At 40.9% G+C, this 57,671-nt stretch carries 48 protein-coding genes (2 of these 48 only partly in view); 31 read left to right on the forward strand and 17 right to left on the reverse strand.

Annotated elements, in window-relative coordinates:
* A protein-coding gene (gene metK / locus PZ638_RS05975) for a methionine adenosyltransferase (RefSeq protein WP_004262078.1) crosses the window boundary here: on the reverse strand, positions 1-973 show its 5' portion. 179 nt of this gene lie to the left of the window's left edge; only the first 973 of its 1,152 coding nucleotides appear in the window; its start codon is at positions 971-973; its stop codon lies off the left edge, out of view.
* Between the two features lie 719 nt (positions 974-1,692).
* Here metK and speA point away from each other — a divergent pair.
* The 3 genes from speA to PZ638_RS05990 all read left to right on the forward strand — a co-directional run bounded on the left by speA (position 1,693) and on the right by PZ638_RS05990 (position 5,910).
* Positions 1,693-3,597: a biosynthetic arginine decarboxylase gene (gene speA / locus PZ638_RS05980; protein ID WP_112307307.1), complete on the forward strand. Its 1,905-nt coding sequence runs from the start codon at positions 1,693-1,695 to the stop codon at positions 3,595-3,597.
* 276 nt (positions 3,598-3,873) lie between these two features.
* Complete coding sequence (gene speB, locus PZ638_RS05985) at positions 3,874-4,794, forward strand: agmatinase (RefSeq protein WP_094961355.1); 921 nt, start codon at positions 3,874-3,876, stop codon at positions 4,792-4,794.
* A 336-nt stretch (positions 4,795-5,130) separates the two neighbouring features.
* A complete protein-coding gene (locus PZ638_RS05990; protein ID WP_004262072.1) occupies positions 5,131-5,910 on the forward strand; it encodes an acetoin reductase in 780 nt (259 codons plus the stop codon).
* A 63-nt stretch (positions 5,911-5,973) separates the two neighbouring features.
* Here the strand turns inward: PZ638_RS05990 and PZ638_RS05995 are convergent, their stop codons facing one another.
* On the reverse strand, positions 5,974-6,849 hold the full coding sequence (locus PZ638_RS05995; RefSeq protein ID WP_094961356.1) for an alpha/beta fold hydrolase: 876 nt from the start codon (positions 6,847-6,849) through the stop codon (positions 5,974-5,976).
* A gap of 164 nt (positions 6,850-7,013) precedes the next feature.
* Between PZ638_RS05995 and PZ638_RS06000 the strand changes: the two genes are divergently transcribed.
* Positions 7,014-7,262, forward strand: coding sequence for a hypothetical protein (locus PZ638_RS06000; protein WP_004262067.1), 249 nt, complete (start codon positions 7,014-7,016; stop codon positions 7,260-7,262).
* Here PZ638_RS06000 and PZ638_RS06005 read toward each other — a convergent pair.
* The 7 genes from PZ638_RS06005 to leuA form a co-directional block, all read right to left on the reverse strand.
* Complete coding sequence (locus tag PZ638_RS06005; RefSeq protein WP_004262066.1) at positions 7,259-7,990, reverse strand: TerC family protein; 732 nt, start codon at positions 7,988-7,990, stop codon at positions 7,259-7,261. The two genes, PZ638_RS06000 and PZ638_RS06005, sit on opposite strands and share 4 nt — an antisense overlap.
* 76 nt (positions 7,991-8,066) lie before the next feature.
* Entirely contained in the window at positions 8,067-8,750 is a 684-nt protein-coding gene (mutH, locus tag PZ638_RS06010) for a DNA mismatch repair endonuclease MutH (protein ID WP_036958529.1), read from the reverse strand.
* Positions 8,751-9,316: 566 nt separating this feature from the next.
* Positions 9,317-10,993 (reverse strand): HTH-type transcriptional regulator SgrR, encoded by a 1,677-nt coding sequence (sgrR, locus tag PZ638_RS06015; protein WP_272674068.1) that lies wholly within the window; start codon positions 10,991-10,993, stop codon positions 9,317-9,319.
* A gap of 480 nt (positions 10,994-11,473) precedes the next feature.
* Entirely contained in the window at positions 11,474-12,079 is a 606-nt protein-coding gene (leuD, locus tag PZ638_RS06020) for a 3-isopropylmalate dehydratase small subunit (protein WP_164455285.1), read from the reverse strand.
* Between the two features lie 7 nt (positions 12,080-12,086).
* Positions 12,087-13,490, reverse strand: coding sequence for a 3-isopropylmalate dehydratase large subunit (leuC, locus tag PZ638_RS06025; RefSeq protein ID WP_144140746.1), 1,404 nt, complete (start codon positions 13,488-13,490; stop codon positions 12,087-12,089).
* Between the two features lies 1 nt (position 13,491).
* Positions 13,492-14,580 (reverse strand): 3-isopropylmalate dehydrogenase, encoded by a 1,089-nt coding sequence (gene leuB, locus PZ638_RS06030; protein WP_181488268.1) that lies wholly within the window; start codon positions 14,578-14,580, stop codon positions 13,492-13,494.
* A 2-nt stretch (positions 14,581-14,582) separates the two neighbouring features.
* Positions 14,583-16,160, reverse strand: a complete 1,578-nt coding sequence (gene leuA / locus PZ638_RS06035) for a 2-isopropylmalate synthase (RefSeq protein WP_004262054.1) — start codon at positions 16,158-16,160, stop codon at positions 14,583-14,585.
* An 892-nt stretch (positions 16,161-17,052) separates the two neighbouring features.
* Between leuA and leuO the strand changes: the two genes are divergently transcribed.
* From leuO to lpxC, 21 genes are all read left to right on the forward strand, one after another.
* Positions 17,053-18,021 carry a transcriptional regulator LeuO gene (gene leuO / locus PZ638_RS06040; protein WP_140171045.1) on the forward strand — a complete coding sequence of 323 codons (969 nt, stop codon included), beginning with the start codon at positions 17,053-17,055 and terminating at the stop codon, positions 18,019-18,021.
* Between the two features lie 373 nt (positions 18,022-18,394).
* Positions 18,395-20,206, forward strand: a complete 1,812-nt coding sequence (locus PZ638_RS06045; protein ID WP_036958469.1) for an AMP-dependent synthetase/ligase — start codon at positions 18,395-18,397, stop codon at positions 20,204-20,206.
* Positions 20,207-20,577: 371 nt separating this feature from the next.
* Positions 20,578-22,305: an acetolactate synthase 3 large subunit gene (ilvI, locus tag PZ638_RS06050; protein WP_036958468.1), complete on the forward strand. Its 1,728-nt coding sequence runs from the start codon at positions 20,578-20,580 to the stop codon at positions 22,303-22,305.
* Positions 22,306-22,307: 2 nt separating this feature from the next.
* On the forward strand, positions 22,308-22,799 hold the full coding sequence (ilvN, locus tag PZ638_RS06055) for an acetolactate synthase small subunit (protein ID WP_004262045.1): 492 nt from the start codon (positions 22,308-22,310) through the stop codon (positions 22,797-22,799).
* Between the two features lie 84 nt (positions 22,800-22,883).
* The gene (gene cra, locus PZ638_RS06060; protein ID WP_094961381.1) at positions 22,884-23,894 is read left to right on the forward strand and encodes a catabolite repressor/activator; all 1,011 of its coding nucleotides are present in this window, start codon (positions 22,884-22,886) and stop codon (positions 23,892-23,894) included.
* A 698-nt stretch (positions 23,895-24,592) separates the two neighbouring features.
* A complete protein-coding gene (gene mraZ, locus PZ638_RS06065) occupies positions 24,593-25,051 on the forward strand; it encodes a division/cell wall cluster transcriptional repressor MraZ (protein ID WP_004262043.1) in 459 nt (152 codons plus the stop codon).
* A 2-nt stretch (positions 25,052-25,053) separates the two neighbouring features.
* Positions 25,054-26,007, forward strand: coding sequence for a 16S rRNA (cytosine(1402)-N(4))-methyltransferase RsmH (gene rsmH / locus PZ638_RS06070; RefSeq protein ID WP_094961362.1), 954 nt, complete (start codon positions 25,054-25,056; stop codon positions 26,005-26,007).
* The gene (gene ftsL / locus PZ638_RS06075) at positions 26,007-26,327 is read left to right on the forward strand and encodes a cell division protein FtsL (protein ID WP_004262041.1); all 321 of its coding nucleotides are present in this window, start codon (positions 26,007-26,009) and stop codon (positions 26,325-26,327) included. Before rsmH ends, ftsL begins: the two co-directional genes overlap by 1 nt.
* An 11-nt stretch (positions 26,328-26,338) precedes the next feature.
* Positions 26,339-28,105 carry a peptidoglycan glycosyltransferase FtsI gene (gene ftsI / locus PZ638_RS06080; RefSeq protein WP_004262040.1) on the forward strand — a complete coding sequence of 589 codons (1,767 nt, stop codon included), beginning with the start codon at positions 26,339-26,341 and terminating at the stop codon, positions 28,103-28,105.
* Positions 28,092-29,579, forward strand: a complete 1,488-nt coding sequence (gene murE, locus PZ638_RS06085; protein WP_206277529.1) for a UDP-N-acetylmuramoyl-L-alanyl-D-glutamate--2,6-diaminopimelate ligase — start codon at positions 28,092-28,094, stop codon at positions 29,577-29,579. Before ftsI ends, murE begins: the two co-directional genes overlap by 14 nt.
* Positions 29,576-30,940, forward strand: coding sequence for a UDP-N-acetylmuramoyl-tripeptide--D-alanyl-D-alanine ligase (gene murF, locus PZ638_RS06090; protein WP_272674071.1), 1,365 nt, complete (start codon positions 29,576-29,578; stop codon positions 30,938-30,940). Before murE ends, murF begins: the two co-directional genes overlap by 4 nt.
* Positions 30,934-32,016, forward strand: coding sequence for a phospho-N-acetylmuramoyl-pentapeptide-transferase (mraY, locus tag PZ638_RS06095; RefSeq protein WP_004262035.1), 1,083 nt, complete (start codon positions 30,934-30,936; stop codon positions 32,014-32,016). Before murF ends, mraY begins: the two co-directional genes overlap by 7 nt.
* 1 nt (position 32,017) lies before the next feature.
* On the forward strand, positions 32,018-33,328 hold the full coding sequence (gene murD / locus PZ638_RS06100; protein ID WP_206277531.1) for a UDP-N-acetylmuramoyl-L-alanine--D-glutamate ligase: 1,311 nt from the start codon (positions 32,018-32,020) through the stop codon (positions 33,326-33,328).
* Entirely contained in the window at positions 33,328-34,521 is a 1,194-nt protein-coding gene (gene ftsW, locus PZ638_RS06105; protein WP_004262031.1) for a cell division protein FtsW, read from the forward strand. The genes murD and ftsW overlap by 1 nt, the downstream gene beginning before the upstream one ends.
* Complete coding sequence (gene murG / locus PZ638_RS06110) at positions 34,518-35,591, forward strand: undecaprenyldiphospho-muramoylpentapeptide beta-N-acetylglucosaminyltransferase (protein ID WP_004262030.1); 1,074 nt, start codon at positions 34,518-34,520, stop codon at positions 35,589-35,591. The genes ftsW and murG overlap by 4 nt, the downstream gene beginning before the upstream one ends.
* Before the next feature lie 46 nt (positions 35,592-35,637).
* Positions 35,638-37,101, forward strand: coding sequence for a UDP-N-acetylmuramate--L-alanine ligase (gene murC / locus PZ638_RS06115; protein ID WP_144140734.1), 1,464 nt, complete (start codon positions 35,638-35,640; stop codon positions 37,099-37,101).
* 2 nt (positions 37,102-37,103) lie between these two features.
* Positions 37,104-38,024: a D-alanine--D-alanine ligase gene (locus tag PZ638_RS06120; RefSeq protein ID WP_004262027.1), complete on the forward strand. Its 921-nt coding sequence runs from the start codon at positions 37,104-37,106 to the stop codon at positions 38,022-38,024.
* Between the two features lies 1 nt (position 38,025).
* On the forward strand, positions 38,026-38,835 hold the full coding sequence (ftsQ, locus tag PZ638_RS06125; protein WP_144140732.1) for a cell division protein FtsQ: 810 nt from the start codon (positions 38,026-38,028) through the stop codon (positions 38,833-38,835).
* Between the two features lie 35 nt (positions 38,836-38,870).
* Positions 38,871-40,127, forward strand: coding sequence for a cell division protein FtsA (gene ftsA, locus PZ638_RS06130; protein ID WP_004262024.1), 1,257 nt, complete (start codon positions 38,871-38,873; stop codon positions 40,125-40,127).
* A gap of 60 nt (positions 40,128-40,187) precedes the next feature.
* Positions 40,188-41,345, forward strand: a complete 1,158-nt coding sequence (ftsZ, locus tag PZ638_RS06135; RefSeq protein ID WP_004262022.1) for a cell division protein FtsZ — start codon at positions 40,188-40,190, stop codon at positions 41,343-41,345.
* Between the two features lie 99 nt (positions 41,346-41,444).
* On the forward strand, positions 41,445-42,362 hold the full coding sequence (gene lpxC, locus PZ638_RS06140; protein WP_004262020.1) for a UDP-3-O-acyl-N-acetylglucosamine deacetylase: 918 nt from the start codon (positions 41,445-41,447) through the stop codon (positions 42,360-42,362).
* 38 nt (positions 42,363-42,400) lie between these two features.
* Here the strand turns inward: lpxC and PZ638_RS06145 are convergent, their stop codons facing one another.
* Positions 42,401-42,922 (reverse strand): DUF721 domain-containing protein, encoded by a 522-nt coding sequence (locus PZ638_RS06145; protein ID WP_004262017.1) that lies wholly within the window; start codon positions 42,920-42,922, stop codon positions 42,401-42,403.
* A gap of 75 nt (positions 42,923-42,997) precedes the next feature.
* Between PZ638_RS06145 and secM the strand changes: the two genes are divergently transcribed.
* From secM to mutT, 3 genes are all read left to right on the forward strand, one after another.
* On the forward strand, positions 42,998-43,528 hold the full coding sequence (gene secM, locus PZ638_RS06150; RefSeq protein WP_094961382.1) for a secA translation cis-regulator SecM: 531 nt from the start codon (positions 42,998-43,000) through the stop codon (positions 43,526-43,528).
* 96 nt (positions 43,529-43,624) lie between these two features.
* Positions 43,625-46,336, forward strand: coding sequence for a preprotein translocase subunit SecA (gene secA, locus PZ638_RS06155; RefSeq protein WP_004262013.1), 2,712 nt, complete (start codon positions 43,625-43,627; stop codon positions 46,334-46,336).
* Positions 46,337-46,397: 61 nt separating this feature from the next.
* Positions 46,398-46,811, forward strand: a complete 414-nt coding sequence (gene mutT / locus PZ638_RS06160) for an 8-oxo-dGTP diphosphatase MutT (protein ID WP_094961368.1) — start codon at positions 46,398-46,400, stop codon at positions 46,809-46,811.
* A 69-nt stretch (positions 46,812-46,880) separates the two neighbouring features.
* Here mutT and yacG read toward each other — a convergent pair whose 3' ends face one another.
* From yacG to ampD, 7 genes are all read right to left on the reverse strand, one after another.
* On the reverse strand, positions 46,881-47,078 hold the full coding sequence (gene yacG / locus PZ638_RS06165; protein WP_004262008.1) for a DNA gyrase inhibitor YacG: 198 nt from the start codon (positions 47,076-47,078) through the stop codon (positions 46,881-46,883).
* Between the two features lie 16 nt (positions 47,079-47,094).
* Positions 47,095-47,853 (reverse strand): cell division protein ZapD, encoded by a 759-nt coding sequence (gene zapD / locus PZ638_RS06170; protein ID WP_144140730.1) that lies wholly within the window; start codon positions 47,851-47,853, stop codon positions 47,095-47,097.
* 8 nt (positions 47,854-47,861) lie between these two features.
* Positions 47,862-48,467 carry a dephospho-CoA kinase gene (gene coaE, locus PZ638_RS06175; RefSeq protein ID WP_094961370.1) on the reverse strand — a complete coding sequence of 202 codons (606 nt, stop codon included), beginning with the start codon at positions 48,465-48,467 and terminating at the stop codon, positions 47,862-47,864.
* A 150-nt stretch (positions 48,468-48,617) separates the two neighbouring features.
* Entirely contained in the window at positions 48,618-49,805 is a 1,188-nt protein-coding gene (locus tag PZ638_RS06180) for a type II secretion system F family protein (RefSeq protein WP_094961371.1), read from the reverse strand.
* A gap of 1 nt (position 49,806) precedes the next feature.
* Positions 49,807-51,207, reverse strand: coding sequence for an ATPase, T2SS/T4P/T4SS family (locus PZ638_RS06185; protein ID WP_136134546.1), 1,401 nt, complete (start codon positions 51,205-51,207; stop codon positions 49,807-49,809).
* 14 nt (positions 51,208-51,221) lie between these two features.
* Positions 51,222-51,647, reverse strand: a complete 426-nt coding sequence (ppdD, locus tag PZ638_RS06190; protein ID WP_036958460.1) for a prepilin peptidase-dependent pilin — start codon at positions 51,645-51,647, stop codon at positions 51,222-51,224.
* Between the two features lie 266 nt (positions 51,648-51,913).
* Positions 51,914-52,459, reverse strand: a complete 546-nt coding sequence (gene ampD / locus PZ638_RS06195; protein ID WP_206277934.1) for a 1,6-anhydro-N-acetylmuramyl-L-alanine amidase AmpD — start codon at positions 52,457-52,459, stop codon at positions 51,914-51,916.
* A gap of 105 nt (positions 52,460-52,564) precedes the next feature.
* Between ampD and nadC the strand changes: the two genes are divergently transcribed.
* The 3 genes from nadC to aceE form a co-directional block, all read left to right on the forward strand.
* Positions 52,565-53,467, forward strand: a complete 903-nt coding sequence (nadC, locus tag PZ638_RS06200) for a carboxylating nicotinate-nucleotide diphosphorylase (RefSeq protein WP_094961373.1) — start codon at positions 52,565-52,567, stop codon at positions 53,465-53,467.
* A 739-nt stretch (positions 53,468-54,206) separates the two neighbouring features.
* Entirely contained in the window at positions 54,207-54,977 is a 771-nt protein-coding gene (gene pdhR, locus PZ638_RS06205) for a pyruvate dehydrogenase complex transcriptional repressor PdhR (protein ID WP_004261987.1), read from the forward strand.
* 171 nt (positions 54,978-55,148) lie between these two features.
* Positions 55,149-57,671, forward strand: the 5' portion of a protein-coding gene (gene aceE, locus PZ638_RS06210) for a pyruvate dehydrogenase (acetyl-transferring), homodimeric type (RefSeq protein WP_004261984.1). The gene runs 144 nt beyond the window's last position; only the first 2,523 of its 2,667 coding nucleotides appear in the window; its start codon is at positions 55,149-55,151; its stop codon lies off the right edge, out of view.

The raw sequence follows: 57,671 nt of genomic DNA on the forward strand, positions 1-57,671 counted from the left end.
ATGACTCATCAACTTTACCTGTTCCAAAGGTTTCTACCATAATCGATGTCGGTTCTGCCACGCCGATAGCGTAAGAAACTTGGATTTCACAACGGTCAGCAAGGCCCGCGGCAACAATGTTTTTTGCCACGTAACGTGCTGCATAGGCTGCTGAACGGTCAACTTTTGACGGGTCTTTACCAGAGAATGCCCCACCACCATGGCGAGCCATACCGCCGTAAGTATCTACAATAATTTTACGGCCTGTTAAACCACAGTCACCCATAGGACCACCGATAACAAAGCGACCCGTTGGGTTAATAAAGTATTTTGTATCTTTTGATAACCATTCTGCCGGTAGGACTGGCTTGATGATTTCTTCCATCACGGCTTCATGCAGGTCTTTTTGTTGAATATCTTCAGAATGCTGAGTAGATAAAACAACAGCGTCAATACCGACAATTTTATTATTGTCATATTGGAAAGTAACCTGACTTTTTGCATCTGGGCGTAACCATGGCAATGTGCCATTTTTACGGACATCTGCTTGGCGTTGAACTAAGCGGTGTGCATAAGTAATAGGAGCAGGCATTAATACATCAGTTTCGTTGGTTGCATAACCAAACATTAGGCCTTGGTCACCAGCACCTTGTTCTGATGGGTCAACACGGTCAACACCTTGATTGATATCGGGCGACTGTTTACCAATCGCACTTAAAACGGCACATGAATTGGCATCGAAGCCCATTTCGGAACTGGTGTAGCCAATTTCGCGAACAGTTTTGCGCGTGATTTCTTCAATATCAACCCAAGCACTGGTGGTGATTTCTCCCCCGACCATTACCATACCTGTTTTGACGTAGGTTTCGCAGGCAACGCGAGCTTTCGGGTCTTGTTCCAGAATAGCATCAAGTACTGCGTCAGAGATTTGATCAGCAATTTTATCTGGATGCCCTTCTGATACAGACTCAGAAGTAAAGAGATGTGTAGCCATGAGATTAATACCTTAAGAATTCGCAAATTTATAATTGGATGTTTTAACATCTAGACGGCTATTTTAGTCCCATACAGTAAAAATTTCTACCTGTATTTATATAAAAAACGAATAGAGACATAAAACAACCATTGGTAAAGTTTTATCGCAATTTAGTCATTTTGGTTTTGCTTTTTGAGCGCAATAGATGTATAAACTGCGACCGTAACGGATGGTTGTTATTTCCCGTTATATACCAGCAGAATAATATAAAACTTCTGCTATCTATCAGGAATGTTTATAAACTTTTGAATTTCAATAAAAAATAAGGTGATATAGCTTAAATCAACAGGTCAAACTGCCAAAATAGTGCTACCACATTGAAATTTTAAAGGGGTAAACAGTTATATTGGGGGTTAATGGGTAATGATCCATAATCTACTGAATAACAGTATCCAACCGTCATATGCGGATCGCCGCGTGACTTTGGCATTTACTTTCCTGTCATTCTTTACTTCATCACGAAGTTACCGTCACATCTTTAATACACCTTCGAGGCTGAGTCATTAATCTGTCAGCTTAAGGTCGTATATTGTCACTGTTTAGAAGTTCTAAGCACTTTTTATTAAAATCTGAGTATTGCCGTTTCCCCGACATAACTGCCTTGCAGTGTTATGTCTTCACTGACATACATCAGGAAGGAGAACGCGTCACTCACCCCTCCATAAAAGGAGTTTATTATGAATGATAATATCGCTCGCAAAATGCGTCAGACGTACAACATCGCGTATTGGGGTGGTGGTTACTATCAGGTGAATGAGCGCGGAAATGTCTGTGTTTGCCCGAACCCTGAGAACCCTGACACCTTTGTTGATTTAGCTGACCTCGTTAATCAGGTTAAAGAAGAGCAGGAGCATTTACGCTTGCCTGCACTGTTTTGTTTCCCGCAAATCTTGCAGCACCGTTTACGTTCAATAAACGCAGCATTTAGACGTGCACGTGAGTCTTATGGCTATAAAGGCGATTATTTCCTGGTTTATCCAATAAAAGTTAACCAGCAACGCCGAGTCATTGAATCACTGGTTAATTCTGGGGAACCGTTAGGGCTTGAAGCGGGTTCAAAAGCTGAATTAATGGCCGTTTTAGCGAACGCAGGTAAAACACAAACCGTTATCGTCTGTAATGGATATAAAGACCGTGAATATATCCGATTAGCATTAATTGGGGAAAAATTGGGTCACAAGGTTTACCTTGTTATCGAAAAAATGTCTGAGATTGAGATGGTATTGGCAGAAGCGGAAAGCTTAAATGTCACGCCACGCTTAGGGGTTCGTGCCCGTTTGGCTTCCCAAGGCTCAGGTAAATGGCAGGCAAGTGGCGGTGAAAAATCTAAATTTGGTTTGGCTGCAACTCAAGTACTGCAATTAGTGGAAATTTTACGCAATGCTAATCGCCTAGATAGCCTGCAGTTGCTTCATTTCCATTTAGGCTCCCAGATGGCTAATATTCGTGATATCGCAACCGGTGTCCGTGAATCAGCCCGTTTTTATGTTGAATTGCATCGCCTAGGAGTCAACATTCAGTGCTTTGATGTGGGTGGTGGCCTAGGTGTTGACTATGAAGGTACTCGCTCTCAATCCGATTGCTCAGTCAACTATGGCTTAAATGAATATGCCAACAATGTCATTTGGGCGATTGGGGATGCGTGTGAAGAGTTTGATTTACCACATCCAACGGTAATTACGGAATCAGGCCGTGCGTTGACAGCGCACCATACGGTGTTAGTGTCCAATGTGATTGGGGTTGAACGTAATGAATTTACCAAAACAACACCGCCTCATGAAGATGCGCCACGTTCATTAATTTCCTTATGGGAAACGTGGGAGTCAATGCAGCACCAAGGTAATAGCCGTTCATTACGCGAATGGTTGCATGATAGCCAGTTCGACTTACAAGAAGCGCACACTCAATATGCTCATGGTGTGTTAGATTTGACCCAACGTGCATGGGCAGAAGAGTTATACCTAAATATTTGCCGCCGTATTCAACAGGATTTAGATCCAAGTAATCGTGCTCATCGTCCGATAATCGACGAACTCCAAGAGCGCATGGCTGATAAGTTTTATGTGAATTTTTCCTTATTCCAATCGCTACCAGACTCTTGGGGAATTGATCAAGTGTTCCCAGTATTACCGATTGAAGGGTTAGATAAACCATTAGACCGTCGTGCAGTACTGTTAGATATCACCTGTGACTCAGACGGTATTATTGACCATTACGTTGATGGTGATGGCGTTGAAACCACAATGCCAATGCCTGCATATGACCCAGAAAACCCACCAATGATAGGTTTCTTTATGATTGGGGCATACCAAGAAATTTTAGGTAATATGCATAATCTGTTTGGTGATACCGCAGCAATAGATGTCTGGGTTGATAGCCAAGGTAATCTGCGTTACTTGCAAAGTGAAGAGGGCGATTCTGTCGCAGATATGCTGCAATACGTCAAATTAGTCCCAGAAGTCCTATTAGAAAGCTTCACAGAGCAAGTAAAAGGGACAGGCTTGAGTGAGCAGTTACAAAAAGACTTTGTCGCTGAGTTCGAGAATGGTTTGTATGGGTATACTTATTTAGAAGACGAATAAATGCTCAATGCGCGTTATATTTCGCACCGTCGCGTTGTTGGCTGCATTTGCCAACCCTAGTCACATACTTGTGTATGCTCCTAGGGATTGGCTCATTTTGCCGTCTAGCGACAGCACGAACTATTTAGCGCATTAAGATACTGAACAGATAATAACTTTGTGCAAATAACATGATTTGTTTATTATTTATACTGTGCGAAGTTGATTTAGGTAGAACGATTCGAATCGAATATTAAAAGGGCTTGCTAACGGGCAGGCCTATTTTGAGGAACAGAAATGATAAATAGTACTTTAGGCAATCAAGTTGATAATTCACTGGTTTCTAACGCATTTGGTTTCTTACGTTTCCCGCTGAATTTTCAGCCTTATAGTTCAGATGCAGAGTGGGTGATCACCGGTGTACCCTTCGATATGGCAACTTCAGGTCGTGCAGGTAGTCGTCATGGGCCAGCCGCAATTCGCCAAGTTTCCACAAATCTTGCATGGGAAAGCCACCGCTGGCCTTGGAATTTCAAGTTAACAGACCGTTTGAATGTTGTTGACTGTGGTGATGTGGTATTTGCTTTTGGTGATGCGCAAGACATGAGTGACAAGCTGCAAGCACACACTGAAAAACTACTTGAATCAGGTAAACGTTGCTTGACCTTTGGTGGTGACCATTTCGTTACACTGCCATTGCTGCGAGCTCATGCGAAACACTTTGGTAAAATGGCCTTAGTTCATTTCGATGCACACACGGACACCTATGGCAATGGTAGCAAATTTGACCACGGAACCATGTTCTATCATGCACCAAAAGAAGGTCTGATCGACCCAAATCATTCAGTACAAATTGGTATTCGTACCGAACATGACAGCGACAATGGCTTTACTGTATTGGATGCAGGTCAGGTGAATGATCGTAGTGTGGATGATATGGTTGCGCAAATCAAAGAGATTGTTGGCGACCTACCTGTTTACTTGACTTTCGATATTGACTGCCTTGATCCAGCGTTTGCGCCGGGGACAGGAACCCCTGTTATTGGTGGTTTAACGTCAGATCGTGCATTGAAATTATTGCGTGGAATACAGTCTTTAAACATCGTGGGTATGGATTTAGTCGAAGTGGCTCCGGCTTATGACCAATCTGAAATCACGGCACTCGCCGCAGCGTCTATTGCATTAGAAATGCTGTATATCCAAGCTGCTAAAAAATAAGTTATTTATATTTTACTGTATCAAGAAGCCACCGATTGGTGGCTTTTTTATATCCACAATTTATCTATGTGATTATTATTTATACTGAAAATGAAGGAATCGCACTTTTTGTTTATTGAGTTGAGAATGATTTTTATTAACAATAATCTTGTAATTTACGTATATATGCTTTTTTCTACGGTAAAAAAAATATATTCACCATGTTAATAGTGTAATATTTTTTATAAATATTAAATGTTAGAGTAAAATCATTGCTTTGTAACTTATTGTTATTGTTGCTAACTTAATATTAAAGGTGAACTAGTCAATTTGGCTATTACTCAGTAGGAGATAAGTATGGCGTTAAATAATAAAGTTATTTTAGTTACTGGTGCAGCTCAAGGGATTGGCCGTGGTATCGCATTACGTTTAGCGAAAGAAGGGGCTGATATCGCACTGGTAGATTTGAAAAAAGACAAGCTCCAAGATGTTGCCAAAGAAATTGAAGCTTTAGGCCGTAAAGTAACAACATTTGCCGCAGATATCAGTCAACGTGACCAAGTTTTTGCTGCGGTGGCTCATGCAGAAGCTGAGTTAGGTGGTTTTGATGTAATGATTAATAACGCAGGGATTGCACAAGTTAAGCCAATCGCTGATGTTCGCCAAGAAGATATGGATTTAATCTTCAAAATCAACGTAGATGGAACCATGTGGGGAATTCAAGCTGCCAGTGAAAAATTCCAAGAACGTAAACAAAAAGGAAAAATCATCAACGCCTCCTCTATTGCAGGACATGATGGTTTTGCAATGTTAGGAGTTTACTCCGCTACAAAATTTGCGGTACGTGCATTAACTCAAGCGGCTGCAAAAGAGTATGCAAGTTCAGGTATAACTGTGAATGCTTATTGCCCAGGTATTGTTGGAACAGATATGTGGGTAGAGATTGATGAGCGCTTCTCTGAAATCACCGGTACGCCAAAAGGTGAAACCTATAAAAAATATGTCGAAGGCATCGCATTAGGTCGTGCGCAAACGCCAGATGATGTGGCTGGTTTGGTTGCATTCTTAGCGAGTGATGATTCTGACTATATTACTGGTCAATCTATTTTGACTGATGGCGGGATTGTGTACCGTTAATTCACTTATGTGAATCTAAGGTGTAAATAATAGCCGCGATGAATGACTCATCGCGGTTTTTGCTTATGCAGTGTGCTGTTGAATATCGGCTAAAATAGCTTCTGCTTGTGTCCAAAGTAGGGAGCCTCCCTCATCACTTAATAAATGATGTTGGCAATTGGGAAAACGGCTGGCTAATATTTTGCCAAAATCAGGGGAATGAACTGTGCTCATATCGAGTTCGCCATACCATAAAGAGACTGGCACGCGGGTCGTTTCAGGGGTGAATTCCCATTTCTGTAATGCAATTAATAAGTCTTGAACATAACCTTGGTTGCCTTGGGCGAAAGCACGTCGCATGCAATGGCTATATGCCTCAAGGAAATGTTCTTCATTATAGAGTTGCTGGTCTATTTCTGCGCTGCAATTAAGAATAAATGCTAATAACCACTCACCAGTGACATTTTTTAATAACCAATCAGACAGCGCTTTAGGGGTGTTAAGGGCTTGTTCTTGCATGTTCACAACATCAGCACTGAGTACCGCACGAGTTGCAGGGTATTCAAATTGGTCTTGTCCTGACACGATAGACAGTGAAATAGGTTGGCAATAGTGGGCGACGGCCATGGCAAAAACGGCGCCTTGAGAAAAACCGACAACTGAAAATTGAGTAATAGATTGTTCATCTAGTAGGGCTTGAACATCCATAGCAAAGCTTTTCAATGATTTTTCAGGGTGAAATGTTGACTCACCAAGACCCGCGCGTTCAGGAACAATTAAACGAATATTTAGTTTTTCGAGTAAATCCAAACCAAACCCTAATGAACCACTCATTCCCGCTCCAGTACAAAAAATAACAGGAAAACCTGTTTTAGGACCTGATTCGAACCAGCAAAATAGACGGCTATCAGGTAATTTCATCGTGTGTTGATTCAGGTTGGTTAGTGGAACGTTATACATGGTGAATTCCTAACACAGAGCAGGTACAGATTGGGTGATAAGATAGGTCAGTTAATAATTATTAAAACTGGCATTGTTATAGTTACAATTTTAAAGTATTAAATAGGTAAAATGCAAAATATTAGCGTAATAAACATCAATTCATTAACAAAGAGAAGAGTAAAATGGCATTTTCCGAATCAGAAAAGCAGATTTTGTTGGCCGTTAAAGGTGTCGGTCCCATGGTGATTAGCCGCTTAGAACAAATGGGTTTTAGCTCACTCGCACAACTGAGTGAAGCATCTTACGATGAAATTTTAATTTCTGGTGCTGCATTGACAGGTTCAAGTTGCTGGAAAAATAGCCCGCAAGCAAAAAAAGCGGTAGAGGGGGCTATTTTAGCGGCTAAACAGGCGGTTAGGTCACCATCTTAATTAGTTTGATTTCTGGTTTTCCATTTTTTGCTGCGCAAGATATTAAGGACTTGTACTGCCATGGAAAAGAACATCGCAAAGTAGATATAGCCTTTTGATACGTGAACTTGAACACTTTCAAGTAGTAAAGTGAAACCAACTAGAATCAAAAACGATAAGGCTAAGATTTTTACGGAGGGGTAGCGCTCAACAAAGTCGCCAATGGGTTTGGCCGCAAGCATCATAATGAGTACAGCGATGACTACCGCTGCCATCATGATAAATAAGTGGTCTGATAGCCCCACTGCGGTGATCACGGAATCTAAACTGAAGATAATGTCTAATAAAGCAATTTGCACGATAGCGCCCCAAAATGAGCTCACTTTTTTATTTGCTAGATTATTTTCACTTTCCCCTTCAATCGTATCAAAAATTTCTTGGCTTGCTTTCCAAATAAGGAAGATCCCACCTGCGCATAATATGAGATCGCGAGCGGATACAACATGGTCTGCGACAGTGAAAAGCGGCGTGGTAAGGCGTGATAACCAAGCAATCGAAGCCAATAACGCAAGGCGCATCACCATTGCCGCAATAAGGCCTGTCCGTCTGGCACTATTTTGCTGGTGGCTTGGAAGCTTGCTCACCACAATACTGAGGAAAATAATATTATCGATGCCTAGGACAATTTCTAATATGGTTAGTGTGGCGAGTGCCATCCAAGCATTGGGGTCCAGTATCCATTCAAACATCTTAGTACCTTCTAATTAACAAATTAAACAGTGATAATAATTTATCGTCTGCTTTGGTACAGGCGATGGTTAGCGACTAACTTAGATTAAAATGCCGCGCTAACAGGGGCGCGGTAAAATCTTTTTTGAGATAAAAACCACGAGGTAGCGTCATAATCGGTTGACCGAACTCACCAATCGCTTCAGTTAGTGCCTTATTGTTTGCGGCCTTAGGGCGGATCTGTAATACCTGCCCATGGCGTGCAGTGATACTTTCCACTTTGCCTAATACAATGAGGTCCATTAGCTCTTCCCAATCTTGTCTTAGTAACTGTTCTTCAAAGGGAGATGGGCTCCAGATTAACGGGTTTGCGACTCTGCGTTGTGAGAGTGGAATTTGCCTTTCCCCTTCGATAGGAAACCATAAAATGCGGGATAGTTTGCGGCGAACATGGCTATTTTCCCATGTTAAGCCACTATTCCCCGTTAATGGTGCTACAGAAACAAAGGTCGTTTCGAGTGGAGCACCATAACGGTCAATAGGAATGGTTTTTAATTCAATCCCAATATGAGCGAAATCTTGCTCTGCCTTGCTTCCCGCACTCGCACCTAAATAATATTCCAATAGCATACCAACCCAGCCTTTATCTCGTTTGAGGTCAGGAGGGATAGGGATAGCAGCATGTTGGGCGAGCTCACCAAGCGTATAGCCAGCAAGGGCTTGCGCTCGACCCATTAAGGTTGCTTCGTTATCAGGTGGCGGTGGCGCAATAAATGGCATCATGGTTTGAATATTAATGTATAAAAAGTAGCCAGTGAAAATACATAGAACTGAAGAAGTATAACACTTTTTCTTTGATGTTTTTAACTATTTGATATATAGGGATATAATGTTATTTATTCATCCAGGTCATAAATTATAACAGAGGTTATTCAAGTTCATCCCAAGATAATCACAGGATCATGCACTAGGTTATCCACAGGATTTCTGGATAACTGTGAAAAATAGAGATTACTGTGTGTATTTACAGCCTTGACTAAACGGTTTTTATGACGAATATCACAAAATATGAGTAAGTTGAGCACATATCTTGTGGATAAATACAACGTTGTTTGATCTTTGCTCAGTTAAAGTCTTAAGTATTTTAGCTAGAAAAATAGCCAGTGGATAAAACGCTTTTTTGTTATTTACTTCTTTGATTTATCAATGATTATTTGACTATTCTTTTTTTTGATAAAAAAGTGGCTTGGGGATATACCCTGATTACCATGAGGTTGTTCACATGGATATCCACAGAAAAAGTGAATAACATCCTTATTATTCATTTTATCTGTTTATAACTATCATTATTTTGCTAGGTTATCCTCAGAGGGTTTAAACCATGCAGATTTAAAATCAAACCAGCCAAAGGTATTCATCCGTACGCCGCGCATGGTTTTTTGGCCTTGTAGTTCAAGCCAATGATGAAAAATAGGGTGGAAAATTTGCGAGTCAATTAAGCTTTCACACCAGGCTTCTACATCTAATTGGTTATTACGCCATAGATTAAGTTCATCGCGGAGAGTGTTATTAAGGCATTCGCGCAGTAATGGCATTTCGTACAAGGTAGCAAAGATAGAAAATTCAAGAGGTTTAAAAAAGTTAGCTGTTGCTAACCAAATATCACTTTGCCCATTGCCATTAAACCAATCATCATAATCAATGATATTAATCTTGAGCTCCACGCCTTGTGTCTGTAACACGCGTTTCATAATTTGGCTAATCGCATAGAACTCATGGTGGTTGCGATAAAAAGTAACAGTCAGCTCAGTCAAATCTTCAGGCTTAGGGAACAAGGTTAGCATTTTACTATGATGCCAATGGAGTAATAAGCCATAAGCTGGCGCCCAATGGCGCTGATAAAACGGTTCACAATGGGCAAGTAGGTTGACAGGTGTTAAAAAGCTACATAACCATTTACGGACATCTTCACGCTGAGCAACCGGTGAGCGCTGATCCATTAAGAGGAAATAACAGCCTTCTTCCATGCGGCTTTCAAGTGAATCATTATGGTGCTTGTCACCATCCATTTTTAATGTCGTGCAAACCATTTGTTCTGAAAGTTCAGGGACCACCCAAATGGTCACTTCATCTAGCAGTGCACGATAGCCAAAATAGCGGTCGAAAGCCGTGATTGTTAGCTTTTGTGGCAAGTTTTTTTCTACTTGATAAGGGCCAGTGCCGATAGGGCAACGGCTAAAGTTTTCGAGGCTCTCCCACTCTTTCGGTAAAATAGCCGCATGATGGCTACCTAACAACCAAGGTAGCTGCTTATCAGGCTCACTTAACATGATATCAATGACATAAGGTTGCGGTGAGCTGACGGATTGTATATGTGAAAATAGCGGCCAACAGGTTTTTAAGCGTAAAAGGGAATAGATAATATCGTCGGCAACCATTTCTCGTCCATGGTGGAAATAAATAGCAGGGCGCAAATAGAAACGCCATTGGGTATCACTGATGGGCTGCCAATGGTGGGCAAGGCCATCTTCCACTTCCCCTTTTTCCTCATTTATATGGGTAAGGCCATTAAAAATTTGGCTCATCAAGTGTATTTCTGAGCGGCGCATGGGGGCACCAGGAAGAAGTGTCGGGAAATCTCGATAATAAATAATCCGTAGTAAATTCTTACCTTGTCGATAGCTGCGTTCCAGTTCAGACAATACCATTTGGCGAATGGTTTCCTTATCACCCACTAGGGCGACAAGTTTTTCAATACTTTCTTCTTTGAGTAGTTGTTCAGCCTGCGCCTGTTGTAGCTCTAAGCCATTAACATGAAAAATAAGGGTAGAGCGTTTTCCTCGACCAGACTCAGCCTGCCAACTGAGCCAACCTTGTGACTGCATGTTATTAAGTAGCGTCCGAACATGACGGCGAGAGCAAAATAGTGTATCAGCGATATCTTGCAGAGTTGTTTCACTGTCTTGGCCCTTAAAATGTTGCCAGAGACGAATGAATTGGGTTTGTAATCGCGAATTAGACATAAAAGAGGAACTCCGGCAAAAAACACATCAATTTTAATTTCCTAAAATCTCACGATAATAGAAGGCAGTAAGTAGCTCGTTTGGCCTGCATGTTGCAGGCCGACTCCCCCATTTAGAGTAATGGTGTTTATCACCGAGCCGGTTTTTACCGGCTTTTTTTTATTTTTTCGTCATATTTCGCACTGTCGCGTTGTTGGTTTCGTTCAGCTACTTGGGTCACATACTTATGTATGCTCCCCAAGATATCTTCTCTCACCGCCTAGCTACAGTGCGAACTATTTAGAAAAAATCGTTCAGTTAAAGGCAAAAATCTTATTTTGTTATTAATTATACAGGAAGATATTAACGGGGAAGTGATTTTGGATTGTAAATTTTTAATGATGGATGAATTCCGCATTTTTGGTGCGAAGTAGGCGGTTTAGTTGGATAATTAGAGCTAAAAGAGGAACTACGCCCACCAAAGTAGGCGTAGAAAAGGATTTACTGCATAAAGGATGGAATCTTGCTTTCAAAATCGGTGATCTGGTCGACATGCTGCAACGTCAAACCAATACTATCCAAGCCATTCATCATGCAGTGGCGGCGGAAGCTATCAATTTCAAAATGATAGGTTTTATCACCAGCAGTCACGGTTTGAGCTTCTAAGTCTACCGTAAACTGGCAACCTTCATGGCTATTAACATAGTTAAACAGCTCATCCACTTCAGTTTCACTTAATTTGATTGGTAATAATTGGTTGTTGAACGAGTTACCATAAAAAATATCAGCAAAGCTTGGGGCGATAACCACTTGAATACCAAAGTCAGTTAATGCCCAAGGTGCGTGCTCACGGGATGAACCGCAACCAAAGTTTTCGCGAGCTAATAAAATACTGGCCCCTTTAAAAACTGACTTATTTAAGACGAAATCAGGGTTAGGTTGTTGCCCGTTCTCATCTAAAAAGCGCCAGTCATTAAACAAGTGTTGCCCAAAACCTGTGCGAGTCACTTTTTGCAAAAACTGTTTAGGGATAATGGCATCAGTATCCACATTAGCTGCATCTAAAGGAGCGACAATCCCGACGTGTGTAATAAACTTTTCCATCATTTTCTCCTTAGATTTGAATATCACGTACATCAGCAAAATGGCCATTAATCGCTGCGGCAGCTGCCATTGCTGGGCTAACCAAGTGAGTACGACCTGCGCGACCTTGGCGGCCTTCAAAGTTACGGTTACTGGTTGATGCACAGCGTTCGCCAGGGTTTAAGCGGTCATTATTCATCGCTAAACACATAGAGCAACCCGGTAAACGCCATTCAAAACCCGCTTCAATGAAAATTTTATCTAAACCTTCTTGCTCAGCTTGGGCCTTAACAGGGCCAGATCCCGGAACAACAATAGCTTGTACGCCATTAGCCACTTTTTTACCTTTTGCAATTGCAGCAGCGGCACGTAAATCTTCAATACGTGAATTCGTACATGAACCAATAAATACTTTGTCAATTTTGACATCAGATAATTTAATGCCAGACTCTAACCCCATGTAAGCTAATGCTTTTTCAGCGGAAGCTCGTTCAACAGGGTCTGCAAATGACTCAGGAGCAGGGATCGGCTGGTTGATGGCAATCACCTGCCCAGGGTTGGTTCCCCAAGTGACTTGTGGCGCGATGCTACTTGCTTGAATAGTGATGACTTTATCAAATTGTGCATCATCATCCGTTTTTAATGTTTTCCAATAAGCAACCGCATCGTCCCATTGTTGGCCTTTAGGTGCAAATTGGCGACCTTTCATATAGGCAAAAGTGGTTTCATCCGGTGCGATAATTCCCGCTTTCGCGCCTAATTCAATTGCCATATTGCATACCGTCATGCGGCCTTCCATGCTTAAGTTTTCGATAGCTTCACCACAAAACTCAACAATATAGCCAGTACCGCCTGCGCTGCCCGTTGTACCGATAATCGCTAAAACGATATCTTTTGCGGTAATACCTGCTGGAGCTTTGCCTACGACTTCAATTTTCATTGTTTTAGCGCGTGCTTGTTTCAGCGTTTGAGTCGCCATCACGTGCTCAACCTCAGATGTTCCGATACCAAAGGCTAATGAGCCAAATGCGCCGTGTGTTGCGGTGTGGGAGTCTCCACATACAATGGTCATACCGGGTAAAGTAATACCTTGCTCAGGCCCCATCACATGGACAATACCTTGGTATGGGTGATTCAAATCATATAAAGTTACGCCAAACTCTTTACAGTTTTTCATCAACTCTTGCATTTGAATACGAGCCATATCGCCACACGCATTAATATCTTTGGTTTGCGTTGATACATTGTGATCCATTGTGGCAAAAGTTTTTCTTGGTTGATGTAAAGGACGTTTCTTAGTTCTCAAACCATCAAACGCTTGAGGTGATGTCACTTCATGTACCAAATGGCGATCGATATAAATCAAAGGGATTTCATTTTCGACCTCACGGACAACGTGGGCATCATACAATTTTTGATATAAAGTCTTGGCCATGTTAAACCCCTTCTGCAATATAACGAGCAATAATATCGCCCATTTCACTGGTACTTATTGACTGACCTGCACCCGCTAAGTCGGATGTTCTATAACCTTCTTCTAAGGCTTTATTGACCGCACGTTCGATTGCATCTGCTGCATCGGCTTGGTCTAAGCTAAATCTTAACAACATGGAAGCAGATAAAATTTGTGCAATTGGGTTGGCAATATTTTTTCCAGCAATATCTGGTGCAGAGCCTCCCGCAGGTTCATACAAACCAAATCCAGCTTCATTTAAGCTCGCAGAAGGTAACATGCCCATGGAACCGGTGATCATTGCACATTCATCAGAAATGATATCGCCGAACAAGTTAGAACATAACACCACATCAAACTGAGATGGGGCTTTGATCATTTGCATGGCTGCGTTATCGATATACATATGGCTGACTTCAACATCTGGATATTCTTTTGCGATTTGATTAACCACTTCACGCCATAAGACCGAGCTTTGTAACACGTTTGCTTTGTCGATTGATGTGACTTTGTTATTACGTTTGCGGGCTGATTCAAAAGCAATACGTGCGATACGCTCGATTTCATAGCGGTGATAAACTTCAGTATCAAATGCGTATTCTTCTTGGCCTTCACCTTTGCGGCCTTTTGGTTGACCGAAGTAAATCCCACCTGTTAATTCACGCACACAAAGAATATCAAAGCCTTGAGCTGCGATGTCTGCACGTAATGGGCAGAATGCTTCTAATGCTTGATATAAGCGAGCAGGGCGTAAATTACTGAATAATTTAAAATGCTTACGTAAAGGCAATAATGCACCACGTTCAGGCTGGCTATCAGGTGGCAAGTGTTCCCATTTCGGCCCACCGACAGAACCAAATAAGACAGCGTCAGCTTCCTCACAACCTTTTACTGTGGCCTGTGGTAATGGCTCACCGTGCTTGTCGATTGCCGCACCGCCAACATCATATTCAGTGGTGTTGATTGTTATTGCAAAACGTTTGCTGATAGCAGCTAAAACTTTGTGAGCTTGCGCCATCACTTCTGGACCGATGCCATCTCCCGGTAATACGGCAATTTTATAACTAGACATTGTTAAACAGCTTCCTTTGTGTTTGATTGTGATTCTTGATTTATTTTTTGTTTTTCTTTTTCAACTTGCTCTGAGCGCCAAATGCTATTCAACACATGCACCATGGCTTTTGCTGAAGATTCAACGATATCTGTCGCTAACCCCATCCCGTGGAACTTACGGTTATGGCATTCAACCACGATATCCACTTGGCCTAATGCATTTTCACCGTGGCCTTTAGCTGACAACTGATAAGAGACTAACTTCATAGGGAATTGTGTAATGTTGCTGATAGCTTGGTAAATCGCATCAACGGGGCCATTACCGGTTGCAGCTTCAGATTTCACTTCATCACCACACTGCATTTTGACTGTTGCTGTCGCAACAATACTAGAGCCTGATTGCGTACTGAAATAGTCCATGACGAAGTGGTCAGTTTCATCTTGTTGTTTAGTAAAGAAAGCCAAGGCTTCTAAGTCATAGTCAAACACTTGACCTTTTTTATCGGCTAAATTCAAAAATGCAGTATATAATTCATCCAATTTGAAGTCTTTACCTTCGTGATACCCCATTTCCTCCATACGGTGCTTAACAGCGGCACGGCCTGAGCGTGAGGTTAAATTCAGTTGTTGTTCTTTTAAGCCAATGGACTCAGGCGTCATGATTTCATAGGTTTCGCGGTTTTTCAGTACGCCATCTTGGTGAATTCCTGATGAGTGAGCAAATGCGTTGCTGCCGACAACCGCTTTATTCGCTGGAATTGGTGTATTACATAATTGGCTAACTAATTGGCTGGTCCGGTAAATTTCTTTGTGATTAATATTGGTATGCACATTTAACATTTGCTCGCGCAATTTAATTGCCATAATCACTTCTTCTAATGCCGTGTTGCCAGCGCGTTCACCTAAGCCATTAATTGTCCCTTCTACTTGGCGGGCACCGGCTTGCACGGCACTGATTGAGTTAGCAACCGACATCCCTAAATCATCATGGCAATGAACAGAAATAACGGCTTTATCGATATTTGGTACACGGTTATACAAATCAGTGATAATTCCACCAAATTGGTAAGGCGTTGTATAACCTACAGTATCTGGGATATTAATGGTGGTGGCTCCCGCATTTATAGCCGTTTCTACAATGCGGCACAAATTGTCAGGGTCAGTACGGCCAGCGTCTTCACAGGAGAATTCAACGTCGTCGGTATAGCGTCTAGCGCGCTTGATGGAATTGATTGCCATATCCATTACGCCATCAAAGGATTTATTTAATTTTTTCTCCATATGCAAATTGGAGGTGGCTAAGAAAATATGGATACGAAAGGCTTCGGCAACCTTTAATGACTCGGCTGCAACATCAATATCATTTTCAATACAACGTGCTAATGCACAAATTCGGCTATTTTTGATTTCTCTGGCAATGGTTTGAACGGACTCGAAGTCACCTGGTGAAGAGACTGGGAAACCGGCTTCAATGATATCAACGCCTAAACGTTCTAACGCAAAGGCGATTTGTAATTTTTCTTTGACTGATAAACTAGCCTGTAATGCCTGCTCACCGTCGCGTAAGGTGGTATCAAAGATAATGACTTGGTTGCTCATATTATGTTCCTCATATCGAATTTTGTTTTTACTGAGTGTTATGTTCTTCCAAAGCCGCAGGCATAAAAAAACCCGCGGTTGCGCGGGTTCTTAATGTTTGTGGACAGTTTGTTTCTATTTTTCGTCCATAAGCATACCGCGCAAATTTAATGCGAGTAGTAGTAGGCTTAGTAGGCGAATAGAAAATGTCATTGCAACCGTCTCTCTTGAGTATCTTAATTAAACTGTATTTATTGATACGTTATCTTAAAGTTAATGTCAATCATAGATTTTTAGCATATTTTTACCAATCATGAATTATGGCTTTTAGTTGGTGGTTGTTGCTATTTTTTTGGTGTAACCCTTCTGTTTTGTCTGGATTTTTATGTAATTATAAGGGTAAAATTCTTCAATCAGGCATTGCCTAAGTATTGAGTGAGTTTAATATGTTGAATTTTATGATGTTTTTCTGTTTTCCTATGAGTTGAAGTTCAACGCAAGGAACGAATCACCTACACCAATGCTTTTTAATTAAGTTAATTATCTAATAAATGAGTATTTAAAAAATAATCTGATAATGAGGATATTTATTGATTCTAAATACGATTTATTATGATTTCTTGCAAAAATTGCTTTATTATTTTTACGGTGAGTGATTGCAAGTCTAATTAGTAGTTATCACTCATTATTTTGATGAATATTTACGTTTTATGATGATATTTATACTGCAAGTTTAATTAATAGGTTAAGTAATATAAACGTCGTTTTAATAAATGCAGGGAAAGCGAAATAGCTTATTATCTATAAGTTGTTTTAAGAATAATATTTAATGAATTTATATATTCGTCGGTTTCTTTAGATGAATGACTCTTTTCGTTAATGAAAAATGATAAATATATTAGTGGAGTAAAAAATGACTGATTTTGATACAATTTCAACAGCTAAAAAAGATAGTAGCGATATTCATTTACGTAATGTTGATCTTAACCTATTAACGGTTTTTGACGTGGTTATGCAGATGCAAAATGTGACAAAAGCTGCGCAAGTTCTAGGGATGTCTCAGCCTGCAGTAAGTAATGCGGTTTCACGTTTAAAATCAATGTTTAATGACGAGTTATTTGTGCGGTATGGGCGTGGTATTCAGCCGACATCGCGTGCTAAACAATTATTTGGGCCTATTAGGCAAGCATTACAATTAGTTCATAATGAATTACCTAGCGCAGGTTTTAACCCACAAAATAGTGATCGGGTATTTAATTTATCTATCTGTTCACCGTTAGATATTCGCCTGGCTGCTATTATTGTCGAAAAATTTAAGGTAGTTTCGCCTAATATTAATATAATCATTCATTCTTTTATGGGTGATAAAATTGCTCATCAATTAAAATACCAAGAAATGGATTTCTTCCTTGGCTATAATCAATTAGAAAAGACGGAATTTCAGCATCAGGTTTTATTTGATGACGAATTGGTGTTAGTGGTGGCAAATCATCATCCACGTATTGGTAATTCAATTTCTGAAACTGAACTAAATAATGAACGCCACGCTATTATGTCAATGGATAACATGGGGTCATTTAGTAAACCTTATTATAATAATACTGAGTTATCGCATACGGTTAGTTATCAAGGGACTGACTTAAATAGTGTATTGAGTATTGTTGCTCAAACTGATCTCGTGGCTATTGTGCCAAAATGGTTAGTTAATCATCACTTTGGGCAACTTAAATTACGTACGTTAACGTTACCTTGGCTTAAGGATACACTGCCTTGTTACTTAACTTGGCATGAATCAACGGTTAGGGATAAAGGCCATCAATGGATGAAGTCTCAATTCAATCAATTGATTGAGGAACTCTCTGAACAGCCTGTTGCGGCATAACACGCCTATTTAAAATATTAGAGGTTGTAGGCTATCTCGAACTGATGAGAAAGAAATAGCTCATTTTGTTAAGGGACAATAACAAATGAAATTGTCCCTTAAGTCCAACAACCTCTATATTTCTGCAAACGTGCTTATAACAAAATCCACATGCCAACAAGCTGATTAACTCATTATATTAGGTGCTATGGTGAGTTTTGTAGCAGACATAACATTTGCAAAAAATTTACATATAAATGCTTTTCACGCATCTCTTTAGTCGATACACTGCGAATATTCAGCTAACACTTGTAAGCTGAAATAATAAGAATGGTTAAGTGCTTGTGAATGTGCCGAGTAGCTTATATCGATAATGACTTATAGGGAATAAACTTTGATTACTGAAAATCTATATCCATACCACTTGGTTAATCGCTTACGTAGCAGGGTTACTGCACAAGAATCAGCGAACCGGATAGCTTTCAGTCAATGGGATAACGGGCAACGTAGCTCATTAACGTGGGGGGAGGTTGGCGATCGCACTTCAGCGATTTCTCGACACCTCTTAGCATTAAACGTTATCGCACAAGAAAATATTGGGTTATTTGCCCACAACAGTATGAATTGGTCATTAGTGGATTTTGCCGCGTTACAAATTAGGGCGGTCACGGTGCCACTTTATGCGACTAGCAGTGTCGAGCAAGCTGCGTATATTATTAACGACGCAAATATTAAAGTGTTATTTGTTGGGGAAGAGGCGCAATATCAAGTTGCATGCCAATTACCCGCTCTTTGCCCTCAATTAACCACGATTGTTGTGATGAATGACAATGTTAAGTTGGCTGATATTTCAATCAACACCATGCATTTATCCACGTTTATGGCGCAATCACAAACCGCATACCAAGCAGAACTGGATGAACGCATCGCTGCGCATAATCTCAGTGATTTATTTACCATCATCTATACATCAGGTACTACCGGAGAACCCAAAGGCGTTATGTTGGATTACTACAACATGGCTGCGCAGCTGTATCTCCATGACGAACGATTACAACTCACCGCTGATGATGTTTCTTTAAGTTTTTTACCACTTTCACATGTTTTTGAACGTGCGTGGAGCTTTTACGTTATGCACGTTGGAGCACTAAACGTTTATTTAACGGACACCAATCAGGTTCGGGAAGCATTAGCTGAGGTAAAACCGACAGTAATGTGTGCGGTTCCACGTTTTTATGAAAAAGTTTATTCAGCAATACACAGTAAAGTGGCAAAAGCACCTTTAGTACGTAGGGCACTATTTCGCTGTGCATTATCCCTTGGCAGAAGCCGAGTGAAAGCCTTAGCAAAAGGCCGCAAACCCTCTTTTATTAACCGCGCTATTTTCCCGATGGTCGACAAACTGGTCCTCAATAAAATTCGTGAAGGGTTAGGGGGGCGAATTCGGTTCATGCCAGCTGCAGGTGCCCGTCTTGATGACGATGTGATTGCATTTTTCCTTTCTGCAGGGGTAAACATTAAATACGGCTATGGTATGTCAGAAACCTGTGCCACGGTATCTTGCTGGGAAGAAGGGAAATACCCATTAGGCTCGATTGGTACACCACTATCTTCTGTTTCAGTACGTATTGGTAAAGACGATGAAATACAAGTAAAAGGGCCGGTGGTTATGAAAGGCTATTACAACCGCCCGATTGAAACCTTAGATACATTTACAGCGGATGGCTGGTTAAAAACAGGTGATGCAGGGAAAATTGACGAACAAGGTAATTTATATATTACAGATAGACTAAAAGATTTAATGAAAACGTCTAATGGAAAATATATTGCACCGCAGATGATTGAAGGCGTATTAGGGCAAGACAAGTTTATTGAACACATCGCAGTCATTGCCGATGCTCGTAAGTTTGTTTCAGCGCTTATTGTGCCTTGCTATGACAGCTTAGAAGAATATGCCCATTCAATAAACCTGAAATATCGAGATCGTTTAGAACTCTTAAAAGACTCGAATATTGTGGCATTATTCGAAAGTCGCTTAAAAGATTTACAAAAGAATATCGAAAATTTCCATCAAGTTAAGCGTTTTACATTGCTACCAACCACATTTTCAATGGAAAAAGGTGAATTAACGCCGACTTTAAAGCTACGTCGTAAAATCATTTCTGAGCGCTATCAATTAGAAATTGAATCGATGTACAAAGAATAATTTACCATTTAATTATCTGGCTTACCTGTATTATGGGTAAGTCAGGTCTTGTTTTTGCTCTGTTTTTATTTATTCATTCAAATAATAGCTCAATATTAAAAATTGTAACGGTTCCAACTAATTAAAGTTGCACTGTTTTTTCATTCATGCCAGTCATTTTTCCTTCTATTATTTTCATACGCAGTCAATTTATCTATCAAATTCCCATGTTCAAGATGATGTGAAAGTTTCGTGATCCTTGCACTGAAATGGTGTTTGCTTCGTTTCAGCCGGAGAGATATGTTAATAGTACGAATTTCACTATTTAAATGATAAAAATAAAGAGGTAGAGCATACCTCTTCACTTGCAAATAATGTCTGGGGGCAAACTCATGGAGATGTTGTCGGGAGCGGAAATGGTCGTCAAATCGTTGATTGACCAAGGAGTAAAGCACGTGTTTGGTTATCCAGGCGGTGCCGTATTGGATATTTATGATGCACTTCATACTGTTGGCGGGGTAGAACACATATTAGTGCGTCATGAACAGGCTGCGGTGCATATGGCTGATGGTTATGCACGTTCAACAGGAGATGTTGGGGTCGTGTTAGTGACATCGGGGCCAGGGGCAACGAATGCGATTACGGGTATTGCGACAGCTTATATGGATTCAGTACCGATGGTGGTGTTATCGGGGCAGGTTGCCAGTTCGCTAATTGGTAATGATGCGTTTCAAGAATGCGACATGGTTGGGATTTCAAGGCCAATAGTAAAGCACAGTTTTTTAATTAAAAGCGCAGAAGAAATTCCTGAAACCATCAAGAAAGCTTTTTATATTGCGGCAAGTGGGCGTCCTGGGCCTGTAGTTATTGATTTCCCTAAAGACACCGTTAACCCTGCCTTGAAGTTTGCTTATCGTTATCCAGAAAATGTTTCTTTACGTTCTTATAACCCAACGCTGCAAGGCCACAAAGGTCAAATCAAAAAAGCGTTAACTAAATTAGTTTCGGCAAAAAAACCGGTTTTTTATATTGGCGGGGGAGCGATTAACGCGAATTGCTCTGCTGAACTTATTGAGTTGGCAGAAAAACTACAATTACCAGTAGTATCAACCTTAATGGGGTTAGGAGCTTTCCCAGAAACTCACAAGCAGTCTGTCGGGATGCTTGGAATGCATGGAACCTATGAAGCTAATAAGGTTATGCATAACTCAGATGTGATTTTTGCTGTTGGTGTTCGTTTTGATGATAGAACAACGAACAACTTAGAAAAATACTGCCCAAATGCGACTGTTATCCAAATTGATGTTGACCCAACGTCTATCTCAAAAACGGTTAATGCGGACATCCCAATCGTGGGTGATGCGAAACTTACATTAAAGCAAATGTTAGGTCAGTTAGACCAGGCTTCAGCAAAACAAGATAACCAAGCGCTCACTGCATGGTGGAAAGAAATTGAACAGTGGCGTAGTAAACAATGTTTACGTTATGAAACCAGCCCAACAAAAGTTAAGCCACAACAAGCTATTGAAATGATTTACCGTTTAACGAAAGGTGAAGCGTATGTGACATCTGACGTCGGGCAGCACCAAATGTTTGCCGCATTATATTATCCCTTTGATAAACCTCGACATTGGATAAATTCTGGAGGTCTTGGCACGATGGGCTTTGGTTTACCTGCTGCATTAGGGGTGAAATTAGCGCATCCAAAATCGACAGTTGTTTGTGTGACCGGGGACGGCAGTATCCAAATGAACATTCAGGAGCTTTCAACAGCCCTGCAATATGGTTTACCGGTTTTAGTACTCAACTTAAACAATGGTTTCTTAGGCATGGTAAAACAATGGCAAGATATGATTTATCAAGGCCGCCATTCGCAATCCTACATGCAATCATTGCCTGATTTCATCAAGTTAGCGCAAGCTTATGGCCACGTTGGTATTTCGATAACAACACCTGATGAGCTGGAAGAAAAACTAAAACAAGCCCTTGTTGAAGTAAATGAAAATCAGCGATTAGTCTTCGTTGACGTAAATATTGATGAAACTGAGCACGTTTATCCAATGCAGATCCGTGGCGGCGCAATGGATGAAATGTGGTTGAGCAAAACAGAGAGGACCTGATCATGCGTCGTATTTTATCCGTTTTATTAGAAAATGAATCAGGTGCTTTGTCCCGTGTCATAGGTCTGTTCTCTCAGCGTGGTTATAATATTGAAAGTTTGACCGTGGCGCCAACGGACGATCCAACATTGTCACGTATGACTATCCAAACTAAAGGGGATGCAAAAGTTCTTGAGCAAATTGAGAAACAATTGCATAAATTGGTTGATGTGCTGCGTGTCAGTGAGCTGACGGCGTCAGCACATATTGAACGTGAAATCATGTTAGTGAAGCTACAGGCCTCTGGATATGGGCGTGATGAAGTGAAGCGCTGTGCGGATATTTTCCGTGGACAAATTGTTGATGTAACCCCAACGCTTTATACCGTTCAGCTAGCGGGAACAAGCGAAAAACTGGATGCTTTTATCGAATCAGTGCGTGGTGTTGCTGAAATTGTTGAAGTTGTACGCTCAGGGATCGTCGGAGTTTCACGCGGTGATAAAATTATGCGATGAAAAATTTATCTTCCGAAGGTAGAATAATCGCGTTTAAGGCCCCGAATGATTCGGGGCTATTCCCAAAATTGTAAAGAGGTTAACGTGAAACTGGATGAGATAGCCCGTCTAGCGGGTGTTTCCCGCACAACGGCTAGTTATGTGATCAACGGCAAGGCCAAGCAGTATCGAGTCAGCGATAAAACTGTAGAAAAAGTGATGGCAGTCGTCAGAGAGCACAATTACCATCCAAATGCAGTTGCTGCGGGGCTACGAGCAGGGCGTACCCGTTCTATAGGGTTAGTGATCCCAGACTTGGAAAATACCAGCTATACCCGTATAGCAAATTACCTTGAAAGGCAGGCGCGTCAACGTGGTTATCAACTACTAATAGCATGCTCAGAAGACCAACCTGACAATGAAATTCGTTGTGTTGAGCACCTTTTGCAACGACAAGTTGACGCCATTATTGTTTCGACAGCTTTACCGCCGGAACACCCGTTTTATCAGCGTTGGGCGAACCGTTCTTTACCGATTATCGCACTTGATAGAGCCCTTGAAAAAGAGCATTTTATTAGTGTCGTTGGTGATGACCAAGAAGATGCTTTCATGATTTCAGCAGAATTACGTAAGTTTAATGCTGAATCCGTATTGTATTTGGGGGCGTTACCTGAGCTGTCTGTCAGCTATTTACGCGAGCAAGGTTTCCGTAAAGCATGGCATGAAGACCCGCGCAAGATTGATTATCTGTATGCAAATAGCTATGAACGCGATTCAGCAGCAGAGGTTTTTGCACATTGGCTTGATAGCGGTAACGAGATGCCTGACGCGTTATTTACAACATCATTTTCCTTACTACAAGGTGTATTAGATGTTGCGTTGAAACGTAGTGGTCGTTTACCTGAGCACATGGTCATTGCCACATTTGGTGATAATGAGTTATTAGATTTTCTCGAGTGCCCAGTGCTTTCCCTTGCACAACGCCATAGGGATATCGCTGAACGTATTTTAGAATTAGTACTTGCCAGCCTTGATGAAAAGCAAAAACCAGAACCTGGTATTACTCGTATTCGCCGTGATTTATGCCGTCGTGGAAGTTTAGGTCGTAAGCAGTAGTAAAATAGACTTAACTTTAATCGAACAGTGAATATTTACACGATAATGAGTGATGTTGGTCACAATAATGAGTAATATAACGGCCCCTATCTTGTAGGGGCTTTTTTTTTATAAGCTAAAAGTAGGTAAATATTTAACTTTAGGATTTATCTTAAGATATTTATTGCTGATTTTAAAATGAAAGCTAAATCGGATGATTAAATTAATATAAATTTATTGTAGATGTATTACTGATTTGTGCGATAAATATTTAAAATTAAATACTGTTTATTAAAACAGTTATTTATTATGTTGATATTTAATGGTTTTATTTTTCTTTCGGGGTGTTTTTACCATTATTAGATATTAATGATTATTTGGGGACTCAATAAAAGTAAATAACCGGTACAAGATATACTGATTAAAAATGAGACTTAAGTTGAATTTATAATGATTTGTATGATTTTGCAGCAATCTAGAGTGATCTCGCTTATTTAAGTTGCACTTTATAAAATATATTAATTATATCAACTTGTTATTTCGCATTTTCTTTCCAAGTCATATTTTACCTACCCTTATTTTTTCTGAATTGTTCTGTAAATAAAGCTAAAGCTGAGTGCGACTGGCTTGACAACGTTTTCATACCATTCGTAAACTTTATATGTGGTGAATTGTGGGGTAAAGTGGGTGGCTTGGAAATAAAAGGGGTTTAATCGGGTATGTTTCGTGGGGCAACACTGGTTAATCTCGACAGCAAAGGGCGTCTAACCGTGCCGACTCGTTATCGAGGAATGCTGAACGAGGAATCGAAAGGGCAAATGGTTTGTACCATTGACCTTCACCAGCCATGTCTGCTGCTTTATACCTTACCTGAGTGGGAGATTATCGAAGAAAAGCTTTCTCGGTTATCGACGATGAACCCTGCTGAACGACGCGTGCAACGGCTGTTATTGGGCCATGCAAGTGAATGCCAAATGGACAACGCGGGGCGTCTTTTGTTAGCCAGTACATTGCGTCAACACGCAGGGCTAACCAAAGAGGTCATGTTGGTTGGCCAGATTAATAAATTTGAACTTTGGGATGAACAAACTTGGTATCAGCAAGTGGAAGATGATATTGCCGCTGAGCGCCTTACCAATGAACCACTTTCAGCCCGCTTACAGGATTTGTCACTTTAATAATGACGCAACAGCAATTTAAACACGTAACAGTATTACTGGATGAAGCCGTTAATGGCTTAAACATTAAACCTAACGGTATCTACATTGATGGCACATTTGGTCGTGGTGGTCATTCAAGGTTGATATTAAGTCAGCTTGGCGGAAATGGTCGTTTAATCGCCATAGACCGTGACCCAGAGGCAATAAAAGCGGCTCAAACTATTGATGACCCTCGTTTTATGATTAAACATGGCCCATTTTCTGCGATTGCAGAGTATGTCGAAGAAGAAGGGTTAGTCGGGCAAATTGATGGCGTACTGCTGGATTTAGGCGTTTCTTCACCCCAGTTAGATGACCCTGAACGCGGTTTTTCCTTTATGCGTGACGGGCCGTTAGATATGAGGATGGACCCAACCAAAGGGCAATCTGCACAGCAATGGTTGATGGACGCAGAAGCGGATGACATAGCTTGGGTTTTAAAAACTTTTGGTGAAGAGCGTTTTGCTAAACGAATTGCGAGAGCGATTGTTGAGCGTAACCATAACCCGGAAGAAGAACCGTTAACACGCACACGGCATCTTGCTGAATTAATTGCAAAAGTTAGCCCAATGAAAGACAGACATAAGCACCCAGCGACGCGTAGCTTCCAAGCCATTCGAATTTATATCAACAGTGAATTGGAAGAAATAGAAAAAGCGTTAGAAGGCGCAATGAACGTTTTAGCACCACAAGGGCGTTTATCAGTTATCAGTTTCCATTCGTTGGAAGACAGGTTAGTAAAACGGTTTATTCGCAAAAATAGTAAAGGTCCATCGGTGCCAGCAGGTATTCCTCTTACTGAAGCGCAGATTAAAGAGTTAGGTGCAGCGCAGTTACGTGACCTAGGTAAGATGAAACCTTCGGAAAACGAAATTGATGAAAATCCACGCGCACGTAGTTCCGTGTTGCGGTTTGCTGAGAAGGCGGCGGAATAATGGTTCCAGAAAGGCACAGCCTAGCTCGCGTCATTGGGCGTGATTTATTTCGTTATGGCATCGTTCCTTTGATTTTATTAGTGGCAATTATTATCAGTGCTGTTTTTGTGGTAACAACGGCACATGAAACGCGTTTACTAACGGCCGCAAAAGATAAGTTGTATGAAGAAAAAGACTTGTTAGATATCGAATGGCGTAATTTGATCCTTGAAGAAAACGCCCTTGCGAGCCATAGCCGAATAGAACGTTTATCGGTTGAAAAATTACAGATGGTGCAAGTTGAACCATCACAAGAAAAAATTATTGTTTCTAAGCAATAAAAAGGTTCCTAATGAAAGCACCAAAAACAGCGAAAAATAAGAAACAAGAAGAGAGTACCAGCTTTGTCCGCTGGCGCTTTATTTTGCTGTGCGGATGCATTGTCTTAGCGTTAGCAGGGTTGCTAACGCGGGTGGCTTATCTGCAAATTATTGCGCCAGAGAAACTGGTGAAAGAAGGCGATATGCGCTCTTTACGAGTGCAAGAAGTTGCGACATCACGAGGAATGATTAGCGACCGAGAAGGGCGGCAACTTGCCGTGAGTGTGCCAGTCAATGCGATCTGGGCAGACCCCAAAGAGGTGTTTGAAAAAGGGGGAATAAGCAATGACGAACACTGGAAAGCACTGGCAGACGCACTTGAAATTCCATTAGAACAAATTACGAGCAAAATATCGGCCAATCCAAGAGGCCGTTTTGTGTATTTAGCGCGCCAAGTTAACCCATCTATTGGTGATTACGTTAAAAAATTAAAAATACCGGGTATTTACTTACGCAAAGAATCTCGTCGTTATTACCCATCAGGCCCAGTTACCGCTCACTTGTTGGGGGTAACAAACATTGATGGTGAAGGGATTGAAGGCGTCGAAAAAAGCTTTGACCGTTGGTTAAAAGGTGCGCCGGGTGAACGTACAGTCCGTAAAGACCGTAATGGGCGAGTGATTGAAACCATTTCGTCTATTGACAGCCAAGCTGCGCATAATCTGACATTAAGCATTGATGAACGTATTCAATCCATTGTTTACCGTGAATTAACACGTGGCGTGCAGGAAAATAAAGCGGAATCGGGGGTGGCAATTTTAGTTGATGTTCATACCGGTGAAATTTTAGCAATGGCGAATAGCCCATCCTATAACCCAAATAACTTAACGGGTACATCAATGGATGCGATGCGTAACCGCGCCATTACGGATATTTTTGAGCCGGGCTCAACAGTAAAACCTATGGTGGTAATGAGTGCGCTACATAACAAAATTATTAAAGAAAACTCAGTAATTAATACTTATCCGTATCGTATTAGTGGTCATGAGATCAAAGACGTAGCACGATACGCTGAGTTAACTATTACTGGGATTTTACAGAAGTCGAGTAACGTAGGTGTTTCAAAACTTGCGTTAGCGATGCCTGCCACTGAGCTGGTGGATGTGTATAGCCGCTTTGGGTTTGGCAAGCCGACTAATCTGGGGTTAGTCGGGGAAAGTAGTGGCATCTTTCCAAGTAAAAAAACACGGTGGTCTGATTTAGAAAGGGCCACCTTTTCTTTTGGCTACGGGCAAATGGTAACACCGTTACAGTTAGCGCGAGCCTATGCAACGATAGGGAGTTTCGGTATTTACCGGCCTCTATCAATCACTAAAGTTGACCCTCCCGTGCCAGGGACGCGTGTTTTTCCTGAGCCAATTATGCGTACTGTGGTGCATATGATGGAGAGTGTAGCTCTACCCGGCGGCGGGGGAGCTCGAGCAGCCATTAAAGGCTATCGCATTGCCATTAAAACCGGTACAGCAAAAAAAGTGGGCCCTGAAGGGCGCTATGTTAATAAATATTTAGCTTATGCCGCAGGTGTTGCGCCTGCGAGTAATCCACGCTATGCGTTAGTTGTGCTTATCAATGAGCCAAGTGCAGGTAAATACTATGGTGGTGCGGTTTCTGCCCCCGTATTTGGCTCAATCATGGGTGGGGTCTTGCGGTTGATGAATGTTGAACCCGATGCATTGCAACCAAACGAACAAAATGAAATCGTAAATAGTCAAAAAGAGGTTAAAAGTGGCAGATCGTAATCTTTGTGACCTACTCTCACCCTTTGGTGTGAGCACAACTCCAATCTCACTGCGTGAGATGACGCTAGACAGTCGAAAGGCTGCCGCGGGCGATCTGTTTATTGCAATAAAAGGTCATCAATCGGATGGGCGACACTATATTCCTCAAGCGATTGCTCAAGGGGTTTCCGCTGTAATAGCAGAGGCGGAAGGTGAAGCCGTTGAAGGCGAAGTTCGTTTCGTTCATGGCGTACCTGTTATTTATTTGAATGACCTGAATAACCGTTTATCTGCACTGGCCGGTGAGTTTTACCACCAACCTTCTGCAAAAATGAAACTCGTTGGTGTGACGGGGACTAACGGTAAAACCACCACCACACAATTAATTGCTCAATGGGCTCAAGGGCTAGGGGAAACCAGTGCAGTAATGGGAACCGTGGGTAATGGCCTATTAGGCCATGTGTCACCAAGCGAAAATACCACGGGCTCTGCGGTAGATATTCAACTTGAATTGACCCAGTTATTGAACCAAAAAGCAACATTAACAGCGATGGAAGTTTCTTCCCATGGATTAGTACAAGGCCGTGTCGCAGACTTACAGTTTGATGCCGCTGTGTTCACTAATTTAAGCCGTGATCACCTTGATTATCACGGCGATATGGAAAGCTATGAAGCCGCGAAATGGTTATTGTTTTCCACACATAATACAAAATCGCAAATTATCAATGCGGATGATGCGATTGGTTTGAAATGGCTGCAGCGTATACCACAAGCGTGCGCGGTGACCATGGAAAACAAAATTCCTCAAGATTGGCAAGGCCCATGGTTAAAAGCAACGGAAGTTGAATACCACGACAAAGGCGCCACTATCCATTTTGATTCCTCGTGGGGAAATGGTGACTTTGAAAGCCCATTGATGGGAGCATTTAATGTCAGCAACTTATTAGTGGCAATGGCAACTTTGCTGATGATGGACTATCCGTTAAACAAACTGCTGGCTGCTACATCTTCATTGTCACCAGTTTGCGGCCGTATGGAAGTGTTTAGTGCACCGAATAAACCGACAGTTGTTGTTGATTATGCGCATACTCCCGATGCCTTAGAAAAAGCCTTAGCGGCAGCACGCTTACATTGCAAAGGGCAATTATGGTGTGTATTTGGTTGCGGTGGTGACCGTGACAAAGGTAAGCGCCCTCTGATGGGAGCCGCAGCAGAAGAATATGCAGATAAAATCGTGATCACAGATGACAACCCGCGCAGCGAAGACCCTATCGATATTATTAATGACATCATGGCTGGACTATTAGATTCCAGCCGTGCCTTGGCCATTCCAGGTCGTCCAGAAGCAGTGACAAACACCATTTTGCAGGCATCTCCTGATGATGTGATTGTGATTGCCGGCAAAGGTCATGAAGATTATCAAATTATTGGTCAGCGCAAGCTAGATTACTCCGACCGTTTAACGGTGGCACGTTTGTTGGGGGTAATCGCATGATCCCTTTAACACTCGTTCAACTGGCACAGATTACCCAAGGGCAGATTGAGTCTGCTCCAGATACCAATGTTTTGATTAGCTCTGTTAGTACCGATAGCCGTAAAATTGCTGAAAATTGCCTATTTATTGCCTTAAAAGGTGAACGCTTTGACGCCCATGATTTCGCACAACAAGTGGTGGTTGCGGGAGCTAAAGCGTTACTTGTTGAGCGCAAGCTGAATGTAGATTGCCCTCAAGTTATCGTGAAAGACTCGCGTATTGCGATGGGCCAATTGGCTGCATGGGTTCGTCAGCAGAGCAGAGCTCGAATCGTTGGCTTGACGGGCTCTTCGGGCAAAACATCTGTTAAAGAAATGACCGCATCCATTTTATCTGAGCGCGGTAAAACCTTATATACCGCCGGTAATTTAAACAACGATATTGGTGTGCCTTTGACACTATTTCGTTTAACAAATGATGATGAATTCGCTGTGATAGAAATGGGTGCTAATCACCCAAATGAAATCGCCTACACAACCAATATTGTTAAACCAGAAGCGGCGTTAGTTAACAATTTATTTGCTGCGCACTTAGCGGGCTTTGGTTCACCGGAAGGGGTTGCGACAGCCAAAGGTGAAATTTATCAAGGTGTTCCAGAAGAAGGAACCGCAATTGTTAACCTTGATAGCTACAGTGAAAAATGGCAGTTTCAGCCACGCCAAACTGTTTGGTATTACTCGCTAACTTCACAAGCAAAAGCGGATTTCTATCCTTCTGATATTCAAGTGAAACAGCTAACAACAGATTTTGTGTTACATACCCCTGTTGGTAGTGTCGATATCACCTTGTCATTACCAGGGCGGCATAACATTGCTAATGTGTTAGCGGCAAGTGCATTGGCGATTTCTGTCGGCGCTAGCCTAGAAGATATCAAAAACGGCATAGCAAAAACGCAAGCGGTACCTGGGCGTTTATACCCTGTGCGCTTGAGTGAACACAAAGTGGTATTAGATGACACTTATAACGCCAATGATGGCTCAATGATCGCAGCAATTCAGGTCCTCGAAAAAATGCCGGGTTACCGCATCTTAGTGGTAGGGGATATGGGGGAACTGGGTGATTATGCCGAAGATTGCCACCAACGTGTAGGTGTTGCCGCTAAGCAGGCGGGTTTAGATAAGGTATTCAGTGTTGGTCAGTTAAGTGAGTTGATCAGCCAATTTAGTGAGTGTGGTGAGCACTTCACAGTGAAAGCAGATTTATTAACCCGACTAATTCCGCTAGCGCAGCAGAAGGACGTTGTTTCTATTTTAGTTAAAGGTTCACGCAGCTCCGCGATGGAAGATGTTGTGAATGCATTGAAGGAGTGCTTCGAATGTTAGTCTGGCTTGCCGAAATGTTAGTCCACAAGTTTTCTGTTCTGAACGTCTTTTCTTATTTGACGTTCAGGGCTATTGTCGGTTTGCTGACGGCACTCGCCATTGCTCTGTGGATGGGGCCTCATTTAATTGCTTATCTGCAGAAAATGCAAATTGGTCAAGTCGTTCGTAACGAAGGCCCTGAGTCTCACTTTAGTAAGCGTGGGACCCCAACTATGGGCGGGTTATTGATTTTATTTTCAATTACCGTTTCAACATTGTTATGGGCTCGATTAGACAACCCTTACGTTTGGTGTGTACTACTCGTGCTAGTCGGGTATGGCATTGTCGGTTTTGTTGACGACTACCGGAAAGTGGTTCGTAAAGACACTCGTGGCTTAATCGCGCGTTGGAAATATTTCTGGCAATCCGTGATTGCGTTAATTGTTGCCTTTTCCATGTACGCGATTGGTAAAGATACCCCAGCAACTCAGTTAGTTGTACCATTTTTCAAAGACGTAATGCCACAACTGGGCATGCTGTATATTTTGCTGACCTATTTTGTGATTGTTGGAACCAGTAACGCAGTAAACCTAACAGATGGCTTGGATGGCTTAGCTATCATGCCAACGGTATTTGTTGCCGCAGGTTTTGCATTAGTGGCATGGGCAACAGGTAACGTCAACTTTGCCAGTTACTTACATATTCCATTTTTACCCCATGCAGGTGAACTGGTGATTGTCTGTACTGCCATTGTGGGGGCAGGGTTAGGTTTCTTATGGTTTAACACATACCCAGCGCAAGTATTTATGGGCGATGTCGGCTCATTGGCGCTTGGAGGTGCACTGGGGACTATTGCGGTATTACTGCGCCAAGAGTTTTTATTAGTGATTATGGGCGGTGTGTTCGTCGTTGAGACGCTGTCAGTTATTTTACAAGTCGGTTCATTTAAATTGCGTGGACAACGTATTTTCCGTATGGCACCAATTCACCACCATTATGAATTGAAGGGTTGGCCAGAACCACGTGTTATCGTGCGTTTCTGGATTATCTCGTTAATGCTAGTCCTGATTGGGCTGGCAACCTTGAAGGTGCGTTAAGATGGTTGATTATCAGGGTAAGAACGTCGTTATTATTGGGCTGGGGATCACCGGCCTATCTTGCGTTCACTTTTTCCTTGAGCGCGGCGTGGTGCCTCGCGTTATGGATACCCGTGCAGTACCGCCTGGTGTAGATAAACTCCCAGAAAATGTAGAATGCCATAGTGGTAGTTTGAATAATAACTGGTTACAGGCCGCCGATTTAATTGTTGCTAGTCCAGGAATTGCGTTAGCGACCCCTCAATTACAGCAGGCTGCAGAAAATGGCATCGAAATTGTGGGTGATATCGAATTATTTTGCCGTGAAGCGGATGCACCGATTGTCGCGATTACAGGTTCAAATGGTAAAAGCACTGTCACGTCATTGGTTGGCGAAATGGCTAAAGCAGCGGGTATTTCAGTTGGTGTAGGTGGCAACATTGGTACGCCAGCACTTTCATTACTCAATGCAGGGCATCATCTGTACGTTTTAGAACTTTCAAGCTTCCAATTAGAAACCACCTCAAGCCTAGAAGCGACCGCCGCGACAGTCTTAAATATTAGTGAAGATCATATGGATAGATATCCATTAGGTCTAGAACAGTACCGTGAAGCGAAATTAAAAATTTATCACAATGCTCAAAACTGCATTGTTAACGTACAAGATATACTGACCTTACCCGCTAATCATACTTTGGATGAATGCATTAGCTTTGGCTTAAATAGTGGTGATTATTTCTTTGATACCCAAAAACGGGTATTAGTGGCTCAAGGAAAAGAGCTATTAGATGTCAATGAAATGCACTTAACTGGCCAACACAATTACCTTAATGCGTTAGCCGCGTTAGCATTGGCGGATGCAGTGGATATTCCTCGTCCAGCTTGCCTTCAAGTATTGAAAGAATATGCGGGGTTAGCACATCGTTTCGAATTAGTGTTATTCAATAACGGTGTTCGCTGGATTAATGACTCTAAAGCCACAAATGTTGGAAGTACAGAAGCGGCATTAAATGGGTTACACGTGAATGGCAATATCTATTTATTATTAGGTGGGGATGGCAAGTCAGCCGATTTTTCACCATTAAAACAATATATTGCTGCGGATAACTACCGCTTATATTGCTTTGGTCGTGATGGGAAAGCATTAGCTGATATGGCACCTGAAAAATCAGTATTGACTGAGACTATGGAACAAAGCTTACGCCAAATTGCGCCACAATTAAAAGCGGGGGACATGGTGCTGTTATCCCCTGCATGTGCCAGTTTGGATCAGTTTAAAAGTTTTGAGCAGCGTGGAACTGTCTTTGCTCAATTAGCCCAGGAGTTAGGTTAATGACGATACCGGGTGCGATGCGTTTAAAAAATTGGGTCATTGGTGAAAAAAATGGCGTGATTTCAGGCTCAACGCTTTACGACCGTACATTAGTGTGGTTGGCATTCGGTTTAGCCGCAGTGGGTTTTATCATGGTTACATCCGCTTCCATGCCAGTTGGCCAACGCTTAACAGAAGACCCGTTCTATTTCGCTAAGCGTGATGTGGTGTATATCGTTATCGCATTTATTTTAGCGTTGGGTGTCATGCGTATCCCGATGGCAGTTTGGGAAAAGTACAATTTCATTTTGTTGATGGTTTCACTTGGCATGCTAGTGGTGGTGCTGGTTGCAGGAAGTTCAGTTAACGGGGCATCACGCTGGATAGACATCGGTTTGGTAAAAATTCAACCAGCAGAAATTTCGAAATTTACGTTGTTTTGCTATGTGTCCAGTTACTTGGTGCGTAAATCCGATGAAGTCAGAACCCGTTTTCTTGGCTTTATTAAACCGATGTGTATTTTGATTGTTATGGCGTCATTGCTTTTATTACAGCCTGACTTAGGGACCGTTATCGTATTAGTGGTTACCACTCTGGGATTGTTATTTTTAGCGGGCGCAAGGTTAGCGCCGTTTATTATTGGTATTGCCGCTTGCGCAGTGGGGGTATTGGCTTTGATTTGGTTCGAGCCGTACCGCTTACGTCGTGTCACATCGTTTTTGAACCCGTGGGATGACCCGTTTGGCAGTGGTTATCAGCTAACCCAATCTTTAATGGCTTTTGGTCGTGGTGAAGTGTTTGGGCAAGGGCTTGGTAATTCAGTACAAAAATTAGAGTATTTGCCAGAAGCACACACAGACTTTATTTTCTCGGTTTTAGCTGAGGAACTCGGGTACTTTGGCGTGGTATTGGTTCTGTTGATGGTCTTTATGTTGGCATTTAGAGCAATGATGATTGGCCGTCGCGCATTGATGTCAAACCAATTATTCGGTGGTTATTTAGCTTGTTCAATTGGTATTTGGTTTACCTTCCAAGCCTTAGTTAACGTTGGGGCTGCATCCGGTATGTTACCGACAAAAGGGTTAACATTGCCATTAATTAGTTATGGTGGTTCGAGTTTACTGGTAATGGCTGCTGCCATTGCGATATTACTGAGAATTGATTTTGAAACACGCCTTGAAAAAGCGCAGGCGTTTGTAAGGAGCACTAAATGAGTCAGGCAAAGAAATTACTCGTCATGGCAGGTGGAACTGGAGGACATGTTTTTCCAGGTTTAGCCGTGGCACATTATTTGCAGGCTCAAGGGTGGGAAATCCGTTGGTTAGGCACGGCTGACCGAATGGAAGCAACATTAGTGCCTAAACACGGTATCGATATTGAATTTATTCAAATTTCTGGCCTCAGGGGTAAAGGCATTGCCGCCCAACTGGGGGCGCCATGGCGTATTTATAAAGCGATTCGCCAAGCAAAAACAATTATCAAGCGTTATCAGCCAGATGCTGTATTAGGCATGGGAGGCTATGTTTCGGGGCCCGGTGGTATTGCGGCATGGCAATGTGGTGTACCCGTTGTGCTTCATGAACAAAATGGTATTGCAGGGTTAACGAATAAATGGCTATCTCGAATTGCAAAAAGAGTATTACAAGCCTTTCCGGGGGCATTTCCTGACGCACCAGTTGTAGGGAATCCAGTACGGGAAGATGTTTTGGCTCTACCTGCACCACAGGAACGTTTAGCAGGCCGAGAAGGCGCTATACGCGTATTGGTTGTCGGTGGTAGCCAAGGGGCACGGATTTTAAATCAAGTGATGCCTCTGGTTGCTGAAAAAGTAGGCAAACAGTTAAATATCTGGCATCAAGCGGGAAAAGGCAGTAAGGAATCGACAGAAGCATTGTATAATGAGCACATGCAAGTTTCAGTCAATTCTGAGTATAAAGTTACTGAATTTATTGATGATATGGCGCAAGCTTACGCATGGGCAGATATTGTTGTTTGTCGGTCTGGCGCACTAACCGTAAGTGAAATTGCAGCCGCAGGTTTACCGGCTATTTTTGTTCCTTTTCAACATAAAGACCGTCAACAGTATTGGAACGCATTACCGCTAGAAAAAGCGGGGGCGGCTAAAATTTTAGAACAGTCACAATTTACCGCAGATGCTGTGGCGAGCTTATTAGGGCAATGGGACAGAAACGAATTACTCTCAATGGCTGAAAAAGCACATAGTTGTGCAATTACTGATGCAACAGAGCGAGTTGCTGCCGTGATTTGTGAAGTGGCTAAATAATATTAGTCATAATTGATACCGAATTAATTAGAAGCGAAGAAATATAGTGAATACACAACAATTAGCGAAATTAAGAACATCAGTGCCAGAAATGAGAAGAGTCAGGCACATCCATTTTGTCGGCATCGGCGGTGCTGGCATGGGTGGTATCGCTGAAGTGTTGGCAAATGAAGGCTATGAAATTAGTGGTTCAGATTTAGCACCGAATGCAGTGACTCAACAACTAACTGCATTAGGGGCAACGATTTACTTTAATCACCGTCCAGAGAACGTTGAAAATGCCAGTGTTGTCGTCGTATCAACAGCGATCTCAAGTGAGAACCCAGAAATTCAAGCCGCCAAAGAATTGCGTATTCCTGTTATTCGTCGTGCAGAAATGTTAGCGGAATTAATGCGTTATCGTCATGGTATTGCCGTTGCAGGTACCCACGGGAAAACCACTACGACAGCAATGATTTCTGGGATTTATGCACAAGCAGGCCTTGACCCCACATTTGTGAATGGGGGATTGGTTAAATCAGCAGGAACGCATGCACGTTTAGGTAGTAGCCGCTACTTGATCGCAGAAGCCGATGAAAGCGATGCTTCATTCTTGCATTTGCAACCGTTAGTTGCCGTTGTGACCAATATCGAAGCAGACCATATGGATACTTACCAAGGTGACTTCGATAATTTAACGAATACGTTCATTAATTTCTTGCACAATTTGCCATTTTACGGGCGCGCAGTGATGTGTATTGATGATCCAGTCATTCGTTCGTTACTACCCAAAATTGGCCGCTATATCACCACTTATGGTTTTAGTGAAGACGCTGATGTGCGTATCACGCAATATGAGCAAAAAGGAAATCAAGGCTTTTTCACTATTGCCCGTGAAAATATGCCAGAACTGACGGTGGTTCTAAATGCACCAGGGCGTCACAATGCTCTCAATGCGACAGCCGCAGTGGCGGTCGCCACAGAAGAAGGTATTGACGATTTACATATTTTATCTGCACTAGTTGAATTTCAAGGAACAGGGCGTCGCTTTGATTTCCTAGGGAATTTCCCTCTGCGAAATGTGAATGGCAAAGAGGGTGAAGTGATGCTAGTCGATGACTATGGTCATCACCCAACCGAAGTGGATGCAACGATTAAAGCCGCGAGAGCAGGCTGGCCAGATAAGCGTATTGTAATGGTATTCCAACCGCATCGCTATACTCGTACTCGTGACTTATACGATGATTTTGTTAACATTTTGGGGCAGGTTGATGTGCTGCTAATGTTAGACGTATATTCAGCGGGCGAAAAGCATGTACCAGGTGCGGATAGCCGCTCATTGTGCCGCTCAATTCGTGGTCGTGGTCAGATTGATCCTATTTATGTTGCAGATATTGAACAAATTCCACATATTTTAGCTCAAACTCTTGATGAAAATGATTTAATTTTAGTTCAAGGCGCAGGAAATATTGGTAAAATAGCCAAAAGCCTAGCAGAAGCAAAATTACAGCCACCGATGATTGAGGAATAAAAATGACAGAGAAAGTTGCGGTTCTATTAGGAGGCTCATCTGCTGAACGTGAAGTTTCACTTCAGTCAGGAAATGCTGTGCTGGCAGGGCTACGCCAAGCAGGTATTGATGCTCATCCTATCGACCCTCAAGATTTCCCTGTAGAAACATTGAAAGATGCAGGTTTCAACAAAGTTTTTATTGCGTTACATGGCCGCGGTGGTGAAGACGGTACATTACAAGGGCTGTTAGAAACACTAAATCTGCCTTATACCGGCAGTGGTGTTATGGCTTCAGCGCTTAGCATGGATAAGTTGAGAACAAAACAATTATGGCAAGGTGCAGGATTAAGTGTATCGCCGTATGTTTACTTAACAAAACAGCAGTATAAGCAGGCTTCTTATGAGCAAATTGTCGCTAAAGTGCAATTTCTCGGATTACCGCTTATCGTGAAGCCAAGCCTTGAAGGCTCCAGTGTTGGTATGAGTAAAGTTGATAACTTAGAGGCATTGCCTGCTGCACTGGATCTTGCGTTTCAATTTGATGAAACGTTGTTAATTGAAAAATGGCTGAGTGGTCCTGAGTTCACGGTCGCGGTGTTAGGAGACAACACTCTACCGCCAATTCGTATTCAACCACCAGGTATTTTTTATGACTACGAAGCGAAATATTTATCTGATGAAACTCAATATTTTTGCCCAAGTGGTTTAGATGAACAGCTTGAGTCAGAACTCGCAGACTTAGCGCTGAAAGCTTACCAAGTTGTTGGTTGTGAAGGCTGGGGGCGAGTTGATGTAATGCAAGACAGCAATGGCCAATTTTATCTGTTGGAAGTTAATACATCGCCAGGTATGACAAGCCATAGCCTAGTGCCAATGGCTGCTCGTCAGGCAGGTATGAGTTTTTCACAGTTAGTTGTGCAAATTTTGAGATTGGCTCGTTGATATGTCACAAGCAGCACTAAATGTTAGGCATCATAATCAGAGGAACGATGAGGATCCTCGTTCTGGAGGACCTAGTAATGGTGCATTTTTAGGTGGGTTATTTTTCTTCCTATTTGTGGTTGGCACTATCATCTGGAGTGGTTGGATGGTAATGACTTGGATGAAAGATGCGGATCGGCTGCCGATGTCCAAGTTAGTGTTAACGGGTGAGCGCCATTACACCAAAAATGATGATGTTAGAAAGGCTATTTTAGCGCTAGGGCAGCCGGGGACGTTTATGACCGTCGATGTCAACGCTATCCAGAAGCAAATAAGCATGATGCCATGGGTACGCCAAGTGACTGTGCGTAAACAATGGCCAGATGAATTGAAAATTCATATTGTTGAATACCGCCCATTCGCTAGGTGGAACGACCAAAACATGGTGGATGAACAAGGTCGGGTATTTAACTTACCGGTTAGTGAAAATGGTAAAGGCGATTATGTGTTGCTTTATGGGCCACAAGGTAGCCAAAAAGAGGTTCTTAAAGAGTTCGCTGTCTTTAAGAACACATTAGCAGCACATAACCTAAAGCTAAAATCGCTATCGATGACAGCCAGAAATGCATGGCAAATTATTTTAGACAACGATGTTAGAATCGAACTGGGTAAGAAAGATGTGTCAGAGCGGTTAAATAGGTTCCTTGAACTGTATCCGCTTTTGCAGCAAACAACGGATAAACGCGTTGACTATGTTGACTTACGTTATTCCAGTGGTGCTGCGGTGGGCTGGGCGCCACTGTTGGTTGATGCTCCACCGGAGTTACAATAAAGACGATGACTAATAACAAAAATTAGGCAGAAAAAATGATTAAAGCAACGGACAGAAAATTAGTGGTAGGCCTTGAAATTGGAACTTCCAAGGTATCAGCCCTTGTTGGCGAAATTCTGCCCGATGGTATGGTTAATATTATTGGGGTGGGAAGTTGTCCATCTCGTGGAATGGACAAAGGTGGCGTAAACGATCTTGAGTCAGTGGTAAAATGTGTACAAAGAGCCATTGATCAGGCAGAACTCATGGCCGACTGCCAAATCTCATCGGTTTACCTTGCGCTATCGGGTAAGCACGTCAGTTGCCAAAATGAGATTGGTATGGTGCCAGTTTCAGAAGAAGAAGTGACGCAAGAAGATGTTGACAGTGTTGTGCATACAGCAAAATCGGTACGTGTTCGTGATGAGCACAGAATTTTGCACGTGATACCGCAAGAATTTGCAATAGATTACCAAGAAGGGATTAAAAACCCGGTTGGTTTATCCGGTGTACGTATGCAAGCCAAAGTTCATTTGATCACCTGCCATAACGATATGGCAAAAAATATTGTTAAAGCCGTTGAACGTTGTGGGTTAAAAGTTGACCAGCTTATTTTTGCCGGTCTCGCTGCAAGTTATAGTGTTTTAACGGAAGATGAGCGTGAATTAGGTGTATGTGTCGTTGATATCGGTGGCGGCACTATGGATATGGCGGTTTACACTGGCGGGGCTTTGCGCCATACAAAAGTCATCCCGTATGCAGGCAATGTGGTAACAAGCGACATCGCTTATGCGTTTGGAACACCACCTAGTGATGCAGAAGCCATTAAAGTGCGTCATGGGTGTGCAGTCGGTTCTATCGTGAGTAAAGACGAGACCGTGGAAGTGCCAAGTGTTGGTGGGCGACCACCAAGAAGCTTACAGCGTCAAACCTTAGCAGAAGTGATAGAGCCAAGGTATACTGAGCTGTTAAACTTAGTAAATGAAGAAATTTTAAATTTACAGGAACAGTTACGCCAACAAGGTGTCAAACACCATTTGGCAGCTGGTATCGTGTTGACTGGTGGGGCCGCACAAATTGATGGTCTAGTCGAATGTGCGCAAAAAGTGTTCCATACGCAAGTGCGAATTGGTACACCGCTCAACATCACAGGGTTAACGGATTATGCGCAGGAGCCATATTATTCAACAGCAGTAGGGCTTCTGCATTACGGTAAAGAAAGCCATTTAGGCGATGATACCGAAGTAGAAAAACGTGCATCAGTTAGTGGATGGTTTAGTAAAATCACCAGTTGGCTGAGAAAAGAATTTTAATTTTGATAAAGAAGCATATTATTAGCTTCAAAAGTAGTAAGCACAAAACGGAGAGACATTATGTTTGAACCAATGGAGCTAACCAACGATGCGGTGATTAAAGTCATCGGCGTTGGCGGCGGCGGCGGTAACGCCGTTGAACACATGGTGCGTGAACGTATTGAAGGCGTTGAATTCTTCGCTGTCAATACAGATGCACAAGCGCTGCGTAAAACCGCAGTTGGACAAACTATCCAGATCGGTACCGGTATTACCAAAGGTCTGGGTGCAGGTGCAAACCCTGAAGTTGGCCGTAATGCCGCTGAAGAAGACCGTGAGGCGCTGCGTAATGCTTTAGATGGCGCGGATATGGTCTTTATCGCAGCAGGTATGGGTGGCGGTACAGGGACTGGTGCAGCTCCGGTCGTTGCCGAGGTTGCCAAAGAATTGGGTATTCTGACAGTTGCTGTCGTGACTAAACCTTTCAATTTCGAAGGTAAAAAGCGCATGGCATTTGCAGAGGCTGGTATCACTGAGTTGTCAAAACATGTTGACTCATTGATCACTATCCCAAATGATAAATTATTAAAAGTACTTGGTCGTGGTATCTCATTACTGGATGCTTTTGGTGCGGCAAATGACGTACTAAAAGGTGCAGTACAAGGTATCGCTGAACTGATTACACGCCCAGGTTTAATGAACGTAGACTTTGCTGACGTACGTACTGTGATGTCAGAAATGGGCTACGCAATGATGGGGTCAGGTGTTGCTCGTGGTGAAGATAGAGCAGAAGAAGCGGCAGAAATGGCTATTTCTAGTCCACTTCTTGAAGATATCGACCTGTCTGGTGCACGCGGTGTATTAGTTAACATCACGGCTGGTTTCGACCTGCGTTTAGATGAGTTTGAAACGGTGGGTAACACTATTCGTGCTTTCGCATCTGATAATGCAACTGTGGTAATCGGTACATCTCTTGACCCAGAAATGCACGAAGAACTGCGTGTTACAGTTGTTGCTACAGGTATTGGTATGGACAAACGTCCAGAAATTACTTTAGTTAGCAATAAAATGTCTCAGCAGGCGTCAATGGAACAGCGCTATCAGCAAATGCAAAATAGCATGTCTTCATTAACAGAAGAGAAACCAGCGGCTAAAGCGGTCAATGACCAAAATACGCAAACAAATAAAGAACCAGATTATCTTGATATTCCTGCGTTCTTGCGTAAACAGGCCGATTAATTTTATTTATATTGGTTTCTCCGCTTTTTGTGCTAAAATTTCCTACTGATTATCTTGTATGATGATCAGTAGGACTTATAACATTGCGAGAAAAATACGATGATCAAACAACGGACACTAAAACGTATTATTACAGCGACTGGTGTTGGTTTACATACCGGCAAGAAAGTTACGCTTACATTACGTCCAGCGCCGGCCAATACCGGGGTCATCTACCGTCGTACTGACCTTAATCCACCGGTTGATTTTCCGGCAGATGCGAAATCAGTTCGTGACACCATGTTATGTACTTGCTTAGTCAATGAAGATAATGTGCGTATTTCGACTGTTGAGCATTTGAATGCTGCCTTAGCAGGGTTAGGTATCGATAACATTGTTATTGAAGTCAATGCGCCTGAAATCCCTATTATGGATGGCAGTGCCGCACCATTTGTATTCTTACTGCTTGATGGCGGTATTGAAGAATTAAATTGTGCAAAGAAATTTTTACGTATAAAAGAAACAGTACGTGTTGAAGATGGTGATAAATGGGCTGAAATGCGACCTTATAATGGGTTTAGCCTTGATTTCACAATCGATTTTCAGCATCCAGCGATTGATAGTAGCACACAACGCTACTCACTTGATTTCTCAGCGGAATCATTTGTAAATCAAATAAGCCGCGCGCGTACTTTTGGCTTTATGCGTGATATTGAATATCTGCAATCAAAAGGCTTATGCTTAGGCGGTAGTTTCGACTGCGCCATCGTTGTTGATGACTATAAAGTTCTTAACGAAGATGGCTTACGTTTTGAAGATGAATTCGTTCGTCACAAAATGTTGGATGCAATTGGTGATTTATTCATGTGTGGGCACAATATTATTGGCGCATTCACGGCGTTTAAATCAGGCCATGCATTGAATAACAAGCTATTACAAGCAGTTTTGGCGAAAGAATCAGCTTGGGATCTCGTCACATTTGAAGACGAAGCTCAATTGCCTGTCGCATTCAAAGCACCTTCAACGGTGTTTGCATAAAATTTGATTATGCAGCTATCTTCGAGAACTGATCGAATTTAGCCTTTTCTGTTGGTTGCGCTAGTACTCTCTCCGGCTAGTGCAGCCAGCCGCTCAAACCTTTCTTTTAATCCTTTCGGGCTATTTTCGGCTAATTTCAAAAGCGCTTGTGCAGTTTGTGGACTTATCTGACGTTCGTTCATTTTTTGACTTATTGAGACTGTTTGCTTAGTTAGTGAACTATTTTGTCTCGATTTTCGCATAAGATCGGGATTGATTCTGATGTCGATAGAGGATAAAGATGGTAGAATGGACGTTCTTAATGCAGAAAGAAGATTGATTTTTTCGTAATTAAGTCGGGTCATCCAACTGGCGTTTGCCACTTCAATGACCATAACATTATTACGATAGTTTGCAACACGGCACATGGGTTTGATTTCAGCCGGCAGTAATCCTTTTACAGCACGATTCAGTTTGATAATCGCTTTTGCATTACGCTGAATAGTTTGTAAAGTGTTTGATGATGTTGCCAATGAGCCTTCAAGAACATCAAAAAGTGCTTGTGGATGACTATCTCTCATTTTTAGCTCCAGCTGAGAATGAAACAACGAATTGCAAATAATAATTTTGTCACTTATTCATTATATAAGAGTTTGATGGGCATTTTAAATTTTTGGCGACAACTTGGTAGAAAATACTTTTGGTCCCACCTGCTATTAGGTGTGGTTGCCACAGGTGTCGGCTTGCCTACAATTTTAAATGCGTTATCAGATTCTCAACATACACAGGTTAACTCTTCTCCAGTTAATCGCCAAAGCCAAGCTGTGAATGCTTTTGACAATTTATTTGCTCAACAGAATTCCCAACGCTCTTCGTCATCATCGTCATCTTATTCAGTAAATTACTGGCAGCAACATGCGGTAAGAAACGTTATTCGGCAGTTAACTTTTGCTTTTTCGGCGACAGAAGACGATGATGTAAACGCTGCAACAGAAGAGACTGAACAGCTTATTGCCCCACAACTGATGTTAGACACGCTGTATGCCATGTTAGCACAGCGTTCACTTCAGTGGGATGAAAGTGTTATTCAATTTAGTCATTATAACTATCCTCATATTATTGCCTATCAACCTGCAATTTGGATTGCTCAAGTTCACGGCATTCGTGCCGGCCCGTTAACAGTTTAATCTTCATTCATGGTAAAACAGCTCATCGTTGTGCTGTTTTACGTCATAAAATTTATAAAAATTTAAAGTAATTAATTGATTATTAGAGATTAAAATATGTTAACAAAGATTTTGACCAAAGTTTTTGGTAGCCGTAATGACCGTACGTTGCGCCGTTTACGTAAAGAAGTTGAAAAAATTAACCGTCTTGAACCCGATTTCGAAAAGTTATCTGATGATGAGTTAAAAGCAAAAACGGTGGAATTTCGTGAGCGTTTAACGAAAGGTGAAAGTTTAGAAAGTATCATCCCTGAGGCATTTGCAACTGTTCGTGAAGCAAGTAAACGTGTATTTGGTATGCGCCACTTTGATGTACAGCTTATCGGTGGAATGGTACTAAACGAACGCTGTATCGCAGAGATGCGTACAGGGGAAGGTAAAACTTTAACAGCAACATTACCTGCTTATATCAACGCATTAAGTGGTAAAGGGGTTCACGTAGTTACGGTGAATGATTACTTAGCCAAACGTGATGCTGAAAATAACCGTCCATTATTTGAATTCTTAGGCTTAACTGTGGGTATCAACCTGCCAGGCATGGCTCCGCCTGCAAAACGTGAAGCATATGCGGCAGATATTACTTACGGTACTAATAATGAATTTGGTTTCGACTACCTACGTGACAACATGGCGTTTAGCCCTGAAGAGCGTGTTCAGCGTAAATTGCATTATGCTTTGGTGGATGAGGTTGACTCCATTCTTATCGATGAAGCGCGTACACCACTGATTATTTCAGGTCCTGCAGAAGACAGTTCTGAACTGTACCAAAAAGTTGATAAACTTATTCCATATCTTCAACGTCAAGAGAAAGAAGATTCAGATACTTTCCAAGGGGAAGGCCATTTTTCTGTCGATGAAAAATCGCGTCAAGTGACTATAACTGAACGTGGACTGGTGTTAATCGAAGAGCTTCTAGCAAAAGAAGGTTTAATGGATGAAGGAGAGTCTTTATATTCACCTTCTAATATCATGTTAATGCACCATGTGATGGCGGGCTTACGTGCTCATGCGCTATTTACCTTAGACGTTGATTATATTGTAAAAGACGGTCAAATTGTTATTGTTGATGAACACACTGGCCGTACAATGGAAGGGCGTCGTTGGTCTGACGGCTTACACCAAGCAGTAGAAGCGAAAGAAGGCGTTGAAATTCAAAACGAAAACCAAACCTTGGCTTCAATTACTTTCCAGAACTATTTCCGTTTATATGAAAAGCTTGCAGGTATGACAGGTACTGCGGATACCGAAGCTTTTGAGTTTAGCTCAATTTATAAACTCGATACAATTGTTATCCCAACTAACCGCCCAATGGTGCGTAAAGATTTACCTGACCTCGTTTATATGAACGAAGCTGATAAGTTTGCAGCAATTATTGAAGATATTCGTGAAAGAACTGCCAATGGGCAACCCGTTCTTGTTGGTACAATTTCAATCGAAAAATCCGAATTGATTTCGAATGCGTTGAAAAAAGCTAAAATTGCTCATAATGTTTTGAATGCAAAATTCCATGCAATGGAAGCTGACATCATTGCGAATGCGGGTCAAGCTGGAGCTGTAACGATCGCAACTAATATGGCCGGTCGTGGTACTGACATCATGCTAGGTGGTAGCTGGCAAACTGAGGTTGCTGCATTAGAAGAGCCAACTCAAGAGCAAATTGATGAAATCAAAGCAAACTGGAAAGTTCGCCATGACGCTGTTTTAGCAGCAGGTGGTTTACATATTATTGGTACAGAACGTCATGAGTCACGTCGTATCGATAACCAGTTACGTGGTCGTGCCGGTCGTCAAGGGGATGCGGGTTCATCTCGTTTTTACTTATCAATGGAAGATGCGCTGATGCGTATTTTTGCTTCAGACCGCGTTACTGGCATGATGAAAAAGTTAGGTATGAAGCCGGGTGAAGCGATTGAACACCCATGGGTGACCAAGGCTATTGCTAATGCGCAACGTAAAGTTGAAAGCCGTAACTTTGATATCCGTAAACAATTACTTGAGTATGATGATGTTGCTAGTGACCAACGTCGTGCGATTTATACTCAGCGTAATGAACTACTGGATGGCGGTGATATTAAAGAAACGGTTGATAGCATTCGTGAAGATGTATTAACCACAACGATGGATGCCTATATTCCACCTCAATCACTTGAAGAAATGTGGGATATCGAAGGGCTACATCAGCGTTTAGTCAATGATTTTGACCTCGATTTACCAATCAAAGAGTGGTTAGATAAAGAGCCAGAGTTACACGAAGAAACATTACGTGAACGTATTATGGCAAAAGCGATTGAAGTTTATGATCGTAAAGAAGAAATTGTTGGCGCGGAAGCGATGCGTAATTTCGAAAAAGGTGTCATGTTGCAAACATTAGACACGTTATGGAAAGAGCACTTAGCGTCAATGGATTACTTACGTCAAGGTATTCATTTGCGTGGTTATGCGCAAAAAGATCCTAAGCAAGAATACAAACGTGAATCTTTCAGTATGTTTGCTAACATGCTTGAAGCATTGAAATATGAAGTGATTAGTACTTTATCTAAGGTACAAGTTCGTTTACCTGAAGAGGTTGAAGCATTAGAACAACAGCGTCGTGAAGAAGCTGAGCGTTTAGCGAAAAGGCAACAATTAAGCCATGAAGCTGGCGCTGAATCTTTAATGACTGAAACCGAAGCTAAAATTGCAACCCAAGGTCACAAAATTGGCCGTAATGACCCTTGTCCTTGTGGTTCGGGTAAAAAATACAAGCAATGCCATGGCCGTTTAAATTAATTCAACATTCACTCATTAATATAAAAAAGGCGGGGTAACCCGCCTTTTTGACGAAAAAATTATGGAAAAAAAACATTTGCATATCGCTGCTGGGATTATTCGTAACCTAGAGCAAAAAATTTTTATTACTAAACGGCCAGAAGGCACGCATATGGCTGGTTTTTGGGAATTTCCCGGTGGGAAACTTGAAGTTAATGAATCTCCTGAAGCCGCTTTAATTCGCGAACTTGAAGAAGAAGTTGGAATTGTAGTGACTAAGAACGAGTTACTTCATCGGGTTGACCATGAGTTTGATGACCGTTTCATTACACTCTATTTTTTTATGGTATCTTCATGGGAAAATGAACCGTATGGTAGAGAAGGGCAGGATTCGCGTTGGGTTTCTCAGCATGAGCTTAAAGCTGAAGAATTTCCCCCAGCAAACCGTATCATTGTTGATTTATTAACACAGAGAAGTGATCAACATAATAGCTGATAATGATATTAAGTGGAAAATACACAATAATATATTTTCCACTTAATTTACGATGTCACGACTTATACATTATTTATCTGGTTGTTCACTCCAGTCATCGCTGTCAGAAATATCCCCTTGACTCGCAATTCGTTTTTCTTCACTAGCCCATTCACCAAGGTCAATAAGTTGACAACGCTTACTACAAAATGGCCGGAACGGGCTATTTTCATTCCAAACAACTATTTTTTTACATGTAGGGCAATTAACTTCAATGATTTCACTCATAAAAATATTTCTCTAGCTAGCAACAGGATAACTCAAAATTAATAATATCGGGGAGTATACCATTCTCACTGTCGATATGTAGAAAACGTAGTGCGAATCGTGTTTTGTGGCCAGAGATTTGTGGGTATACCAAGTGTTCTGCAGTTAACTTGATGCGTAGCAGTTCTTTACCTTCTACGTTGTCTTGATAAAAACCATTATGAGACTCTTTTTGTTCAAAGATTCCATTTTGCCGAATTAGTGTTAGAACAGTTTGCAATGCATCATTGAGTGGGTCGAGGCTTTGCAACCAGCCACTAATGACCTTGTCTCGTTCAGTTTGTGGGATATTTAACCAAAGTTGTAAAGTCGGTAGGTCGAAACTACAACAGCCACCAGGAATACTTAAACGTTGGCGTACCATACTAATAATTTTATCTGTACGTAGATGGTGGCCAAAGCGTGCTGCGGACATTAAATGGGATGTTGTTTCTGATAATTGTTTTAGTAATGTAGATATTAATTGGTTATCAGCGTTAGGAGCTTCTGCCCAATTAGATAGCCGAGTTCGTTGTTTTTCTAGTTCTTTTATAAGCTCAGAACGAACTTCTCCTCTATCTAGGATTTCAATTAATTCTGAAACTGAGCGAAAAAAAGCAATACCAGTAGAGTAGGAGGTAATATTACTTAGCTCATAAATTTGAGATAAAAGTGTTTCAAGGCGCAACCACGAACGAATTTTTTCATTCATTGGATATTCATAAGTAATCAAATTTGTTGTAATTAATTCGCCCATTTCAATTCCTATTTTTTTATTTTTGCTAGTGTTAAGTACTGGTTATGAAGAATTGCTACCTTGTCAGAGAGATCCGTGCCATGAGTATGGTTTGTTATTATATCATTGGCATGATTAAGTCGTTTTTCACGACTAACTTGTGCATTAAGTATATTAGTTACTTGTTCTAAACTGGTCTTATCTCTTTTTAGGGTTCGTTGAATTTGTTCTTCCACAGTAACATCGACAACTAATACCCTATCAGCCAAATGATGAATATTATTTTCAATTAATAAAGGGACTACCCATAATACATAAGGGTAATCTATTTGTTGAAATTGTTTTTGCGTTTCTTGTTGAATCAATGGATGAAGTAGAGCATTCAGCCACTTTTTTTCATCGGGCTTAGAAAAAATAATGTCTCGTAAGCGTTGCCTATCTAGGCACCCGTTGGGAAGAATAATATCTTCACCGAAGTGATATCTAATGCTTTCAAGGGCTGGGCTGTTAGGCTCAACAACCTGTCGTGCAATCACATCGGCATCAACTAGGGGGACTCCAAGTTTAGCAAACTCGTTTGCAACTGTTGTTTTACCACTTCCAATACCACCTGTTAAAGCAACTATATAAGGCATATGATTATTCATTTACTCGTTGAAAAAAAATAGATTACACTGAAATAAATCATTTGTCTTCATCCAAAGTTATATACTGTGAATAGTTTAAAAAAATATTATATAAAGTTGTTAGGGTAAAATGTAATATTCATATCCACATGAAATTATTTATAGTTCAGTTATAACATTACCTAAATTAAATATCGGTAGATACATTGCTAACATGATCATTCCTACTAGGATGGCAATTAAAAGGAGTAAAATAGGTTCAATATTTTTTAGGTTTTTTTCAGTAATAAAAATATATTGCTCTGAATAATATTTGAATAAATACTTTGAAAAGTAGTGTATTTTTCCAGATTCTTCTGCAATAGACATTAGCTGTACAGATAAATCAGGAAAGAACTTGGTTCTCTTCATAGCATGGGACAGTAACTCTCCTTTATGTACCGATATATGCACGTGTTCACAGTCTTTTTTATATTGATGGTTATTGATAGTTTGAATTGTGCATTTTAAACATTCGGATAATGATAAGCCTACGTTAATTGTTGAGTACATCGTTAAAAAATACAAACTTAAGTTATGGAGTTGTAATGATTTTTTGAATATCGGTAGATGAATTATTGTGTTTTTTAATAAAGATAATGTTTTTTCTTTGAATTTAAATACGAGAGGGAGAGAAAGTAAAAGAAAAGAAAATAAGTAAACTAAGTACTCTCTTAGAAAGCTTGAAATAAAGGTTATGATTTTTGTAACGAGTGGTAATTCGTGTCTGGTATTTTGATAGATGTTTTCAAATTGAGGAACTACATAGACCATCATAATGATTAATAACATTATTGAAAATGAAGAAAGAATTATTGGGTATCGTATCGATTTACTGATGAGTAAAGACACTTTATTATTATGTTCCAATATTGAATTGATTGTACTAAAACTTTGTTCGTATTGCCCTGTTTTCTCGGCAATGGTAACAATGCTTATTATAGTATCATTAAATATTGTTGGGTGCTTCTTCAAATACTGTGAAAACTTCTCTCCTTTTTCTATATGAACTATCGAGTTTTCAATAATATCAATCCAAAAAGGAAGTTGGCAGTTGGTATGTAATATTTTTAAACATTGTACGAGATTAATACCTGATGATGATAATAAAGATAACTGGTGGAAGAAATGAATTCGATAATTAATATTCTTTTTGTCCAATGAAAATAATGTTTTTAACTTTATTTGTACAGGAATTAAATTTCTTTCAGATATGTTGATGAATGCATGTTTTTTGCTTTTTGCTATTAATGTGCTGTATGTTAATTGATTGTTAAAATCAATGGCGATATATGAATAAATAAACATGTTAATTTACTCCATTTCCGATGATAGAATAGATTTCTTGGAGAGTTGTCTCACTCATTTCAACGAGCTCTATTCCTGCATTAAAAAGGTTAACAAAATTACTTTGATTTTCTAATGTATTTTTTGTCAGTATTTCGCTAATATTGCTTTGATCTATATATTCATAAACAGCGGTTCTTCCCATAAAACCAGAAAAACATAGCTCACACCCCTTTGAGGACCATTCATTAATTACACAGTTATTGTGTAATTTAGTTTTCTTAGGTGTTTTTTCTTTGCAGTGAGGGCAAAGTTTTCTTACTAATCTTTGTGCAATAACCATTTTCAAACATGATTTAAGTTGACTATTTTCTACTCCTAATTGGTTCATTCTCTCTATTGCACTGAATGTACAATTGGTATGCAATGTCGACAAAACTAGATGGCCAGTTTGCGCTGCTCGAGTCGCGATCTTAGCTGTTTCTTCATCACGAATCTCACCGATCATAATGACATCAGGGTCTTGTCGCAGTAGCGCCCTTAAAATAGAAGAAAAATTAAGTTTATATTTTTCATTGACTTGAGTTTGGTTGATTCCTTGTAATGGAATTTCAATTGGGTCTTCAATGGTTGTTATATTTCTTGAGGATTGATTTAAATATTCTAAGTAGCTATAAAGAGTTACTGTTTTACCGCTTCCTGTCGGCCCTGTGACTAAAATTAATCCTTGTGGACGATTTAAATACTCTTTTAATAACTCTAGAAGGGAAGAGCACATCCCTATGTGCTCTAAAGAATATTTTAATTGTGTATTTAAAATACGTAAGACCAATTTTTCACCATGAATTGTCGGAATACTAGAAAGACGGATGCTATAGTTTTGTCCATCAAAGTACCAACTCATTTGGCCATCTTGTGGAAATCTTTTCTCCGCGATATTCATTTTTGCCAATATTTTTATACGAGCAATAATTTCACTATTAATTTCGTAAGGTGGAGAAGGAATAAAATATAACTTTCCATCGACACGTAATCGAATTTTTAACCCTTGCTTAGTCGGCTCAAGGTGTATATCTGATGAGCGTTTATGAACTGCTGTTTTTAATAGCTCCTCAACAAAACTAATCGCAGGAGATGAAGTGCTTAATAGTTCGGGTTCTGGAGATTGATAACTACTTTCTTCCTCTTTTATTTCATGTATTGTATTATTAAAATAATGGTCTATTTTTTCTTTTGGCCAAATATCATAGCATACAGGGACACTAGCAATAAATTTTAATGTGGCTATCAAGTTGTCATCTGGTTTTTTAACAACAGCTATAGATAACCGTTTTTGATTATAATCGATGATTATAATGTAATTTCTATCACATATACTCTTAAGTTCTTTATAAATAAACTGCTCGTTTTTAGTCATGTTCATATAAATACTTCCAGTTAAAACACAAAGGTTTTATTACATAATGACTTCAATTTGGCATTATCTTTGTTTTCGCAAACAACTGTCCAATTAAAGGGGTTGCCTATGCTAGGAAGGGTTGGTGTTAATGTGACTTTTAAGCCTGATAATGATTTGTCAGTAGAAAATGTAATAACCCCAGATTTAACTTCTATTTTACTAATGTATTTTCCAGTTATATTGGTAGGGATATCATCATTGCCTCCATTACATTGTGATAAACTCCCTCGATTAAAGCTACATATTTCAACACTGTTTTTATATGGGATAACAGTCTGGAGTACATCAGTAATTGCTGCTTTTTGCATATAGCTTTGATAGCCAGGGATAGCAATAGCACTTAGAATTGATATAATTGCAATTACTACCATAATTTCAATGAGTGAAAATCCTTGTTGATTCATAAATAAAACCTCCGTTGTTAAGTGAGGTTTCATCATAATTGTATTTTTAAGTTAAAATTAGAGTTTAAAAAAGGTAGTGCGAAACGATTTGTGATTTTTTATTGAAATGTACGTGGGGTTTCATTTTTCTTCGAGCAGCTTCGCAAAAAAAATAATAAAGAAAAATAGAGGCTGGAGTTCAGTTATAAATTAAGAGAAGATAAGTTTATATATTTTTTATTAGCGGGTAAATTGAATAAAGATATTATCCGCTAATAATTATAAAGTTAATAATTGTTTAATTTATTCTTATAATATCCCCAATCAAAAAATGGGCCAGGATCCGTTTTACGACCAGGAGCTATATTACTATGACCAGTAATATTATTTTTAATTAGTGGGTATTCAAGTATAAGTAAATTAGTTAAATAAGTAAGGGATTGATATTGTTCTTCTGTAAATGGTTCAAAATCAGTGCCTTCTAGCTCAATACCAATAGAAAAGTCGTTGCATTTTTCTTGGCCTTGGTAGGAAGACTGCCCAGCGTGCCAAGCCCGTAAATGAAAGGGGACATATTGAATGATTGCACCATCACGGCGTATTAGGCAATGAGCTGAAACTCGAAGATGTCTGATTTCATTAAAAAATGGGTGTTCATCAGGGTTTAAAGTCCCTGTAAATAATTGGTTTATATAAGGGCCACCAAATTGTCCTGGAGGAAGGCTGATATTATGAATAACTAGAAGATAAGGTATGGTATTAGAGGGGCGCTCATCATGATGTGGAGAAGGGATATGAGTCACATTATTTAGCCAACCATTGTGTATTTTCATATCGTTATCCATAGTATTCTCTTTTCTTTTTTGTTAACACTCGTTATCTGCGAACGAAAAGATTAGCATAGATGAAACAAAGCGAGTGCATATTTTGGAGTTAAAATGACTATACGGCGATATGATGAACAACAAAGACGTAAAATGCTTCTTGAGCGGTTACAGGTTGACATTCCTTTTATGGTCAGTGTTGCTTTGAAAGAAGATTTAGGTCAATCTGTTGATTATAAAAAAGATATTACTGGTCAGCTGTTAAATGTAGGTACACAAGCGAGTGCTCGAATTATTACTCGTGAACATGGCGTTTTCTGTGGGAAACAATGGTTAGATGAAGTTTTTCTTCAACTTGGTGGGCAAGTCAACATTGATTGGAAAGTTCAAGATGGTGAAACCGTTACCCCTAACCAAGTTCTCTGTGAGATGCATGGCCCATCACAAATTTTATTAACAGGTGAACGCACCTCTTTGAATTTCATTCAAACGCTTTCTTCTGTTTCAAGTATAACTGCCGAATATGTAAAACAAATCACAGGTACAAGAGCGAAGTTACTTGATACCCGTAAAACTATCCCTGGTTTAAGAACCGCTTTAAAATATGCGGTATTGATGGGGGGAGGGTTTAATCATCGTCTAGGTTTATCTGATGCTTACTTAATAAAAGAAAACCATATTATATCTGCAGGTTCAGTCGAGCGAGCTGTTGAATTAGCGCGTAGCGCCCATCCGGATGTCCCAATTGAAATTGAAGTAGAAAGCTTAGATGAGCTATTACGAGCTTTAAAAGCGAATGCTGATATCATTATGTTGGATAATTTTACTCCAGTTATGATGAAAGAAGCGGTAGTGTTAACGGCAGGAAAAGCGGCACTTGAAGTTTCTGGCGATGTCACATTAGAAACGATAAAAGAGTTCGCAGAAACAGGGGTTGATTTTATTTCTGTTGGGGCGCTAACCAAACATATTAAAGCCATGGATTTGTCTATGCGTTTTATTGATAAGAATAGGTAAGTGATCTGGTTAATACACTCAGGGTGCCTTAACTGGGCTCATTAATCTTAGTGTTATTGATGAGACCTATACATTAGTCACCTATTTACGTTAATGCGTTAAATAGGTGACTAACATCTGACTCACTCGTTACCAAATTGTATTTTGGCATTGATTTAACTATTTAATGGGTTACAACGAAATATTTTGTAGCTCCTAGCTAATCGAATCTCGAAACCTTATCGCATTTTCCGTGCCACCTATAAATTGAAATATTACAGTGCTATTTTATTTTCGACATCAATTTTATTCTAAAATAATAGATAGGCTTGAGTGTAATTTAATCAATAAAATTTGAGTTAAATTTAAAACCACTTGCAATTTTAACATTTCATTAACGTTGTTGTGTTCCAAACGAGTAAAGACTGCAATTAATGAGTTAATTTGATTTTAAACGCACTTATTTTAAATTTAAATTCATTATATTGGTTGCTTTAACGGTTCAGTTTTTGCATTTTAGCATAAAAAATCGTTTTTAATGTTAAAATATGTCATGTCAAATTGCATATTAAGTTATCAATTCATGCTAAATTTTAAAAAAAATTGTTAAGATTTGCAGGATTTTATGATTTAGCGCAAGGTCTTTATGGACAGATAGTGAATACTTTGTTACTTTATTAACCCATAAATAAATTGGTATTACCAATTAACACTGGGTAATACGTAATCAATAATTACTCACTCATGAATATGGCAGATTATGACTTACGGTAAAATTCGCCAACCAAAGTTATCAGATGTAATAGAGCAGCGTCTCGAACATCTTATTTTCGAAGGGACATTACGCCCTGGCGAAAAGCTGCCTCCTGAGCGCGAACTTGCAAAACAGTTTGACGTATCTCGACCATCAGTGCGTGAAGCAATTCAAACATTAGAGGCGAAAGGCCTTTTATCTCGCCGCCAAGGTGGTGGAACATTCGTGCAAAAGAAAATGTGGCAAAGCTTTAGTGACCCTTTAGCTCAGCTACTTGAAGGCAATCCAGAATCTCAATTCGATCTTCTTGAAACTCGTCATGCCCTTGAAGGTATTGCTGCGTATTACGCGGCACTCCGTGGTACAGATGAAGATCTCGAACGGATTCGCCAAAGCTATGAATTAATTAAGACAGCGCAAGAAAATGGCGGATTAGAAGCAGAGTCAGATGCAGTATTACAATATCAATTAATTGTCACTGAAGCTGCTCATAACGTCGTTTTGCTACATCTATTGCGTTGTATGATCCCGATGTTAGAACAAAATATTCGGCAGAACTTTGAGTTCTTATATACCCGTAAAGAAATGTATAAAGCAGTTAGTGAACATCGAGCACAAATTTTTGCCGCTATAATGGCAAGAGAACCAGAAAAAGCACGTGAAGCTTCTCATCGCCATTTAGCCTTTATTGAAGATTTACTGTTGGATATTAGCCGAGAGCAAACTCGCAGAGAACGTTCTTTACGTCGGTTACAGCAACATCCTGATTTGAATTGATAATATAGATCCTGACTGCTGCGTCTATATTATTGTGAATACTCTAATTGAGAGTTAAAGCGGCAACTACATCAGGGCCTATCTTCCCGCTGTTTTATAGCGACTGGGAAAATAGCAGGAAGATAGGCTCCACATAAACATATAAAATAGATAACAGATAAGGAATACACCATGTCAGATATGTTAAAAAATGACGTGGATCCGATTGAAACTCGCGACTGGCTACAGGCGATTGAATCGGTCATCCGTGAAGAAGGTGTTGATCGTGCTCAGTTTATTATCGAACAGGTATTAAGCGAAGCGCGTAAAGGCGGTGTTAATATTGCCGCTGGTGCATCTGGTCATTCTGATTACATCAACACAATTGCTGTTGAAGATGAGCCGGCATACCCTGGTAACATGGATTTAGAGCGCCGTATTCGCTCTGCAATTCGTTGGAACGCAGTGATGACTGTTTTACGCGCTTCCAAAAAAGACTTAGAACTGGGTGGCCATATGGCTTCTTTCCAGTCATCAGCAACTTTATATGAAGTGTGCTTTAACCACTTCTTCCGTGCACATAATAACAATGACGGCGGGGATTTAGTCTTCTTCCAAGGCCACATCTCTCCAGGTATTTACGCACGTGCGTTCTTGGAAGGCCGCTTAACTGAAGAGCAAATGAACAACTTCCGTCAAGAAATTGGTGGAAATGGTCTGTCTTCTTATCCACACCCTAAATTAATGCCTGATTTCTGGCAGTTCCCTACGGTATCAATGGGTCTGGGTCCAATTAATGCTATTTATCAAGCGAAATTCCTGAAATACCTTGATAACCGCGGACTGAAAGATACATCAGCTCAGCGCGTATATGCATTCCTTGGTGATGGTGAGATGGATGAGCCAGAGTCTAAAGGTGCAATTACTATCGCAACTCGCGATAAATTAGATAACTTAGTATTTGTTATCAACTGTAACCTGCAACGTTTAGATGGACCAGTTACAGGTAATGGTAAAATTGTTAATGAACTAGAAGGTATCTTTAATGGTGCTGGCTGGCAAGTTATCAAAGTTATGTGGGGCGACCGTTGGGATGAATTACTGCGTAAAGATACAAGCGGTAAACTTGTTCAATTAATGAACGAAACCTTAGACGGCGACTACCAAACCTTTAAATCACGTGACGGTGCATACGTTCGTGAACACTTCTTTAATCGTTACCCAGAAACTGCAGCATTAGTTAAAGATATGACTGATGATGAAATTTGGGCACTGAACCGTGGTGGTCACGATCCGAAGAAAGTGTACGCAGCGTTCAAAAAAGCACAAGAAACTAAAGGCAAACCAACTGTTATTTTAGCTCAAACCATTAAAGGTTATGGCATGGGTGAAACTGCAGAAGGTAAAAACATTGCTCACCAAGTGAAGAAAATGAACATGGATGGCGTTCGTCATTTCCGTGATCAATTCAATGTACCCGTTGCTGATGAGCAAATTGAAAAACTACCATACATTACGTTTGAAAAAGATTCCGAAGAGTACAAATATCTGCATGAGCGCCGTCAAGCGTTAGGTGGTTATTTGCCAGCTCGTCGTTCAACCTTTGATGAAAAATTGGATATCCCTGCACTGGCAGATTTCAGCCAATTATTGGAAGAACAATCTAAAGAAATTTCAACAACTATCGCGTTCGTTCGTGCGTTGAACGTTATGTTGAAAAACAAATCGATCAAAGAGCGTTTAGTACCAATCATCGCTGATGAAGCGCGTACATTTGGTATGGAAGGTTTATTCCGCCAAATCGGTATCTATAGCCCTAAAGGTCAGCAATATACTCCGCAAGACCGTGAGCAAGTTGCTTACTATAAAGAAGACTCGAAAGGTCAAATTCTGCAAGAAGGTATCAATGAGCTGGGAGCGGGTTCTTCTTGGCTAGCGGCTGCGACATCATACAGCACTAACAACTTGCCGATGATCCCGTTCTATATCTACTACTCAATGTTTGGTTTCCAACGTATTGGTGACTTGATGTGGGCAGCGGGTGACCAACAAGCACGCGGTTTCTTAATTGGTGGTACTTCAGGCCGTACAACACTGAATGGTGAAGGTCTACAGCATGAAGATGGCCATAGCCATATTCAATCACTGACTATCCCTAACTGTATTTCTTATGACCCAGCTTTCGCTTACGAAGTTGCGGTGATCATGCAAGACGGCTTAGAGCGTATGTACGGTGAGAAACAAGAAAACGTTTACTACTACATCACGACGCTGAACGAAAACTACCACATGCCAGCAATGCCAGAAGGCGTAGAAGAAGGTATCCGTAAAGGTATCTATAAACTGGCTTCGGTTGAAGGTAGCAAAGGTAAAGTTCAGCTGTTAGGTTCAGGTTCGATGATGCGCCACGTGCGTGAAGCCGCTGACATCTTGTCTGCTGAATATGGAATTGGTTCTGATGTCTATAGCGTGACTTCATTCACTGAATTGGCACGTGATGGCCAAGATTGTGAGCGTTGGAACATGCTGCACCCATCTGAAGCACCACGTGTTCCATACATTGCTCAAGTTATGAATGATGCACCAGCAGTTGCATCAACTGACTATATGAAACTGTTTGCAGAACAAGTTCGTACTTATGTTCCTGCAAGTGATTACCGTGTTCTGGGTACAGATGGTTTCGGTCGTTCAGACAGTCGTGAAAACCTGCGTCAC

It is taken from the genome of Providencia hangzhouensis (assembly GCF_029193595.2).
In the GTDB taxonomy this organism is placed as follows: Bacteria; Pseudomonadota; Gammaproteobacteria; order Enterobacterales; family Enterobacteriaceae; genus Providencia; species Providencia hangzhouensis.

Bases quoted from the DNA above. Each gene is read 5' to 3' on its own strand.
- lpxC (WP_004262020.1), top strand. From the start codon at position 41,445: ATGATCAAACAACGGACACTAAAACGTATTATTACAGCGACTGGTGTT.
- ilvI (WP_036958468.1), top strand. From the start codon at position 20,578: ATGGAGATGTTGTCGGGAGCGGAAATGGTCGTCAAATCGTTGATTGAC.
- leuC (WP_144140746.1), bottom strand. From the start codon at position 13,490: ATGGCCAAGACTTTATATCAAAAATTGTATGATGCCCACGTTGTCCGT.
- leuB (WP_181488268.1), bottom strand. From the start codon at position 14,580: ATGTCTAGTTATAAAATTGCCGTATTACCGGGAGATGGCATCGGTCCA.
- mutH (WP_036958529.1), bottom strand. From the start codon at position 8,750: ATGCCATTTATTGCGCCACCGCCACCTGATAACGAAGCAACCTTAATG.
- murD (WP_206277531.1), top strand. From the start codon at position 32,018: ATGGTTGATTATCAGGGTAAGAACGTCGTTATTATTGGGCTGGGGATC.
- ftsQ (WP_144140732.1), top strand. From the start codon at position 38,026: ATGTCACAAGCAGCACTAAATGTTAGGCATCATAATCAGAGGAACGAT.
- PZ638_RS06185 (WP_136134546.1), bottom strand. From the start codon at position 51,207: ATGAACATGACTAAAAACGAGCAGTTTATTTATAAAGAACTTAAGAGT.
- PZ638_RS06120 (WP_004262027.1), top strand. From the start codon at position 37,104: ATGACAGAGAAAGTTGCGGTTCTATTAGGAGGCTCATCTGCTGAACGT.
- ftsZ (WP_004262022.1), top strand. From the start codon at position 40,188: ATGTTTGAACCAATGGAGCTAACCAACGATGCGGTGATTAAAGTCATC.
- ilvN (WP_004262045.1), top strand. From the start codon at position 22,308: ATGCGTCGTATTTTATCCGTTTTATTAGAAAATGAATCAGGTGCTTTG.
- ftsA (WP_004262024.1), top strand. From the start codon at position 38,871: ATGATTAAAGCAACGGACAGAAAATTAGTGGTAGGCCTTGAAATTGGA.
- rsmH (WP_094961362.1), top strand. From the start codon at position 25,054: ATGACGCAACAGCAATTTAAACACGTAACAGTATTACTGGATGAAGCC.
- mraZ (WP_004262043.1), top strand. From the start codon at position 24,593: ATGTTTCGTGGGGCAACACTGGTTAATCTCGACAGCAAAGGGCGTCTA.
- ftsI (WP_004262040.1), top strand. From the start codon at position 26,339: ATGAAAGCACCAAAAACAGCGAAAAATAAGAAACAAGAAGAGAGTACC.
- secA (WP_004262013.1), top strand. From the start codon at position 43,625: ATGTTAACAAAGATTTTGACCAAAGTTTTTGGTAGCCGTAATGACCGT.
- zapD (WP_144140730.1), bottom strand. From the start codon at position 47,853: ATGGGCGAATTAATTACAACAAATTTGATTACTTATGAATATCCAATG.
- speA (WP_112307307.1), top strand. From the start codon at position 1,693: ATGAATGATAATATCGCTCGCAAAATGCGTCAGACGTACAACATCGCG.
- PZ638_RS06145 (WP_004262017.1), bottom strand. From the start codon at position 42,922: ATGAGAGATAGTCATCCACAAGCACTTTTTGATGTTCTTGAAGGCTCA.
- PZ638_RS05995 (WP_094961356.1), bottom strand. From the start codon at position 6,849: ATGTATAACGTTCCACTAACCAACCTGAATCAACACACGATGAAATTA.
- PZ638_RS06005 (WP_004262066.1), bottom strand. From the start codon at position 7,990: ATGTTTGAATGGATACTGGACCCCAATGCTTGGATGGCACTCGCCACA.
- ampD (WP_206277934.1), bottom strand. From the start codon at position 52,459: ATGAAAATACACAATGGTTGGCTAAATAATGTGACTCATATCCCTTCT.
- PZ638_RS05990 (WP_004262072.1), top strand. From the start codon at position 5,131: ATGGCGTTAAATAATAAAGTTATTTTAGTTACTGGTGCAGCTCAAGGG.
- speB (WP_094961355.1), top strand. From the start codon at position 3,874: ATGATAAATAGTACTTTAGGCAATCAAGTTGATAATTCACTGGTTTCT.
- murG (WP_004262030.1), top strand. From the start codon at position 34,518: ATGAGTCAGGCAAAGAAATTACTCGTCATGGCAGGTGGAACTGGAGGA.
- PZ638_RS06000 (WP_004262067.1), top strand. From the start codon at position 7,014: ATGGCATTTTCCGAATCAGAAAAGCAGATTTTGTTGGCCGTTAAAGGT.
- secM (WP_094961382.1), top strand. From the start codon at position 42,998: ATGGGCATTTTAAATTTTTGGCGACAACTTGGTAGAAAATACTTTTGG.
- ftsL (WP_004262041.1), top strand. From the start codon at position 26,007: ATGGTTCCAGAAAGGCACAGCCTAGCTCGCGTCATTGGGCGTGATTTA.
- coaE (WP_094961370.1), bottom strand. From the start codon at position 48,467: ATGCCTTATATAGTTGCTTTAACAGGTGGTATTGGAAGTGGTAAAACA.
- leuO (WP_140171045.1), top strand. From the start codon at position 17,053: ATGACTGATTTTGATACAATTTCAACAGCTAAAAAAGATAGTAGCGAT.
- sgrR (WP_272674068.1), bottom strand. From the start codon at position 10,993: ATGTCTAATTCGCGATTACAAACCCAATTCATTCGTCTCTGGCAACAT.
- ftsW (WP_004262031.1), top strand. From the start codon at position 33,328: ATGACGATACCGGGTGCGATGCGTTTAAAAAATTGGGTCATTGGTGAA.
- mutT (WP_094961368.1), top strand. From the start codon at position 46,398: ATGGAAAAAAAACATTTGCATATCGCTGCTGGGATTATTCGTAACCTA.
- yacG (WP_004262008.1), bottom strand. From the start codon at position 47,078: ATGAGTGAAATCATTGAAGTTAATTGCCCTACATGTAAAAAAATAGTT.
- nadC (WP_094961373.1), top strand. From the start codon at position 52,565: ATGACTATACGGCGATATGATGAACAACAAAGACGTAAAATGCTTCTT.
- mraY (WP_004262035.1), top strand. From the start codon at position 30,934: ATGTTAGTCTGGCTTGCCGAAATGTTAGTCCACAAGTTTTCTGTTCTG.
- murF (WP_272674071.1), top strand. From the start codon at position 29,576: ATGATCCCTTTAACACTCGTTCAACTGGCACAGATTACCCAAGGGCAG.
- PZ638_RS06180 (WP_094961371.1), bottom strand. From the start codon at position 49,805: ATGTTTATTTATTCATATATCGCCATTGATTTTAACAATCAATTAACA.
- pdhR (WP_004261987.1), top strand. From the start codon at position 54,207: ATGACTTACGGTAAAATTCGCCAACCAAAGTTATCAGATGTAATAGAG.
- leuD (WP_164455285.1), bottom strand. From the start codon at position 12,079: ATGATGGAAAAGTTTATTACACACGTCGGGATTGTCGCTCCTTTAGAT.
- ppdD (WP_036958460.1), bottom strand. From the start codon at position 51,647: ATGAATCAACAAGGATTTTCACTCATTGAAATTATGGTAGTAATTGCA.
- leuA (WP_004262054.1), bottom strand. From the start codon at position 16,160: ATGAGCAACCAAGTCATTATCTTTGATACCACCTTACGCGACGGTGAG.